Source organism: Xanthomarina arctica (genome assembly GCF_014638915.1).
GTDB classification, from domain to species: Bacteria; Bacteroidota; Bacteroidia; order Flavobacteriales; family Flavobacteriaceae; genus Xanthomarina; species Xanthomarina arctica.
Map to the genome: position 1 here is coordinate 749,727 of NZ_BMFQ01000001.1, position 57,671 is coordinate 807,397.

The following is a 57,671-nucleotide window of genomic DNA, read 5'->3' on the forward strand; positions in this document are numbered from 1 at the left end:
AACTTAAAAATTGAAACTATAAAACCGAACCGATTAAAAATTAAAGTTGATTTTGACTCTGACATCCTAAGCGATAACGAACCTTTAGAAGGAACTTTGGATGTAAAATGGCTTCATGGCGCACCAGGGAAAAATTTAAAAGCGGAAATTAAAGCAAAAATAAGTAGCTCAAATACGGGATTTAAAAACTATAAAAATTATGTGTTTTCAGACCCTACTCGCGAGTTTAATACCGAAGAAATAACTGTTTTTGAAGGTTCTGTTAACTCCGAAGGAATAGGGACTATTAATGACAAATTGGAAATTGGTAAAAATGCCCCAGGAATGTTAAATGTCCAGTTTTTAGTTCGTGCTTTTGAAAATGGCGGCGACTTTTCCATGGATGCTTTTACTAAACCATATGCGCCTTACCAATCGTTTGTTGGTTTGCGTGCACCAGAAGGAAATGCTTATGGCTCCTTTTTTACAGATGAAAATCAAACCTTCGATGTGGTTGTGGTCGATAAAGATGGTAGCCCAATCCAGCGCAATAATCTGGAAGTGAAAATTTATAAAATTGAATGGCGTTGGTGGTGGAATTCTTCATATGATAATTTATCAAGTTATGTTTCTAGTAATTATCACAGACCCTACTTTGATACGAAAGTGAATACCAATGCACAAGGGAAAGGAAGTTTCAATTTAAAGATTCCAGACGATGAACGTGGGCGTTATTTAATTCGTGTGTTCGATCCAGAAAGTGGTCACGCCACAGGACAAACAGCTTATTTTTATAAAAACTGGTGGGAAAAAGCGCCTTCAAGTGATAAGGAAGCGGCAAAAATGTTGGTTTTCTCTGCAGACAAAGAAACTTATAATGTAGGCGAAACAGCAACAATTACCTTTAATTCAGGCAGTGAAGGACGCGCGTTGGTAAGTGTTGAAAATGGAACAGAAGTCTTAGAAACTAAATGGGTGAAAACCCAACAGGGCGAAACTCTTGTTAATATTCCAATAACGCCAGAAATGGCTCCAAATGTATTTATTAATATTTCACTTTTGCAACCTCATGCCATTACTGCAAACGATTTACCGATTCGTCTTTTTGGAGTTATTCCCATTATGGTCGAAGATCCAAAGACCATCCTTGAGCCACAACTAAATATGCCTGATGTTTTGCGTCCAAAACAGGAATTTCAGATTACGGTTTCAGAAAAAAATAAAAAAGCGATGACGTATACCATTGCTATGGTGGAAGAAGGGTTGCTAGATTTAACCCGTTTTAAAACGCCAAATGCTTGGGATGAATTCTATGCACGTGAAGCTTTAGGTGTAAAAACTTGGGATGTTTTTGATGATGTTATTGGGGCTTATTCAGGTAGCATCGATCAAGTTTTTGCCATTGGGGGTGATGGTAGTGCTGAGGCTGGAAAAAATAAAAAAGCCAACCGCTTTAAACCTGTTGTTACTTATTTAGGCCCTTTCGAAATGAAAGCTGGCGAAACCCAAACACATACCTTAAAATTACCAAATTATATTGGTGCTGTTCGTACCATGGTGGTTGCTGGAAATGCCAAAAATGAAGCTTATGGCAGTGTCGATAAATCGGTTGAGGTAAAACAACCTTTAATGGTTTTAGCATCACTTCCACGAAAATTAAGTCCAGGTGAAAAAGTAACCTTACCAGTAACTGTTTTTGCTATGGAAGACAAAGTGAAAAATGTTGAAATCAGTTTAAAATTAAGTAACGGAATTTCAGTAGTTGGAGAGAAAACAAAAACCTTAAGTTTTCCGAAGCCAGACGAAAAAATGAGTTATTTTGAACTGGATGTTAGTCAAGCAAAAGGTTTTAATACCATTGAAGTAATTGCCAGTGGAAATGGTGAAAAATCGACTTATAAAGTGGAGATTGATGTGGTGAATCCTAATCCGATTTCATCAAAATCAATGGATAAAACGGTTGAATCAAATGGGCAACAAGCTCTCGCTTTTTCAACCTTTGGAGAAGTAGGAACAAATTCGGCAACTGTGGAATTTTCAACCTTACCTCCAATGGATTTTACACGTCGTTTGCAATTCTTAATCCAATATCCTCATGGCTGTTTGGAACAAACTACTTCTGGGGTGTTTCCTCAGTTATATTTAAATGATATTTTCGATTTAACCGTTGATAAAAAACAAGATATTCAAAAAAATATTGAAAGTGGAATCAAACGTTTGGCTCAATTTCAAATGCCAAATGGAGGCATGAGCTATTGGATGGGTGAAAATTCGGCAAACGATTGGTCAACAAGTTACGCAGGACATTTTATGTTGGAAGCTGAAAAGAAAGGGTATGTATTACCTCTAACTTTTAAAAGTAATTGGTTAGCCTACCAAAAACAATCATCCCTTAATTGGCGTCCAAGTTACCAAACGTATAATTCAGATTTAGCTCAGGCATATAGACTTTACACTTTGGCTTTGGCTGGAAGTCCTGATTTAGCGTCTATGAACCGTTTGCGTGAATTCAGTGAGATTTCAAATGAAGCTAAATGGCGTTTGGCGGCAGCTTATGCTTTAGCTGGACAAAGTGAGGCTAGTGTGGCTATATCGAAAACGGCAGATATTAATTTCCAATCTCCAGAATATAACTATTATACTTATGGTTCTGTAGATAGAAATCGTGCCATGGCATTAGAAACAATGGTGCTTACTAAAAATCCACAGCAACGCGAAGTGGCAGAATACCTGGCAAAAGACTTATCAAGTAATCGTTGGATGAGTACTCAAACTACGGCTTATTCATTATTAGCTATGGCAAAAATGGTGGAAGTTAATGGCGGAAAAGATTTAAATTTAGAATACACCATTAATGGGAAATCGGAAAGCATCAGTTCTAAAAAAGCCATTGCACAACGAAATTTACCAATAAAAGAAGGGAGCAACCAACTAACCATTAATAATAAAAATGCAAATTTAGTTTATGTTCGAGTGCTTAATTCAGGAAAATTACCAGTAGGGCAAGAACTCGTAGAACAACGTGGTTTAAGTGTTTCTGTGGTTTACAAAGATTTGAATGGCAACAATATTAGCATTACAAATTTGAAACAAGGGCAAGATTTTGTAGCAACTATAAGCGTTAGTAATCTTAAAAATGAAGCTATAAATGATGTGGCATTAACGCAGTTATTCCCTTCAGGTTGGGAGATTGTCAACACGCGTTTCACAGATTTTGGAGACATAACAACTAGTCAAACACGTTACACAGATATTCGCGATAATGAGGTAAATTACTATTTCGATTTACCTAAAAAAGGAACACAAGGAAGCAAAACATTTAATATCATGCTCAACGCATCCTTTTTAGGAACCTATTATTTGCCAGGCATTCAAGCAGAAGCCATGTATGATAATGATTATCTAGTACGAAGTAAAGGGAAATGGATTACTATTGAGAAATAACCCAATTCCTCCGAAGGCAGGAAATATTATGAAAGCAAAAAGCATATTAAATCAAACTAGACATAGAACTTTTGAAGTTCCTTCTCGTTCTTGGAAATTTTATCAAGAATGGAATGAAGCTATTTTTTTGCATTGGGAAGTTGAGGCGGAAGACATATGGCCTTTACTTCCAAATGGTATCCAATTAGATACTATCGATGGGAAAACTTGGATTAGTTTGGTGGCTTTTAATATGAATCATATTGGTATGAAAAGATTACCAAAACTACCGCACATTTCAGATTTTCATGAGATAAATATTAGGGTTTATACCATTTTTAATGAGAAACCAAGTGTTTACTTTTTAAGTATGGAAGGCAGTAAACGTTCGTCATGCAAAGTGCTTAAAACCTTGTCAAAATTTCCATATCAATATTCTAAAATGAAACGAACAGAGTATAGTTATGAATCGAAAAGCAAAAGAAATTTGGATTCATTTTATATAGAATATAGAGTAGGAAATAAACCGGTTATTAAAGATGATACTGATATTTGGCTGACCGAACGTTACGCTGTTTCTCAAGACTATAAAGCAAACATCATAGAATACGATGTTCACCATGTAGAATGGCCAATGCAATCTATAACTCTTAAAAAACTGGAGTTGGATTATCCTAAATTCAATCATTTAATAAACAATAAGCCTGATAAAATTCACTATTCTAAAGGGGTTCAAGTTTTAACTTGGGATAAAAAGAAGCATAAACAATGAATAATATTTTCAAACCCTATTATGCTGTAATTTTTACTTCAACTCAAACTGAACATATTGAAGGTTATAGTGAAATGGCAATTAAAATGGAAGCATTGGCTAAACGGCAACCAGGATTTATTGGATTAGAATCTGCTCGAGAGAGTTTAGGAATAACCGTTAGTTATTGGGATAGTCTGGAAGTTATTAAAAATTGGAAACAAGAAAGTGAGCATTTTTTTGCCCAACAAAAAGGTCGCGAGAATTGGTACAGTTGGTATCATGTTCGAATTTGTAAAGTGGAACGTGAATACCAATTCCTGCGAAAGTAGCTAATCTTATTAAATAAAAAGATTCCTGCCTACGAAGGAATTTGACATGAAAAAAATCACGACCTACATAAAAAACCATAAAATCAAATCGGCAATAGTGCTCCTTTTGCTTATTGTTTATTATTTCTGTTTACCAAAACAGCTATTTACGGATCCTACAGCAACAGTTATAACTAGTAAAAACAACCGACTTTTAGGGGCACAGATAGCAACGGATGGCCAATGGCGATTTCCTCAAAATGATACCGTTCCCGAAAAATTTAAAACCTGCATCATTCAGTTTGAAGATGCGTATTTTTATAAACATCCAGGGTTTAATCCAGTTTCTATTTTTAAAGCCTTTACCGAGAACTTAAAATCTGATGGAATTAAACGTGGTGGGAGCACACTCACCCAACAAGTCATTCGTTTATCACGGAAAGGTCAAAATAGAACTTATTTTGAAAAAGTTATTGAAATTATTTTAGCCACACGTTTAGAGTTTCGGGAGAGTAAAGATCAAATTCTAGCTTATTACAGCAGTCATGCGCCTTTTGGTGGTAATGTTGTTGGGCTAGACGCCGCTTCTTGGCGGTATTTTAATCGAGATGCAACCCAATTATCATGGGCAGAAAGTGCTACGTTAGCAGTACTGCCGAATGCTCCCAGCCTAATTTATCCTGGTAAAAATCAAGAGCAGTTGCTTAAAAAACGCAATCGCCTACTTCAAAAATTATTAGATAAGGAAATTATAGATTCGTTAACTTTTCAACTTTCTGTTGCTGAAAGTTTACCTCTAAAACCTTACGGTTTACCACAGGTAGCTCCACATTTACTACAAAAAGTCGCCCAGACGCATTTAGGAAAACGGGTTCTAACAACGGTCGATTATAATTTACAAGAACGTGCCAATCAAATTATAAAAACACATTATAACCAGTTAAAGCAAAACGATATTCATAATGCGGCAGTGTTAATTCTGGACGTAAATACACGTGAAGTTTTGGCTTATATCGGTAATACACCAACCGATAAATTTCATCAAAAAGACGTCGATATTATTGATAAACCTAGAAGCACAGGAAGCATTTTAAAGCCGTTTTTGTATGCCGCAATGTTGGATGCAGGAGATATGCTACCCAATACGTTGGTAGCCGATGTTCCAACACAATTTGGAAGCTACAATCCTGAAAATTATAATAAAAGCTATGATGGTGCAGTTCCTGCTAGTCAGGCTTTATCTCGATCCTTAAATGTTCCATCGGTTAGAATGCTTCAGGAGTTTGGTTTGGATAGGTTTTATCAGTATTTAAAAAAATTAAAACTAAAAGATATCTCACAAAATGCCAATTATTATGGCTTATCACTTATTTTGGGTGGTGCCGAAAGTAATTTATGGGATTTATGTAAAAGCTATGCATCGTTTTCTTCCACCTTAAATCATTTTTCTGAAACGTCTAGCGAATATTTCAGCAAAGAATATTGCGAACCTATTTTTATCAATTCGGAATCTATCGACTTCGGAAAAAAAACACCTGGTAAAACATTATATGATGCCGCTTCCATATACTTAACCTACGAGAGTTTAAAGGAAGTCAACCGTCCAGAAGGTGATGAAAACTGGGAATTTTACGATGGTTCAAAACAAATAGCATGGAAAACAGGCACTAGTTTTGGGTTTCGTGATGCTTGGGCTATTGGAACCACCAAAGATTATGTAGTTGGGGTTTGGGTAGGAAATGCCGATGGGGAAGGTAGACCTGGATTGGTTGGCGTTCAAACAGCGGCTCCTATTTTATTTGATGTATTTGATTTGTTACCCAATAGCGATTGGTTTTCGAAACCCTTTGATGAAATGCAAGAAATAAGTATTTGCAAATTAAGTGGGCATCGAGCATCACCAAATTGCGACGTGGTTGAGCAAAAATTTGTTCAGATCTCGGGATTAAAAACGAAACCTTGTCCGTATCATGTGTTGGTGCATTTGGATGCTACAGAACAATATCAGGTAAATTCTTCCTGTGAAACTATAGCTAATATATCGAATAAATCCTGGTTTGTATTACCTCCATTAATGGCTTTTTATTACAAAACCAAAAATCCGTTTTATAAACCTTTACCTCCATTTAGAGCAGATTGTTTGAGCGATGAGCTTATTTCTATGCAATTTATTTATCCAAATGATAACAATACCGTTTTTTTACCTAAAGATTTTGATGGTAAAACCAGTGAATTAATTCTAAAAATTGCCCATTCCAAACCAGATACAACTGTTTTTTGGTATTTAGATGACACTTTTTTAGGAAGTACTAAAGACATTCATGAATTTGCCGTTTTACCCAAATATGGTAGCCACGTAATCACTGTTGTAGATACCTATGGGAATGAAGTAAAACGCCACATTGAAATTTCAAATTAAAATCTGTAACAAATTTTTGTCTTCTTAACCTAAAGATTATCTTTAACGTTATTATATTATGGATAACATTCTCCTACTTTTTCTTTGTTTAATTCTCGGGTTTCTTTTTAAAAAAAGCAAAACATTCCCAAAAGATACGGCGTTAGTTCTTAATAAATTTGTCATTTATATTTCCCTGCCGGCAATGGCATTATATTATTTGCCAAAGGTCGAGCTTTCTGAAAAATTACTATTTCCTATCGGTGTGGCTTGGATTGGGTTTTTACTATCCTTTATTGTTTTTTCATCTTTAGGAAAATGGCTTGGTTGGTCTAAAAGTTTAATTGGTTGTACTATTTTAATGGGTGGCTTAGGAAACACATCCTTTGTTGGAATTCCTGTTATAGAAGCCTTATATGATAAGGAAGGTTTAGAAACCTTGGTTTTAGTAGATTTACCAGGTACTTTTATCGCGCTTTCAACTGTTGGGATTTTAGTGGCAGCAACTTATTCTAGAGGAGAAGCAAATTTTAATCAAATAGGAAAACGAATTCTTGGATTCCCTCCCTTTTTAGCCTTTTGTGTTGGTTTTATGTGCATCCTTTTTAAAATTGAAATGCCTGAAACACTAGATGGTGTTTTTGAAAATTTAGCAGCTACAGTTACACCGCTAGCCCTTGTTTCGGTTGGCTTTCAATTAAGTATTGAAAAAAGAAGTAAACATTGGGGCTTTGTGGTTCTTGTTTTAACCCAACAACTTATTATTTGGCCCTTAGTAATCTTACTATTTTATAAAACAGTTTTAGGACAATCTGGTACAGCCATTGATGTCTGTGTGATGGAGGCTGGTATGGCACCTATGATTACAGCAGCTATAGTTTGTAATGCTTACGGGCTAAAACCTAAATTAAGCAATATGATAGTAAGTATTGGAATACCACTTTCGTTTGTTACTCTGGCGTTTTGGTATTGGATTTTAACCTTGGTTTAATTACCTTAAAGAACCACCTTTTTTAGTCCACCACGGGTGTATTTCTATAACCAGTCTACCAGCTTGAACCATAGGGTCTAAATTAGCTAAACTATCTGCCATTTTAAGAGTCGGCACGGTATAAACTGCAACCCCACGAATAGAACCATCGTCTCCAAAAGGCCCAATTAAATCGGCATAACCTTCTTCGTGCATCCGGCCCAAATGTGCTAAATGTGCTTCTTGAAGCAAAGCCGCTTCTTCTTCGTTTTGAGTACGAATAGGACCGCTTTTAAGAAATGCCATAAAATATTGTTGCATTAGTATGGTGTCCTGGGTTTTGGCATCTACATAATCGAAGGTTTGAAAACCTTTTGCTGTTAATTCTTCTTTTAGTTCCTTAATTGTTTTTTCTGAAGGTTCTATTTCAATTTGGACCTCTTCAATATTAAGTTCCTCAATGATGCTGTCTGTATCTTTTTCGAAACTTTCAGTTGGTGATTCCTTAATATCTTGTTTACAAGCTGTAAAGGCCATGAAACAAAAAAGAATGCCTATAAAATTTTTCATGTTACCAAGTTTTATATGGATGATTGCTTAATTGCGAGTTGTAATATTTAATATTTCCTGTCACTTCCTCACCCAACCAAGTAGGTTTAGAAAATAGTTCTGTTGGATGGTTTAATTCAATTTCGGCAACAACTAAACCTTCATTATCACCATAAAATTCGTCAACTTCAAAGGTGTGATTTCCAGATTTGATTAAATATCTTGTTTTTTCAATCATGCCCTTTTCACATAATTTCAAAAGTGCTTCAGTATCTGTTTTGCTAATTTCTTTTTCCCATTCAAATCTGGATAAACCTGCATCATCCGACAATCCTTTTACAGTTAAAAAGCCAAGACTATCAGTTAATCTAATACGAACGGTTCTCTCTTTATTCGAATTTAAAAAGCCTTGAATTATTTTTATTTGCTTAAATGCTTCATCCTTAAAAGCATGACTTTTGACTAAAAACTTACGTTCTATTTCAATCATAATTATTTCCCACGAAAGTGGATGTCAATTTATTTATTAGTTGCTAATATTTTAATTTCATCTGAAAGAATTCTTCCAGAAGGATGAAAACTATTAGCTAAAATAACCATGCACTTTGCAATGGTAATAGGATGAATAGATTTATACTTTGACAGTGAACCAATCATAAGTGGATTAATAAGTTTCATAAACACGTTTGCAACAGATTCACCAAGCCTTTTTTCATTTCTGTCTCCACTAATTAATGAGGGTTGCAACAAATAGGTATTTGGAATTTTTTCCAATAATACAGCCTCTTCCATTCTGCCTTTGGTACGGTTGTAAAATACCTTACTTTGTTTGTCTGCGCCTAAGGCAGAAATAACCACCAACGTATTTATGTTGTTTTGCCTACATAGTTGGGCTGCCGCAACAGGAATTCCATAATCTATTTGTAGGTATTTTTCTTCGTCAGGTGTTTTAGCCTTTGTGGTTCCAATACAGCAGAAAACCTCATCTCCAATAAATAGATTTTTATATGAAGATAAATCCATTAAATCAACTAGGTGTTCCTCAATTTTATCATGTTTTATGTTGCATGACGACCTTGAAAATAGAATTATTTTGCTATACCTAGTATCTAAAACTAGTTGTTCTAACACTAAACCCCCAGTTAAACCTGTTGCTCCTAAAATGATTGCTGTTTTCCCCATTTCGACCTATAATTTTGATAAAGATATTATAAATTTACATGATGCTAGACAATTTACCAATTCGAAAAATTATTCATGTAGATATGGACGCTTTTTACGCGTCTGTTGAACAAATGGATAATCCAGAACTAATAGGTAAACCCATTGCAGTTGGAGGGGAAGGAGCGCGTGGAGTGGTTGCGGCTGCTAGTTATGAAGCTAGAAAATTTGGTGTTAGAAGTGCTATTAGTGGCGCGCAAGCCAGACGAAATTGTCCAGAACTTATTTTTGTAAAACCTCGGTTTGATAGATATCAGGAGATTTCAAAACAAGTAAAAAAGATATTTTACGACTATACAGATTTAGTAGAACCATTGTCTCTTGATGAAGCGTATTTGGATGTTACCGAAAATAAAAAAGGAAATCCAAGTGCGAGTTTGTTGGCCAAAGAAATTAGAGAACGTATTTTTAAGGAAGTTGGGTTGACAGCTTCTGCGGGAATTTCTATTAATAAGTTTGTGGCTAAAGTAGCTAGTGATTACAACAAACCTAATGGACAAAAAACAGTTAATCCTGAGGAAGTTGTTGGATTTTTAGAAGCTTTGGATATTAGAAAATTTTATGGCGTTGGAAAAGTAACTGCTGATAAAATGTACCAATTAGGTATTTTTACTGGAAAAGATTTAAAATCTAAAACCTTAGAATATTTAGATTCTAATTTTGGAAAGTCTGGGCGTTTCTATTATTACATTGTTAGAGGCATTCATAATTCAGAAGTGAAACCACACAGAACTAGAAAATCTTTAGCTGCCGAACGAACTTTTCATGAAAATTTATCGAGTGAAATATTTATGCTTGAAAAATTAGATCATATTGCTCAAGAAGTTGAAAAACGTTTAGCTAAAAGTAAGGTTTCAGGTAAAACAGTGACCTTAAAAATTAAGTATAGTGATTTTAGCTTACAAACTAGAAGTAAAACTTTACCTTATTATATAGGTGATAAAGATCTGATTTTGGAAGTCGCTAAAGATTTGTTATATCAGGAGAAATTGAGTAATTCCGTGAGATTGCTTGGTATTTCGATGTCTAATTTAAATAATGAATCTAAAATCAAAAAACCAAGCAAACCCGAAACTAAAACGGTTACTGTACAGTTGCAGTTTGAGTTTTAAAAATTACAACTTGAAATTTCCGTTACTCTCAAAGTGTTTACCATCCCTTTTGCCTGTATTGGCATAGCAGCCAAACTAATTAACATGTCTCCGGTTTCTAGATAACCTTTCTGACAAGCTATTTTATTTACATCTTCAATGGTTTCGTCTGTACTAACAAACTTATCGTAAAAGAATGCTTTAACTCCCCAAAGTAAATTAAGCTGTGTTAAAATACGTTTGTTTGAAGTAAACACTAAAATGTGAGCACTTGGTCTCCACGCAGAAATTTGAAAAGCCGTATAACCACTATTTGTTAAAGTAGAAATAGCTTTTGCATCAATTTCGTTTGCCATATTAGCGGCGTGATAACAAATAGATTTTGTAATGTATCTTTTAGTACGAATATGTGGTGGTATTTGTGGTACCTTAATTAATGACGAATCTTCAACACTTTTAATAATATTCGACATTTGTCTTATAACTTGTACAGGATAACTACCAACTGAGGTTTCACCAGAAAGCATCACGGCATCTGCGCCATCCATAACGGAGTTGGCAACATCATTAACTTCTGCTCGAGTTGGGGTTAAGCTGGAAATCATGGTTTCCATCATTTGAGTGGCTATAATTACTGGAATTCTAGCTTGTTTGGCTCTTAAAACAAGTTTCTTTTGAATTAAAGGAACTTCTTCGGCTGGAATTTCAACACCTAAATCACCACGAGCTACCATTAAACCATCGCAATGAGCTACAATGGAATCTATATTTTCAACAGCTTCTGGTTTTTCAATTTTAGCTATAATTGGAATTTTATGATCGCTATGTTTACTTATTAAATCGGACAAAAGCATTAAATCTTCAGCATGTCTAACAAAAGAAAGCGCAAACCAATCTACCTTTTGTTCTATTGCAAAAATGGCATCTTCTATATCTTTTTCTGTAAGTGCAGGTTGTGAAATATTCGTATTTGGTAAATTGACTCCTTTTTTAGAGCGCAAAGGACCACCTTGAATGACACGAGCTACAACTTCACTTTTTTTATCTGAAGACACAACTTCAAAGATTAATTTCCCATCATCCAATAGAATTCTTTCACCTGGCTTTGCATCTTGTGGGAATCTGTCGTAAGTCATGTAAACACGTTCTTTTGTGCCTTCAAAACGTTCTCCAGTTGCAAAAACAATTTCATCTCCTTCATTGACAAAAACTTCGCCTTTCATGGTCCCAACACGTAATTTTGGGCCTTGTAAATCGGCAAGAATCGCTGCATTGTATTCAAATTCTTCGTTTAATTCACGTATCATTATGATACGTTCTTTTACGTCGTCATAATTAGCATGAGAAAAGTTTATTCTAAACACGTCAACACCTTCATCTAACATGCCTTTTAAAACTTCTTTAGTGCTAGTTGCTGGGCCTAAAGTGGCTACAATTTTGGTTTTTTTTCTTTTTAACATTAATTGAATATTAGATTATTTTTTGATTTAAGTTGCTCGACTTCAATTTGATAAGCCGTAATTACAGAAGCAATTTGTTGAATCTTGTTTATTATATTTTGAGTTTCACTTGTGCTAAAATCTTCGTCGTTAATTTTTAACAGAAAATTTATTTTTTTTAGTTCTGGAAGTAAATAATAGGTTTCTATTATTTTACCAGTGTTTGAAAACAAGCTATTATCAAGTGTGGTATTTGTAGTTTCAACCTTACATGTGTTAGATGTCAAATTCCAAGTAATAAGTTGTTTGCTGTCTTCCCATTCGTAAATGGAATAGTTAGCATTGTTGCTAAAATCTAAATCTGGTGTTTTTCGTTTTAGATTGATATTTAATTTCGAATTCAATAAATAAGCAAGTCTATAATCTTCTATAGATGTATGAATTCCAATGAGAGTAAAATCTGCATCATCAAAAAAATCTTCTAAGCTAAGTTTTTTTATTGCCATAAAATCTATTGATATGTAAAGATAAGATTTATCCCAAACAATAAAGTGACGTTTTGTTTAAACTTAACATTAAAAAAATATTAATATAAACGAAATTAAGAGACTTTTGATATTTGTTTTTGGAACACAAAATAAGCACGTTTAGAAGCTTTTTCTTCTGCTTTCTTTTTGGAAGTAGCTCTAGCTTTAGAAACGACTTTGCTGTCTATAGAAAGTTTAACCGAAAAATGCCTTACATCGTCGTTACCAGTGTCTTCATAAACATTGTAATCGAATGTTTTCTTTTCTTTTTGACACCATTCAATAAGTAGACTTTTATAGCTTATAACTTTTCCTTCAAGAGTTTCAATATCTACATAAGGTATAATAACTGTCTTGTAGATAAATTTTTCGCAATACTTATAACTTCTGTCAAGAAATATAGCTCCTACTAAGGCTTCAAACAAATTTCCGTGAATATTATCTCCAAATTGTCCTTTTGGAATTTTGCTTTCAACGAGGCTTATTAAATTTAATTCTTTTCCAAGTTCATTTAAATGCTCACGACTTACAATTTTGGAACGCATTTTTGTTAAATAGCCTTCATCACCACTTGGAACTTCCAGATATAAATGAGATGCAATAACAGCTCCCAACATAGCATCTCCTAAAAACTCTAAACGTTCATAGTTGATGGTATGACCTTCATTATCTTTAATATTCATAGAACGATGTGTAAATGCCGTTTTATAAATTTTTAAAGATTTAGGTTTGAAACCAAGAATTTTGTGAATAAACACAAAAAAATTCCCGTCATTTTTAGAACGGGAATTTAATATGTTTCGAATGTTTTTCATTCGTTAATTTAATCTATTTTTTTGAATAATACACAAGCATTGTGTCCTCCAAAACCAAAGGTATTACTCATAGCTACTTTAACGTCGCGTTTTTGTGCTTTGTTTAAAGTTAAATTTAGTTCAGGATCAATATTCTCGTCAACAAATTCGTGATTTATTGTTGGAGGAACAATACCATGTTCCATAGCTAAAATGGCAGCAATTGATTCAATAGCTCCAGCAGCTCCTAACAAATGTCCAGTCATGGATTTTGTTGAGTTGATATTAATATTTTTTGCGTGGGTACCAAATACTTCCGATATGGCTTTTAACTCTGCAACATCTCCTAGAGGTGTTGAAGTACCATGCGTATTGATATGATCAACCTCTTCAGGTTTTACACCAGCATTTTCTAAACAATTTCTCATTACAGCAATAACACCTATTCCTTCTGGATGCGGCGCTGTCATATGATAAGCATCAGATGACATACCTCCTCCAAGGACTTCGGCATAAATTTTTGCTCCTCTTGCTTTAGCATACTCATATTCTTCAAGAATAATGGCTCCAGCACCTTCGCCTAAGACAAAACCATCTCTGGTTGCGTCAAAAGGTCTTGAGGCTGTTTTAGGGCTTTCATTTCTTGTTGATAAAGCATGCATGGCATTAAATCCACCCATTCCGGCAATAGTCACAGCTGCTTCACTTCCACCAGTTACAATCACGTCACAATACCCTAAACGTATATAGTTTAGAGCATCGATCATGGCATTTGCTGATGAAGCACACGCAGATACAGTTGTATAGTTAGGTCCCATAAATCCATGTTTAATGGAAATGTTTCCTGGCGCTATATCTGCAATCATTTTAGGGATAAAGAATGGATTAAATCTTGGTGTTCCGTCTCCAGCGGCAAAGTTTAAAACTTCATCCTGAAACGTTTCCAATCCACCAATTCCTGCACCCCAAATAACACCGACTCTTAATTTATTGATAGTATCTAAATCTAATTTAGAGTCTGCAATGGCTTCATCTGAAGCCACCATAGCATACTGCGTAAATCGATCCATTTTACGTGCTTCCTTTCTATCAAGATAATCGGTTGCATTAAAGTTTTTTAATTCACAAGCGAATTTGGTCTTGAACTTTTCAGTATCAAAATAAGTAATAGGTGCGGCACCACTTTTGCCACTTATTAGCGCTTCCCAGAATTCATCTTTGGTATTGCCAATAGGCGTAAGTGCTCCTAAACCAGTAACTACAACTCGCTTTAATTCCATAAGTTTTTGTGAATTATTTTGCTGCTTCTATATAAGAGATAGCTTGACCAACTGTTGCGATATTTTCAGCTTGATCGTCTGGAATTTGGATATCAAATTCTTTTTCGAATTCCATGATTAATTCTACAGTGTCTAATGAATCTGCTCCTAAATCGTTTGTGAAGCTAGCTTCAGTTACAACTTCGTTTTCATCAACACCTAATTTGTCTACGATAATCGCTTTTACTCTTGATGCAATGTCTGACATAATCTTTTAATTTTAAGTTTTAATTAGTTGGCAAAAATAAAAAACTTTATTTTTAAAACACACCTTTACTTTAAAAATGTGTGTGTAATTTAGTAAATAAGCTTGAAGTATTTTAATTTTACCTGCTAATTGTTAATATTTAATCTTTTTTTATTAAAATAACCGAGCTATATAATTTGTAAATAAAACAAGTATCGTAAATATTTAGCAAACATTCCCTTAAATTTGTACTCTATTTTTCACCGATCTACAAGATAACCATTGTAGATTAATTAATGCAACAAGATGAAACGTATTGTAATTTTTGCTTCTGGAAGTGGATCGAATGCTGAAAACCTAATCTCTTATTTTAAAGACAGCCAAATAGCGACTGTTATTCAGGTGTTAACCAACAATCCCCATGCCAAAGTATTAGATAGAGCAAAAAAGCTAGAAGTGAGCGCTTTGTCTTTTAATAGAATCGCATTCTCTAAGTCGAATGATGTGTTACACATTTTAAAAGCTTCCAATCCAGATTTAATTGTATTAGCTGGATTTTTATGGAAGTTTCCTGATTTTATTTTAAACGAATTTCCAAATAAGGTTATAAATATCCATCCAGCCTTATTACCCAAATATGGAGGTAAAGGAATGTATGGGCAATTTGTTCATGAGGCTATAGTGGCTAATAAAGAAGTAGAAACTGGTATAACCATTCATTCTGTGAATGAACATTATGATGAAGGTGCTATTATTTTTCAGGCTACATGTGAAGTTTTGCCAACTGACTCAGTAGAAGATGTTGCTTCAAAAATCCATGAATTAGAAATGAAACATTTTCCAGAAGTGGTGGAAGGCTTATTAAATTCCAAGAACTAAATTCCAATTTCCAGAAAAATCATCTTAAACCCGTTAAGCAGTGTCTAAAAAGAAAAAGAAATATTATACAGTTTGGAAAGGAAAACGCACTGGGATTTTTGAAACTTGGAACGATTGTAAAGCGCAAATTAAAGATTATGAAGGTGCTCAATACAAGTCTTTTGAAACTTTTGATGCCGCAAAGAAAGCACTTAATGGAAGCTACTTTGATTTTATTGGTAAAAACAATAAATTTTCTTCTAGTCTTTCTTCTGATCAATTAAAAAAAATAGGTCAACCAAATTACCATTCTATCTCTGTTGACGCAGCTTCTTCTGGAAATCCAGGAATCATGGAATATAGAGGTGTTGATACGAAATCGAAAAAGCAACTCTTTATACAAGGGCCATTTGAACAAGGCACAAATAATATAGGAGAGTTCTTAGCACTTGTTCATGGCTTAGCATTTTTAAAACAAAATAATAGCGATCGTCTTCTTTATACAGATTCAAGAACCGCGATGAGTTGGATTAAAAAGAAGACCTGCAATACCAAATTGAAGCGAAACGATAAAAATAAAGCATTATTTGAATTAGTTGAAAGAGCTGTAAACTGGCTTAAAACCAATACTTATAGTACAATTATTGTGAAATGGGAAACCAAAGCTTGGGGAGAAATTCCTGCGGATTTTGGCAGAAAATAATTTAATTGTTTTTAACAGAGCTTTTTAAGTTTTTAGGATTTCTATAGTTATTCCAAAAATATTCAATCTCGATAGTATTGTTATTTAGTAATCTGTAAAACATACTCGTGTGTTTTGTAATAATAGCTTCACGACTTTCTTTGTCGAAAATCGAAACTTTAAAAAGTTTTGGATTGACTTCAATTTTAAGAATGATATTCTCTACCAATTCAATAAAATTTTCAGCTTCTTTTACTGTCCAAACTTTTAAAAGATAATCAATGGTAGTATTAAAGGAATCTTCAGCTTGCTTTGTCCACACTGTTTGCATTCATCCTTTTTTTAGTTGCGTTAATAACATCTTTACTTGACTTAACCAATCCGTCCTCACTTTGAATACGGCTTAAAAGCAATGCTTTACGGACATTTAAAGCTTTTGGTTCTTCTAATATGTTATTTGCTTCTTCACGCAACACAAACTCCATATAATTTTTTAGATTTCTGCCTTGATTTTTTGCTTTTTCTTCAAGTATGGCAAGCGTTTCTTCATCTAAAGAAACTTCCTTTCTTTTTTTTTTCGATTTCATATTTGTAAGATTTATGATAAATATACGTATAATTTACGGAGTTACGATTCAGAGCCTTCAAAATTGATTTTTTATCGTGATAATTCAGCAATTACAACCATTTTAACTAGAAGAACGAAATCAAAGTATGACTAAAAATTCTAGATAGTCTGGCAGAAAATGATTTTTTATTTCAAAAAAACATACGCGTATTAGTAGCTAAATACCTTATATTTGCATCAAATTTTCAAACCTCATTATGAGCAAATTAGTAATAGTTGGAACTGTAGCTTTCGATGCTATAGAAACCCCTTTTGGTAAAACAGATAAAATTCTTGGTGGAGCAGCAACCTATATTGGCTTGGCAGCATCTCAATTTAACATAGATTCAGCAGTTGTTTCTATTGTTGGAGGCGATTTTCCTCAAAAATATTTAGACCTGTTAGCAGATAGAAACATAGATATTTCTGGTGTAGAAATTGTAAAAGAAGGAAAAACGTTTTTTTGGAGCGGAAAATATCATAACGATATGAATTCTCGTGACACTTTAGCTACAGAACTTAATGTACTTGCAGATTTTAATCCTGTAGTACCAGCAACATATAGAGATTCTGAAATTGTAATGTTAGGAAATTTACATCCTATCGTCCAATTAAGTGTTTTAGAACAAATGGAGAGTAAACCAAAATTAGTTATTTTGGATACCATGAATTTCTGGATGGATTGTGCTTTACCCGAATTGTTGAACGTTATCAAGAAAGTAGATGTAATTACTATCAATGACGAAGAAGCTAGACAATTAACTGGTGAGTATTCCTTAGTAGTTGCTGCTCGCAAAATTCATGAAATGGGACCTAAATATGTCGTAATTAAAAAAGGAGAACATGGTGCCTTATTGTTTCATAAAGACAATGTGTTTTATGCACCCGCTTTACCCCTTGAAGAGGTTTTTGATCCAACAGGTGCTGGAGATACCTTTGCAGGAGGATTTGCAGGATATTTAGCACAAACTAAAGATATCTCTTTTGAGAATATGAAGAATGCAGTTATTTATGGATCCACGTTAGCATCGTTTTGTGTAGAGAAATTTGGTACGGAACGCATGACAGATTTGAAAAATAAAGAAGTGCATCATCGCTTACAAGAATTTAAAAGCTTAACCCAATTCGATATTGAATTAACATAAAAAAAACGCGCTCGTAATTGAGCGCGTTTTTTAATTATAAACACTTACAACACAACTAACAATGAGTGACGCCTTAAAACACGAATGTGGTATTGCACACATTAGGCTCTTAAAACCTTTAGAATATTACCATAAAAAATACGGAACTGCTTTTTATGGTGTAAATAAAATGTATCTCATGATGGAGAAACAGCACAATCGTGGTCAAGATGGTGCAGGGTTTGCAAGCATTAAGTTAGATACCAAGCCTGGAGAACGATATATAAGTCGTGTTCGTTCTATAGCACAACAGCCTATACAAGATATTTTTGCTCAAATTAACGACAGAATCAATAAGGAGATGTCAGATCATCCTGAATATAAGGATGATGTTGCGATGCAAAAAAAGGAGTTACCTTATATAGGCGAAGTACTTCTTGGGCATGTGAGATACGGGACTTTTGGAAAAAATAGTGTTGAAAATGTACATCCGTTTTTAAGACAGAATAATTGGATGCACAGAAACCTAATTGTTGCTGGTAATTTCAATATGACTAACGTGAATGAATTATTTGACGGTTTAGTTAGAATTGGTCAGCATCCTAAAGAAATGGCAGATACTGTTACCATCATGGAAAAGATTGGTCACTTTTTAGATGATGCGGTTGCCAAAAAATACAAACAATTAAAAAAGGAAGGTTATAGTAAAAACGAATGCAGTCCTTTAATTGCCGAACGACTTAATGTTGCTAAAATATTAAGAAAAGCAGCTAAAAATTGGGATGGTGGTTATGCTATGGCGGGACTTTTAGGACATGGAGATTCTTTTGTATTAAGAGATCCAGCAGGAATAAGACCTACCTATTATTATCAAGATGACGAAGTTGTTGTTGTAGCCTCTGAGCGCCCAGTAATACAAACGGTGTTCAACGTAGCTTTCGAAGATGTTAAAGAATTAGAACCTGGACACGCTATTATTACTAAAAAATCTGGCGAAGTTTCAATTACCAAAATTCTAGAACCTTTAGAAAGAAAAGCATGTTCTTTTGAACGTATTTACTTTTCTAGAGGAAGTGACGCTGAAATTTATCAAGAGCGTAAAACATTAGGAAAACTTTTAATGCCTAAAGTTTTGGAAGCAATCGATAATGATACCAAAAACACCGTGTTTTCTTTTATTCCAAATACAGCAGAAACATCCTTCTTTGGGATGATTGAATCGGTTGAAGATCATCTTAACAAGAAAAAAACTCAAGCCATTTTAAATGGTAATGGAAAACTTTCAGCAGAAAGAGTTACTGAAATTTTATCTGAACGCCCTAGAATTGAGAAAATAGCTATTAAAGATGTTAAATTAAGAACCTTTATTACGGAAGATAGTAGTCGTGACGATTTAGTAGCTCACGTTTATGATGTTACTTATGGCGTAATCAAGCCAACAGATAATTTGGTAATTATAGATGATAGTATTGTAAGAGGAACAACTCTCAAGAAAAGTATTATTAAAATGATGGATCGTTTGAATCCTAAAAAGATTGTAGTTGTTTCCTCTGCGCCACAAATACGTTATCCAGATTGTTATGGGATTGATATGGCTAGATTAGAAGACTTAATTGCTTTTAGAGCGATGTTAGAGTTGTTACAGGAAAATAACAAATACCATTTAATAAAAGAAGTTTACGAAAAATGTATCGCTCAAGTAGAATTGGAAGATAAAGATATTAGAAATTTTGTAAAAGAGCTCTATTCTCAATTTTCTGCTGAAGCCATCTCTAATAAAATTGCCGAATTAATTTGTGAAGACACAGTAAAATCTGAGGTTGTAGCTATTTTCCAACCAGTAGAGAATTTGCATAAAGCGTGTCCTAAAAATTTAGGTGACTGGTATTTTACTGGAAATTATCCAACTCCAGGGGGAAATCGCGTAGTAAACAGAGCATTTATTAATTTTTATGAGGGTAATAAAGAACGAGCATATTAATTTTTTAGATCTTAAAACATTAATTTTAAGTGGTTTGTAAGCTAAAAAGCGACTTTTATCTGAAATACATGCATTTCATCTAAAATATTAAAACCATTAAATAAAATAAAACTACATTAGACGTACCATAACATAAGTAGGTTAAGTTCATGGTAGATTTGGGGCAAAAAAAGGTGAACTAACGTTCGCCTTTTTTTATTTTTACTCTTTTATAATTCTCTCAAATTCAGTATTAAAAAACATTTAAAACATGATATAATAGCTTAAAAGATGAATTAATCATCGTTTACCTAATTTATATGTAGTTTATCTATTTATTTTTTTTTAGAGTACTAACCATTATATATTTGACCTTACCATAACATAAGTAGGTTAAGTTTATGGTAGATTTGGGGCAAAAAAGGTGAACTCTCGTTCGCCTTTTTTCATTTTTAATCCCCAAAGAAGTTTCAATCTGTTCTAAAGATTACAATAATTTCTTAACTCCAATTTCACAACATAAAAAAAAGCAAACCAATTAAGATTTGCTTTCATATAAATATAAAGAAGTTAAAAACTATTTAGCTTCAGCATAACGTCTTTCAACTTCATTCCAGTTAATCACATTAAAAAATGCATTAATGTAATCTGGTCTTCTATTTTGATAGTTTAAATAGTAAGCATGTTCCCAAACATCTAATCCTAAAATTGGAGTTCCACCACATGTCGTTTCCGGCATTAATGGATTATCTTGATTTGGTGTAGAACAAACTTCAACTTTTCCACCTTTATGAACACATAACCAAGCCCAACCTGAACCAAATTGTGTTGCAGCAGCTTTGCTAAATGCATCTTTAAAAGCATCTACAGTTCCATAAGCTTCAAGTATAGCGTCTTTTAAATCTCCAGACAAATAACCTTTTCCTTCAGGATTCATAATCTCCCAGAATAATGAGTGGTTGTAAAATCCACCTCCATTATTTCTAACAGCCTTATTGTCCATATCTAAATTTATAAGGATATTTTCAATATTTTTTCCTTCTAAATCCGTGCCTTCAATGGTGTTATTTAAGTTATTTGTATAGCCTTGATGGTGTTTTGTATAATGAATCTCCATTGTTCTTGCGTCTATATGAGGCTCTAAAGCATCATAAGCATATTTTAATTTCGGTAATTCGAAAGCCATAATATTATGTTTTAATGTGTTAATAATTAATTCTATCAAATTTACGGATAAATAGCATGAATTAAAAATAATATATATCTATCATCTCATCGATAGTTTTTATCTTGTGTAAAAATTTGCGGTTTATGGATAAACAGAGTCCTTTTTTGGTTTACAATGCTTCTGCAGGAAGTGGAAAAACGTTTACGCTTGTAAAAGAGTACTTAAAAATTATTTTAAAATCTCCTTTTAACGATACGTTTAAAAATATTCTTGCCATTACGTTTACCAATAAAGCGGCAAGCGAAATGAAAGAGCGCATTATAGAAACCTTAACTGCTTTTTCTTCGGAAGATATCTTGGAGCATCCAAACGATATGTTTCAAATGATATGCAAGGAACTGCAAAAAGACTCTGAAACGATTCATAACAAATCAAAACAACTTTTAAAGACCATTATTTATAATTATGCGGCTTTTGATATTTCAACCATAGATGGATTTACGCATCGAATTATTAGGACTTTTGCTTACGATTTAAAATTGCCTCTAAACTTTGAAGTAGAATTAGACCAAGAAGCCCTATTAAATGAAGCTGTAGATAGGTTAATTGCTAAAGCCGGAACCGAAAAAGAATTAACAAAAGTATTGGTGGATTTTGCTATTGAAAAAGCCGACGATGATAAAAGCTGGGACGTGTCTTTCGATTTTAATAAAATATCGAAACTATTAGTTAGTGAAGACGATAGACCTTTTATTAACAGCTTAAAAGATAAAACTCTTGACGATTTTAAAGTGCTTAAAAAGCAATTAAGAAATGACGTAAAAAACACTGTAGAATTGATTGTAACCCAAGCGCAAGGAATCTTAACTCTTATTGAAGAAAGTAGCTTGCAGTTCGATGATTTCTCGGGTAGTTATTTACCAAAACATTTTCAAAAATTAGCGGATAAAAATTTTACCGTTGCTTTTGAGGCCAAATGGCAAGACGATTTGGAAAGTAAAACGTTATATCCTAAACGTGTTTCGGCAGATGTTGCTTCAACCATAGAAGCCATACAGCCTCAAATAGCTTCAGCTTTTAACGAGACGAAAAAAGCATTTTTTCATTATAAGTTTTTAAAGGCTTTTTATAAAAACATCACGCCATTATCTGTTTTAAATGTTATAAACAAAGAATTAATTAGGTTAAAAGAAGAGCAAAACAAAGTGCTTATTTCAGAATTTAATTCCTTAATAAGTAATGAGATAAAAAACCAACCAACACCTTTTATTTATGAGCGTTTGGGTGAAAAATTCAAACATTATTTTATAGACGAGTTTCAAGATACCTCTGTTTTGCAATGGGGAAATTTGAAACCTTTAATGGATAATAGCCTGTCTCAAGAAATTCCAAATAGCGAAATAGGTTCTGTCATGCTGGTTGGAGATGCCAAACAGGCTATTTATAGATGGCGAGGAGGAAAAGCAGAACAGTTTATAGACTTGTTTAATGCCTCTGAAAATCCATTTCAAATACCTCAGGAAGTAGTTAATTTGCCACAAAACTTTAGGAGTTTTCAAGAAATCTTAAAGTTTAACAATGGCTTTTTTGAGTATTTATCCAACACCATGTTTGTAAATGATGATTACAAACAACTGTACCAGAATTCAAAACAAGAAATAACAAAAAAACAGGAAGGGTATGTTAGTTTGGAGTTTTTGGACATTAGCAAAGAAGATGACAGCTATCAATTATACACTGAAAAAACGCTTGAACACATTCAAAATTCTATAGAAAACGGATTTACTTATAGCGATATCTGTATTCTTGTAAGAAAGAAAAAAGAAGGTGTAGCCATTGCCGATTTTTTGAACGAAAATCACATCCCTCTTATTTCGTCGGAAACCTTGTTATTGAAAAACTCCCCGGAAGTCGCTTTTGCGGTTAATTTTTTAAAAATATTACAACAGCCTAAAAACAACGAAATTAAAATTCAGGTTTTAAATTACTTAGCTACTGTCTTTAATATTGAAGAAAAGCATACCTTTTTTGAGAAATTGATACACCTGGATTTACCAGATTTATTAAAAGAATTAGGGGTTTATAATATTGAATTAAATCACAATTATTTATTGCAGTTGTCCTTGTTTGAATTAGCTGAAACTGTAGTGAGATCTTTTAGTTTGGTAAAAAAATCGAATGCTTATGTGCAATATTTCTTAGATTTTGTATTCGAATATTCCCAGAAAAAACTCTCAGATTTATCAGGTTTTATTGAGTATTTCGAGAAGAAGGAAGATAATTTAAGTATTGTATCTCCTTCTGGACAAGAAGCAGTTCAAATAATGACTATTCATAAATCCAAAGGTCTTGAATTTCCAGTGGTAATTTTTCCATTTGCAGATTTGGATATTTATAAAGAAATAGAAGCTAAAGAATGGTTTCCTATAGATAAAGATACTTTTAATGGTTTCTCGTATACTTTATTGAATTTTAATAAGGACTTCGAGAATTATGGAGACATCGGTAATCAGATTTATAACAACCATCGTTCAGAATTAGAATTGGATAATATCAATTTAATATATGTCGCATTAACCCGAGCAGTGGAGCAACTTCATATTATTTCAAAAAAGGATATCAATGCTAAAGGAGGCGTAAAAGAGTCAACATATTCAGGATTTTTAATAAACTATTTAAGTCATTTAAAACTTTGGAACGACAATCAGTTGATTTATACTTTTGGGAATCCTAATAAAACTTCAGAAAAAAAGAAAATTTCTAAGGATACGATAGCGCAAACGGAATTTATTTCAACACCAAAATACGAGCATAATATTAAAATTGTTACCAATTCTGGTTATTTATGGGATACGTTTCGGGAGGAAGCTATAGAAAAGGGGAATTTGATTCATAACATTATGTCTAAAATTAAAACTTTAGAAGATATTGATATGGTCATGGACGATTTTATAAATACCAACACCATAACGGTAGATCAGGCAAAAGTTTTAAAAACAGTGGTTTTAAATATTGTGTCTCATAAAAATTTAAAATCCTATTATAATACCAAAGAGCTTATTTTAAATGAACGTGATATTCTGTCAAAATCAGGTGTCATGTGTCGACCAGACAGATTGGTGTTTAATAATAAAAATGAAGTGACTCTTATAGATTATAAGACAGGAGTAGAAGACAAGAAACATTTATTACAACTTCTAGAATACGAAAACATACTATTGGAGATGGATTTAACAGTCTCAAAAAAAATAGTTGTTTATATTAATGACGGGATAGAAGTAAAAGAATTTTAAATTTGCAAAAAACAACTTAGACATGTACGGAAAAATTAAAGAGCATTTAGAAGCTGAAATTCAAGACATCAAAGACAACGGTTTATATAAAACCGAAAGGATAATAACGTCGGCACAAGGAGCTGAAATAACATTAGATACTGGAGAAAAAGTTTTAAACTTTTGTGCCAACAATTATTTGGGGTTATCCTCTCATCCAGATGTCATTCAGGCCGCTAAAGATACTATGGATACGCATGGTTTTGGTATGTCGTCTGTTCGTTTTATTTGTGGAACTCAGGATATTCATAAAGAATTAGAGAAAAAAATAGCATCATTTTATAATACAGAAGATACCATCTTATATGCGGCAGCTTTTGATGCGAATGGTGGTGTTTTCGAACCTTTATTAGGTGCCGAAGATGCTATTATCTCAGATTCATTGAACCATGCTTCAATAATAGATGGTGTTAGATTGTGTAAAGCAGCAAGATATCGTTATAAAAATAGTGATATGGCAGATCTAGAAGCCCAATTAATTGACGCCAATAAAAATGGTGCTAGATTTAAAATTATAGTTACAGATGGTGTTTTTTCCATGGATGGTTTGGTTGCACCCCTAGACAAAATATGTGATCTAGCAGATAAATATGATGCTATGGTTATGATTGATGAATGTCATGCCACTGGATTTATTGGAAAAACTGGAATAGGAACCCTGGAAGAGAAAAATGTTTTAGGAAGAATAGATATTATTACAGGAACGCTTGGTAAAGCTATGGGTGGAGCCATGGGCGGGTATACAACAGGTAAAAAAGAAATTATTGAATTGTTACGCCAACGCTCAAGACCATACTTGTTCTCCAATTCTTTAGCACCAGCTATTGTAGGGGCTTCAATAAAGGTATTTGATATGTTGAAAAACGATACCTCCTTAAGAGATAAATTAGAATGGAACACAAATTACTTTAAAAAAGGAATGAAAGAAGCTGGCTTGGATATCATCGATGGAGATTCGGCTATTGTTCCAGTTATGCTATACGATGCGAAATTGGCGCAAACCATGGCAAATTTACTACTAAAGGAAGGTATTTATGTTATAGGATTCTTTTTTCCAGTAGTACCTAAAGAAAAAGCTAGAATTAGGGTTCAGTTATCGGCAGCTCATGAAAAAGAACACCTTGATAAAGCTATCATTGCCTTTAAAAAAGTTGGTAAACTTTTAGAAATAATTTAAATAATTTATACAAACCCGCAAATTTTAGGTAAAATATTCAATATTTTTCTATATTTGTCTTTGTTAATAATATTTAACAACTTACTTTTGCTTACAATTAACACTTAAAAATTAAACTTTTGAATATGAAAAATCTTAGCAGATTATTGTTCGCAATGTTGCTTATGTTAAGTTTTAGCAACATTAATGCACAAGATGAAAACAATCCGTGGGCTATTAGTCTAGGAGTAAACGCAGTTGATTTCTACCCAACAGGAGAACCTGCTCCACTTGGAGAATTCTTTGATGAGTATTTTAATGCTCGTGATCACTGGAACATTTTGCCTTCTTTATCTAGTGTATCCGCTTCAAGGTATTTTAGTAATGGTTTCTCATTTGGAGTAACTGGATCTATCAACAAAATTTCACAATTCGGTGACGAAGAAGTGAATGACTTATCTTATTATGGATTAGATGGTACTGTAAAATACAGTTTCCAAGAATTAATCAACTCTAAAGTAATTGAGCCTTACCTAGGAGTAGGTGGTGGTTACACTTGGGTAGATAAAATAGGAGCTGGTACTTTAAACGGTGCTTTAGGTTTCAATTTTTGGATGAGTGAAAACATTGCAATTACAATCCAAAGTACTTACAAACATTCGTTTGAAGATTACTTATCATCACACTTCCAACATTTTGCTGGTTTAACATTTAAATTTGGTGGAAAAGATACAGATGGTGATGGAATATACGATGCAAATGATGCATGTCCAGAAGTTCCTGGTTTAGCTGAATTTAACGGTTGTCCTGACACTGATGGAGATGGTATCGAAGATAGTTTAGATGCTTGTCCTCTTGAAGCTGGTCCAGCTGAGTTTGATGGCTGTCCTGATACTGACGGAGATGGTATTCCTGATAATTTAGATGCTTGTCCTACTGTTGCTGGTTTACCTCAATTTGATGGTTGTCCTGATACTGATGGTGATGGAATTCCTAATCCAGACGATAAATGTCCTGATGTAGCTGGTCCAGTTGCAAACGGTGGATGTCCTTGGCCAGATAAAGATGGCGATGGTGTTCCAGACAAAGATGATTTATGTCCTGATGTTTACGGAACTGTTGCAAACCAAGGTTGTCCTGAATTAACTGAAGAAGTTAAGAAAGCATTAAATGCTTACGCTAAAACTATCTTATTTGATACAGGTAAAGCTTCTATCAAATCTGAATCTGCTGAGGTGTTACAAAACATCATTGGAATCGTAAATGAATATCCAAATGCTAAATTCAACATACAAGGTTATACTGATAGTGTTGGTAGCGATGCTTTAAACTTGAAATTATCTAAAGAAAGAGCTAGTTCAGTTATGAATTACTTAATCACTAACGGAGTTGCATCTAGCAGACTTAAATCTGAAGGTTTTGGAGAAGCTAACCCAATAGATACTAACAAAACTAGAGCTGGTAGAGCTAACAATAGAAGAGTTGAAATTAACTTACAAAAATAAGTTAACTAAATCTTAAAATATTTTTTAAAAACGCTCCGAAATTCGGAGCGTTTTTTATTTTTATAGGATGAGAACATTTATCCATGAAGTATTAAATTCCTTACATTCGAAAAACGAAAATATTTCGAAGCTTACCTTTGTTCTTCCTAGTAAAAGAGCCGGTGTTTTTCTAAAGAATGAAATCCCAAATGTTATTAAGGAAACCATCTTTTCTCCCGAAATAATAAGTATTGAAGAATTTACAAGCGATCTTTCCCAATTAAAACCAATCTCCAATACCGAATTACTTTTTGAGTTTTACTCAGTTTATATAAAATTAACTCCAGTAGCTGATCAAGATAATTTTGAATCATTTTCAAAATGGGCACAACTTATTGTTCAGGATTTTAATGAAATTGATCGTTATCTTATTCCCCAAAAAGAGATTTTCAATTATTTGAGTGCCATTCAAGATATAAATCACTGGTCTCTTCAAAAAGAGAAAACCGAATTTGTAAAAAAATATTTAGCTTTTTGGAATAAACTTCTTGAGTATTATACTCATTTCACAGATCGTCTAATAGAAAACAATATAGGATACCAAGGTTTAATTTATAGAGAAGCTGTAAATAATGTTGAAACCTATATCCAATCTAATCCGGATAAAAAACTAATCTTTTTAGGCTTCAATGCGCTAAATACTGCCGAAGAAACAATTATTCAAGAATTACTTCAAAAGGGTCTTGCCCAAATATATTGGGATATTGAAAAAACCTTTTTCGAAAATACTATACATGATGCTGGCTTATTCACTAGAAACTATAAAGAGAATTGGACCTATTTTAAAAAAAATTCTTTCAATTGGATTTCTAATAACTATCCAGAAGAAAAGAATATTTCGGTTTATGGTGTGCCAAAAAATATAGGGCAAGCAAAGCATATAGGTTCTATTTTAAATACTATAACAAGCACGAGCAATAATTTAAGTAAAACAGCCATCGTTCTAGGCGACGAAAATTTATTACTACCAATACTCAATTCATTACCTCCAGCAATCGATGCCCTAAATATAACCATGGGATTACCACTTAATTCGGTTCCAATGGCATCCTTATTCGAAAAATTATTTTATTTACATAAGGACGGCAATAAAACATATTATTACAAGGATGTGATAGGAATACTTACACATCAAAATATTAGTCCATTATTTGAGATTAATAATAGATCGCAAATAACAGAGATTGTTGAAACCATTCAGAAAAACAATTTGGTTTATTTAACTCTCGACCAATTAAAAGAGCTTTCTAAGCCTTTTGGAAATATTATAGATATTCTATTTCGTAGTTGGGAGAACAGCGCAGAAACGGCATTAAAACAGGTGCAAGTTTTAATTCTTAAAATAAAGGATTATTTAGACATCGAGAAAACGCAACATTTATTAAGTTTAGAATACTTGTATAAATTTAATGAACTTTTTAATGAGCTAACCAGGTTACATTCCAAATACCCATATTTGAAAAGCACGAATACCTTATTTGAAGTTTATAAAAACTTATTAAGTACAGAAACTTTAGATTTTAAAGGGGAACCTTTAAAAGGTTTACAGGTTATGGGAATGCTTGAGTCTCGTGTGTTAGATTTTGATACGGTTATTATCTCTTCTGTTAATGAAGGCATATTGCCTTCAGGAAAAAGTAATAATTCTTTTATTCCTTTTGATGTGAAGTTGCAATACCATTTGCCAACTTATAAAGAAAAGGATGCTGTATATTCTTATCATTTTTACAGGTTAATACAACGCGCTAAAAATATTCACATACTCTACAATACAGAGGCAGATATCTTAAATGGTGGCGAGAAAAGTAGATTTATTACGCAATTGGAACTGGAAGGAATTCATAAGATTTCACATAAAATGGTTTTACCAAACATCAGTTTGTCAAATACTGAATTGAATCAGATAAAGAAAAATGATAAGATCTTAAATCGTATTAAAGAAATTGCAGATAAAGGATTTTCACCTTCATCTTTGATAAATTATATAAGAAATCCTATAGATTTTTACAATCAGAAAATATTGAAAATTGGGGAATTTGATGAGGTTGAGGAAACTGTAGCGGCTAATACCTTAGGAAATGTTATTCATAATACTTTAGACGATTTATATACGCCATATATAGGTGAGTTTATTACATCTGAAATTGTTAGTGACATGAAAACCTTAATTGATTCTCGTGTTAGCCATCATTTTAAAGAGTTTTTCAAAGAGGGCGATATAACCAAAGGTAAAAACCTGATTGTTTTTGAAATAGCGAAACGGTATTTAAATAATTTCCTAGAGATGGAAATTGCAGATTTAAAACAGGGTAATGAGATAAAAATTTTGGGAATTGAAAGTGAAAATAGAGTGTCTATAAAAGTTGAAGGATTGGATTTCCCCATATATCTTACAGGTAAAGTAGATCGTGTGGACCAATATAATGGCCTTACCCGCATTATAGATTATAAAACAGGTAAAGTTGAACAAAATCAAGTGGAAGTCATCGATTGGGAAGACTTGACAACCGACTACAAGAAATACGGTAAATCCTTTCAGGTATTATGTTATGCCTATACTATGTTTCAGGATGAAAAAGTGAGTTTACCTTTGGAAGCAGGTGTTATTTCATTTAAAAATTTGAGTTCAGGGTTTTTAAAATTTGCTAAAAAAGAAAGTGCTTACGATAGAAATAAAATCACCTTAATTTCTGAAGATATCTTAGAGTCTTTCGAAATAGAACTAAAAAAACTCATTGTTGAAATCTGTAATCCCAATGTGAATTTTATTGAAAAAGAAATAGAATGATAACTAAAAACCTTGTTTTATATAGAAACAACCAGAAACCAATAGTGTGGGATGCTTTTTTTAATCCTACAAAAAATCCAAAACCTTTGGTTGTTTTTTGTCATGGTTATAAAGGGTTTAAAGATTGGGGAAGTTGGAATTTAGTAGCTGAAGCTTTTAAATCTGAAGATTTATTTTTTGTAAAATTCAACTTTTCACATAACGGAGGAACGGTTAAAAACCCAATTGATTTTCCAGATTTAAATGCTTTTTCTGAAAACAATTACAGTAAAGAACTACAAGATTTGAACGATATTTTGGATTACTTACTGTCTAAAGATAATCCTAATGCTAGCGAGATTGACAAAAATAATATCACCTTAATCGGTCATTCGCGAGGCGGAGGTATAGTTACCATTTTTGCTTCAGAAGATTCAAGGATTACTAAGTTAATAACTTGGGCCGGCGTTTGCGATTTTAGCGAAAGAACTGCTACAATAGGCGATTTAGAACAATGGAAAGAAGATGGTGTAAAATATGTTTTAAACGGAAGGACCAAACAAAAAATGCCTCATAAATACCAGTTTTATGAAGATTTCAAAAACAATGAAACCCGTTTAAATATTGAACTAGCAACAAAAGGACTAAAAATTCCCCATATCATTATTCATGGAGACTTAGACCCTTCAGTTTCCTTTGAAGAAGCCAAAGCATTACATAATTGGAACCCAAATAGTAAGTTGATTACCATTGAAAATACCAATCATGTTTTTGGGTCTAAGCATCCTTGGGAAGAAGAAGAACTTCCAAATAAATTAAAAGAAGTGGTGGATAAAAGTCTGATGTATATAAAAAGAAAAGAGTCTCTATAAGGTATAGAAACTCTTTTTTAATTTGTGGAGAATATCGGATTCGAACCGATGACCTCTACGCTGCCAGCGTAGCGCTCTAGCCAACTGAGCTAATCCCCCAAATTATTTTTTCGCCAGATCCTTCCAGCGGAAGTTTTTAAATATACTTCTCTTTTTCTAGCTAATATGCTTCAACCTCTACTTCCATTTGGAAGCTTCAAAGATAATTTTTTTTAACTAATTAAGTTACTTTATTTCAATCCACTTAATACTAATACCGGTAAAGTGGTGCTTTGAAAATCTTTCTTCAAAATCGTATTTTTTTCCCACAGTTTGTTGAAAAAACCACGTTTACGTCTAACAACACATAATAAATCTGGATTGATGTCTTTATAATGTTCTAAAACTGCTTGAAATGTAGTCGCATTTTCAGAAAAAGTTGTGTTGGTAATTATAGCAGACAGTTGGTCGTCAATCTCAAAATCGCCTTCATTATGATATGGTGTTTTTACCAATAATAAATTCACAACAGATTTAAAATGGGTTTTAATATCCAATAACGGATCTAAACTATTTCCTTTTTTTATAATAGCAGATTTTATAGCCAATAAAATATTACTCATAGGCTTGTATTTAAATCCTTCTGGTACAATTAAAGCAGGAATATTGGTTTGCTTAATAATTTTTCCAGAGGTTTTACCTAAATACACCTCTTCTCTAATAGAATTAGTTCGAGGCTCTATCATAATTAAATCGATGTCTAGAGATTTGCATACCAATTCTATAGTATCGATTAATTTTCCTTTAAAAGTTTTAATTCGAACATCAACCCCTTTAGTATCTATTTTGGCAACGTGAGATTTTAAAAACTCTAAACTTTCTCGTTCCAAAATATGATCTATTTTAATCATGGTACCAGCTTTGGTGTACACATTATAAATCTGTACAACATATATTTTTGCACCAAAAGACTTGGCGAAATCTACAGCATACTGTAAATGACTTACCGCATTTTTAGATGAACCAACAGGAACTAATATATTTTTCATAATTAAAAAACTAAATTTACAAGATATTTGATGCAAAAGTAAACATTAAAAATGATTCGGAAAGCTACTAATAAAGATATTGATACCATTTTAGAAATTACCCAGGCGTGTGGGTTATTTTTGACGGATATGGGTGTTTTTCAATGGAATGAGTCCTACCCTAATAAAAATATATTTGAAAAGGATGTGCTTAGAAATGAATTGTATGTCTTGGAGTATCAGTCAAACATTATAGGTTGTATGGTGCTTTCAACTTTAATGGATGAAGAATATCTACCTGTTAAATGGTTAACTAAAAATAAGAACAACCTGTATATTCACAGATTGGCTATCCATCCAAATCAACAACGCAAAGGTTTTGCTAAAAAGCTCATGGATTTTGCCGAAGCTTTTGCAATGAAAAACAGCTTTAAATCTGTCCGGTTGGATACGTTTTCTGAAAATATAAATAACCAAAAATTTTACGAACTTCGCCGTTATAAACGCTTAGGTGAAATTTATTTCCCAAACCAAAGTAAATCTTCTTTTTACTGTTATGAACTAGTCTTGTGAGTACAAACATTAGCTTTAAACATATTAATAAATTGGCAATTCCAGCTTTAATTGCTGGAGTGTCTGAGCCTATTTTATCATTAACCGACACGGCCATTGTTGGAAATATAGATATAAATGCAACAGAGTCTTTAGCGGCTGTTGGTATTGTAGGAGCTTTTATTTCCATGTTAATTTGGGTTTTAGGACAAACAAGAAGTGCTATTTCTTCTATAGTTTCACAATATGTTGGAGCTAATAATTTGGATAAAGTAAAAAACCTACCAGCTCAAGCTATTTTTATAATTACGTCTTTAAGCGTTTTAATTATTCTAGTAACTTATCCTTTTGCTGAACAGATTTTTAAACTTTATAATGCCTCAAATCTTATATTAGATTATAGTGTTTCCTATTATGAAATTAGAGTGTTTGGTTTTCCCTTCACCTTATTTACCATAGCTGTATTTGGTGCCTTTAGAGGTTTGCAAAACACCTACTATCCAATGATTATTGCTATAATTGGAGCCACTTCAAACATTGTTCTCGATATTATTTTGGTTTATGGAATTCAGGGACATATTCCTGCATTACATATTCAGGGAGCTGCTTATGCGAGTGTGATTGCACAATTTATTATGGCAATTTTATCCGCCTATTTTTTAATTAAAAAGACACCCATTTCTTTGAAATTACAACTTCCTTTTAATAAAGAAATGAAACGATTTGTATACATGATTCTTAACTTATTTGTTAGAACATTAGCTTTAAATGTCACGCTTTATTTTGCTAGTGCCTTTTCAACCAGTTATGGAAAACAGTACATTGCGGCTTATACCATAGCCATTAATTTGTGGTTTCTTGGTGCTTTTATAATTGATGGATATGCTAGTGCTGGAAATATTTTATCTGGAAAGCTCTTAGGAGGAAAAGAATACCATAAGCTCATTAAGTTAAGTAACAAGCTTATTAGATATGGTATTTCTTTAGGATTGATTATGGCCATAATTGGTAGTATGTTTTATTATTCCTTGGGAACTCTTTTCACTAAAGAACCGGAGGTTTTAGAAGCGTTTTATAACATATTTTGGATGGTTTTAGCCATGCAACCTTTATGTGCCATTGCTTTTATTTTTGATGGTATGTTTAAAGGCCTTGGCAAAATGAAGGATTTAAGAAATCTCTTATTGCTTTCAACATTTTTGGTTTTTGTTCCAGTATTGTTTTGGTTAGATTCTTTAGACTTAAAACTCTATGCCATTTTTATTGCATTTACTTGCTGGATTATAGCCAGAGGTTTCCCTTTAATCATAATATTTAGGAAAGAATTTTTACCACTTTCGAAAAAGAATTAACTTTGAAAAAAAATAAATGATGTTTTCAATAATTAGCTTATTTCAAGAGGTCGATATAAACGAAAAAATTAAGAGTGCTCCAGACGATTCGTATGAAATTGGCGTGTTTATTGGAAGTTTATTGCCTTTCGTTACCCTTGTAATTATTGCGTATGCCATTTATAGATATAATAAGAACAAATCAAATAACGAATAATATGGATTTTTTAAATTTTTTAGGAGGTAATGGATTATTTCTAGTGCTAGCCGTAGTTTTAGTCATTATTTACGTGTATAACCGTAGAAAAAATAGATAGATTATCGCGTTTTTAACCAACCTGTAATACTCAATCTTTCTGTGTTTACAGGTTTTACTTCATGTTCTAAGACTTGGCTCTCAAAAATAACAACACGTCCAGGAAACGGATAAATTACTTTTTCTGTTTCTTGGCCATTTTCATCTAAGTACAAAACCAATTCGCCACCATTTTCAGGCAACCAGCCATCTTCATTTAAATAACAAACAAAAGATAATTTTCGTCTGTCATCATTTTGAAACGTATCCAAGTGCCTTTTATAAAAAGTGTCTGTAGGATATAAAGCATAATGGAATTCTTTATGTAAAATACCCAAGAAGCAGGTTTTATTTAAATAATTGACCAAACTATTTATTTTATTGAAGAACAACATTTCTGCCTCATTGGCTTTTAGTTCATCGATCCATAAAATAACATCGCCTCGAATGGATTTAATAATAGTTTCGTTAACACGATTACCAATTGCGGCTTTTTTAAATCTGTCTTCTTCGTGCTTATTAATTAAGGATTGTCTTAGTTCTAAAACGTCATCGGCAGTAAAAAAATCTTCAACAATACAATATTGCTTTGCTAAAATGTCTTCAATGATACGCTCATATTGAGGATTTTCTACAAAAGGGATTTCTTCAAAAAGTAAGTTCATTGGTTACAAGAAAACAGGTATATAAACAAAAATTATTGCCAATTATTGGCCAAATGTAGTCTAAATTCATATTCCTTTTACAAAACGATTATCTTTGCACTCATAATAAAGTTTACAATGAGTAAAATTAGAATAACAAAGTTATTTTCTTTCGAAACAGGTCACGCACTTTATGGCTATGATGGGAAGTGTAAAAATGTTCATGGACATAGTTATAAACTATCTGTTACAGTAATAGGAACTCCCATTTCGGACACGGATAACGTGAAATTTGGAATGGTTATAGATTTTGGAGATCTTAAGAAAATAGTTAAAAACGAAATTGTTGATGTTTTTGATCATGCAACCGTTTTTAATAAAAACACGCCACATGTCGAATTGGCTAAAGAGCTTTCAGATAGAGGCCATAGCGTACTTTTGGTAGATTACCAACCTACCAGTGAAATGATGGTAATTGATTTTGCAGATAAAATTAAAAAATATTTACCAAGTCATATTTCTTTGTTTTCATTAAAACTTCAAGAAACAGATTCTAGTTTTGCCGAATGGTATGCCTCTGATAATTAGTTTACAATCTCGGTTTTTGGTTTAAAAACCTAAACTATCACAATAAGATTCCACCTTCATAGGAATTAATTATATTTACTTCATGAATATTCCCAAAGGAAAAAAAATTTATTTTGCTTCAGATAATCATCTAGGAGCACCAACGCCAGAAGAATCTCGGCCTCGTGAAAAGAAATTTGTAGCTTGGTTAGATGAAGTCAAGCAAGATGCTGCCGTTATTTTTTTAATGGGAGATTTATTCGATTTTTGGTTTGAATATAAAACCGTAGTACCTAAAGGGTTTACTAGAACCCTTGGAAAGCTTGCAGAAATCAGCGATTCTGGAATTCCTATTTACTATTTTGTTGGAAATCATGATCTTTGGATGAATGGTTATTTTGAAGAAGAATTAAATATTCCTGTATATCATGAGCCCCAAGAATTCACCTTTAATAATCAAACTTTTTTAATAGGTCATGGAGATGGTTTAGGACCTGGCGACATGGGTTACAAGCGCATGAAAAAAGTATTTACTAATCCGTTTAGTAAATGGCTTTTCCGTTGGTTGCATCCAGATTTAGGAGTGAAATTGGCGCAATATCTTTCTGTAAAAAATAAATTGATTTCAGGAGACGATGATGCTAAGTTTTTAGGAGAAGAAAATGAATGGCTTGTACAATATTGTAAGAGAAAACAGGAAGAAAAACATAGAGATTATTATGTGTTTGGACATAGACATCTACCATTAACTATTGACATTAGTGAGAAGTCAAAATACATCAATCTAGGCGATTGGATTGGTTATTATACCTATGGCGTTTTTGATGGGGAATCCATGGAGTTGAAAGAGTATTAATCCTTCTCATGTTCTTCAATATCTTTTCTCAAGTCTAACTTTCTAAACGAAGGAGATACAATCCCTGTAGTTAAAACCGTAATTAATGTCATTGTTCCTCCAAAAACCACTGCAGTTACAGTTCCAAAAAGCTTAGCAGTAACACCACTTTCAAAGGCGCCAAGCTCGTTAGAAGACCCAACAAACATAGAGTTTACTGAAGATACGCGCCCTCGCATATGATCTGGTGTTTTTATCTGTAAAATGGTTTGTCTAATAACCATGGACACACCGTCTGTAACACCGCTAAAGAAAAGTGCCACTACCGAAATCCAGAATATAGACGACAGACCAAAGACAATAATACTGACTCCAAATCCAAAAATAGCCACTAGTAATTTCATTCCGGCATTTTTACTAATAGGAAGGTAAGCGGTTGCCAACATGGTTAAAAATGCTCCTACAGCAGGAGCGGCACGCAACACACCAAAACCTTCACTACCTACTTTTAAAATATCTTGGGCAAATATGGGAAGTAAAGCAACAGCACCTCCAAAAAGTACCGCTACCATATCTAAAGTTAAGGCTCCTAAAACGGCTTTGGTTTTAAAAACAAATTGGAGGCCTTCTTTTAAACTCTGCATCACAGGTTCTCCAATTTTAGGATTCAAAATAGGTTTCTTTTTTATTCTAAATAAAACGATAAACGAAAACATTACCAAGCCAAACACAAAGCATAAAGACCAATGAACTCCAATAGCACTAATTAAAAAACCAGCAGTTGCAGGTCCCAAAACAGACGCCATTTGCCAAGTGGAACTACTCCAAGTAGCCGCATTTGGATAAATTTTCTTTGGAACAATTAATGCGATTAAAGAGAAAATGGTTGGTCCGAAAAAGGAGCGTATAAAACCCCCAAAAAACACCAAAGCATAAATGCAATATAGAATCGTATTTGTTGACCAATCTGCAACAATTCTGGGCCATGTTAATAGGAAAAGCCCTAAACTTATAAGTGAGAAAAAGGCAATACATTTAGCTAGTAAATTTCTTTTTTCATTTTGATCCACAATGTGTCCTGCAAACAAGGCCATGGACAGAGCTGGAATAATTTCCATTAGGCCTATAATACCCAAAGATAAAGGATCTTTGGTAATACTATATACTTGCCATTCTATAATAATAAATTGCATAGACCAACCAAAAACCAAAGCAAAGCGTAATAGGAGAAATATATTAAATTCTTTTATCCGCAAAGCGGCGTAAGGATCTTTTTTTGCCATATGATCTTCCTGTGAAAGTAGGAACCTTTTAATTATTTAAAGTCCTAAAAGGTTACAAAAACCTGAAAGGACTATTTTAGAATCTTTTACAAATGTAAAATAACCTGATGCATATTTTTAATTTTTCACGAGTTTAAACTCAACTCTTCTATTTAAAGCACGACCTTCATCTGTATTATTGGATGACATTGGAAACCTATCACCAAAACCTTGAGCAATAATTCTAGTGGGATTTAAACCTTTTGAAATTAAGTATAAGGCAACATTTTTGGCTCGAAGAAGAGATAATTCCTCATTTCTTTTTTCACTTCCAACGTGATCGGTATGACCATAAATTTCAATGGACAAGGTTTTATGTTTTTCTAAATAATTATATAATTGATCGAGTTCTTTAATAGAGGCATCTAATAAATTTGATTTATTGAAATCGAATTGCACATTTTGAAGCGTGTAAACCGTATTTTCTTCTAGAACCTGATAATTTTCTATATTATTAATTGAAATCTCCTTTGTTTTTCCAACTTCAAAAGGAATGACACTTATGTCGTCCAAGTAATAATAAGATGCATCTGGATGTTTAGATTCTTGAATTTTAATGGTTGCCAATTTTTTGTTCGGATCAAAATTTCCAATAATAAAAAATTGCTCAAATCCTTTAGATACAAAGTCGAAAGTTACTAGTTCCCATTGTTCTTTTTCGGTGTAAAACTGAAGGCTGTATATTATGGTGAAATGGCTTTTTTCAATGTTATTTAGAATGGAGTTTACATTAATTACTTTATCTGATGAAGATTTTAAAGGCTTATTTAAAAATAGTACACCAAGATCTTTAATAGCATGGCTAGAATTTGCTGCTAGATTGATATAAAACGATAAAGTGTATTTTTCTCCTTTTGTCAAAACGTTTAAAAATTCTCCTTGGATGTATTCTCGATAATCTTCGGGAGCCATCACATACATTCCGGCATAAGCCTTCCCTGTTTTAGGATTTTGATTTCCAAAGAAATTTGTAAAACCGATAGCTTTACTACAAGAATTAAAATAATCTGTAGACCCTAAATTAGGTATGGACCATTGTGATACGTTTTTATTGAAATTACCAAGGTGTTCTGGGCAGTATTTAAATTCTTCAAAACTTGGATTAAGAACAAGGTTTTGAGCCTGACAAAACAGAACAAGAACATTGAAAAATAAAATGTAAATTGTTTTTACCATGTCTTAAAATGCTAAAAATATTATTCCCTAAGATCTCTCAATTTCAATTGTAGCGAGGTATTGCCTTGCCAATGATTTTCGTCTATAGTATAAACGGCTTTAAATAATTGGTTGTCCTTAATTAAATGAAGCTTGTCTCCTAAGTTAAAACCAATGCACACTAATTTGTCACTTCCTGGTTGTTTTACTGTAATGCGCAAATGCTTATCCTCTTCCCCAACACATTTTCCGTAACCTGTATCCTTAAGGTCTTCAGACATAAAAACAGGAGTCATATTTCCTGGTCCGTAAGGTGCAAATTGACACAATATGCGCCATAATTTGCCATCTATTTGGGCTAGATTAATATTGAAGTCTATTTTAATTTCTGGAACGAGTAAATTTTTATCAATGGTTCGAGAGACTTCATCTTCAAAAGCTTGTTTAAAGGCTTCGTAGTTTTCTACTTTTAAAGTAAGGCCGGCGGCGTATTTATGACCTCCAAATTGTTCGATATGTTCAGCACAAGCTTCCAATGCATTATAGACATCAAATCCGGAAACCGAACGTGCCGAAGCTGCGAGACTATCGCCACTTTTTGTAAACACTAAAGTTGGTCTGTAATAGGTTTCTATAAGTCGTGAAGCCACAATTCCAATAACGCCTTTATGCCAAGTTTCATGATATACAACCGTTGTAAAACCCTCTTGTTCGTTGTTGTTTTCTATTTGTAAAAGAGCTTCTTCCGTAATGCGTTTATCTGCTTCTCTTCGGTCTGTATTAAAAGCTTCAATTTCTTCAGCATAAGTTTCTGCTAAATTATAATCGGTTTCACTTAGTAAAGTCACAGCATAATTACCATGTTTCATGCGTCCTGCAGCATTGATTCTAGGAGCTACAATAAAAACAACATCTGTAATGGTTAAAATATCTTTTTTAACTTGATTGATTATGGCTTTAATTCCAGGGCGTGGATTGGTATTTATTACTTGCAATCCCAAATAAGCTAAGACTCTATTTTCGCCAACAATTGGAACAATATCAGCGCCAATGGCGGTGGCCACCAAATCTAAATAGTCGGTTAATTCTTCAACCGATTTACCTTCTTTTGAAGCCAATGCCTGAATAAGTTTAAAGCCAACACCACAACCACAAAGTTCTTTAAACGGGTAATTACAATCGTCTCGTTTTGGGTCTAAAACAGCAACTGCATTTGGAAGGTCTTTTCCAGGTCTGTGGTGATCGCAGATGATGAAATCGAGGCCTTTTTCTTTAGCATAAGCAACCTTGTCAATGGCTTTAACGCCACAATCTAAAGCGATAATTAAGGAGAAATCGTTATCGTGTGCGAAGTCGATACCTTTTATTGAGACACCATAACCTTCGTCGTATCTATCAGGAATATAGGTAGCAACTTGATCTGTTCTTGTTTTTAAATAGGTTGACATTAATGCGACTGAAGATGTGCCATCTACATCATAATCTCCAAAAACTAGAATATTTTCATTATTAGCCAAAGCAAGTTCAATGCGTGCAACAGCTCGATCCATATCTTTCATTAAAAACGGATCGTGTAAATGTTCTAGACTAGGTCTAAAAAATGTTTTTGCATCTTCATACGTTTCGATACCACGTTGCAACAACAACGTAGCCACGACCTCATCTATTTGAAGAGACTTTTGTAAGAAAGCCAATTTACTAGCCTCAGGTTTTGGTTTTAGAGTCCAACGCATTTTGAAAGTTATAAGTTTTAAGTGCCTAAAACACCTAAAGTTGTTAAAAATGAACTCTAAGTACTTATAACTTTAGAGTACTTTAGGCACTTTAAGTTTTATTTATTATGATAATGAATCGAGGTCTTTACGGTTGCAAACTTGCGAAACATTTCCATGACTCCACAATATTTATCAACGGATAAATCGACTGCTTTTTTAATTTTATTTTCGTCTAAATGGTCGCCATAAAAATGATATTCTACTGAAACTGTATGGTAATATTTTGGATGCTCTTCAGTTAATTCGCCAAATGTATCCATTCTAAAATCGGAGATATTCACTTTCATTTTATCTAAAACAGAAACGACATCCAAACCTGAGCAACCAGCAAGTGCTGAAAGCATCATGGCTTTCGGACTTAAGCCAGAACTATGTCCGCCATTTTCTGGACTTGTGTCCATTAAAACCGTTTTTCCGTTTGGATTATCCGATTCAAATTGCATGTTACCTTTCCAGTGAGTTGTTACTTTATTTGTCATTTTTAAAAGTTTTAAGTTAAAAGTACTTGAAGTGCACTAAAGTTAAGATTTATGAAGTTGTTATTATGAGAAAATAAAATTCACTTCAAGTATTTTAGGCACTTAGAACTTTAGGCATTATATTTAATCAAAAATACCAATAAAATTTAGACTATGCCATTAGTAACACCATTATCAGCAGAACACGATTTAGAAACTAGAGAATTAGCAGAATTCTTTAATGAAACGCTTGGGTTTTGCCCAAATTCGGTATTAACCATGCAACGCAGGCCAGCCATTTCTAAAGCTTTTATTAATTTAAATAAGGCTGTTATGGCAAATGAGGGTCGAGTGACTTCCGCTTTAAAACGAATGATTGCTTGGGTTTCAAGTAATGCAACAGGTTGTAGGTATTGCCAAGCACATGCCATTCGGGCCGCAGAACGTTATGGCGCAGAACAAGAACAACTAGATAATATTTGGGAATATAGAACGCATCCTGCTTTTAATGACGCTGAACGTGCGGCTTTAGACTTTAGCTTGGCGGCAAGTCAAGTGCCTAATGCGGTTGATGAAACAATAAAATCACGTCTTTACGAACATTGGAATGAAGGTGAAATTGTAGAGATGCTTGGAGTTATTTCACTTTTTGGATATTTGAATAGATGGAATGATTCTATGGGAACTTCTATTGAAGAAGGCGCTGTAGAAAGTGGTAATCAATATTTAGGTAAGAACGGATGGGAGAAAGGGAAGCATCTTTAATTCCTGCGGAGGCAGGAATCTCTATTATTAGAACGCTTCATTTTTTGATACATTAGATTAAAACCTGCTCAAAAATTGAGTGGTTTTTTTCTGTCCTATTTTAAAACCATCCTAGTATTTAGATTTGTTATCATAATATAAAAAAGTAAAGGTGAAATTTCATGTCTTAACAAATTTCTTTAAGACAATTTATCTTGGCTTTTAAATATTGGAAAGAATGGAGACTTATTTAATAATTGGAGCAGTATCAAGTTTTATCATTGGAATTTGTCAAGTGTTAAAGTTAGGATTGTTAATTAGATTACGGCAACATAAAAAACTTCATCCTGAAGCTACTATAAAAGAAATTGAAAGTTTTGAAAAAAATACTAAATCAATTAATTATTTTTTGATTGGCAAAATAAATAATTCTGAAAAAAGTTCAGAATTGCAATGATTATTTACCCTTTAAGGGCTTCCCTCCAACCACAATCACAATTTCCCCTTTTGGAGGTTTGTTCGTATAATGTTCAAGAACCTCTTTGGCAGATCCTCTAATGGTTTCTTCGTAGAGTTTAGTAAGTTCACGGGATACGGAAATTGGTCGGTCTTTACCAAAATATTCACAAAAATGTGTAAGTGTTTTAATGAGTTTATGTGGGCTTTCGTAAAAAATAATAGTTCTAGTTTCCTCAGCTAAAAGTAACAATCTAGTTTGTCGTCCTTTTTTAACCGGCAAAAAGCCTTCGAAAACAAATTTGTCGTTAGGCAATCCGCTATTTACCAGAGCTGGAACAAAAGCTGTCGCTCCTGGTAGGCAATCTACTTCAATGTTATTTTCAACACATGCACGAGCAAGTAAAAACCCTGGATCTGAAATAGCTGGGGTTCCTGCATCACTTATTAAAGCTATTGTAACGCCACTTTTTATTTTGTTTATTAAACCTTCAACCGTTTTATGCTCGTTATGCATATGATGAGATTGTGAAGGTGTAGAAACCTCAAAATGTTTTAATAATTTACCTGAAGTTCGGGTGTCTTCAGCTAAAATTAAATCGACTTCTTTTAAAACCTCAACAGCTCTAAAAGTCATGTCCTTTAAATTACCAATAGGAGTAGGTACAATATAGAGTTTACTCATTAATTAAATTTACTTTCAATAATTTCCATGAATCGGGTTTCGTATACTTCTTTTTCTTTCCAGTTTTTGTAATCTGGTTTGACAACATTTTGGATAAGATTTTCAGCTTCTGCAAAAGAACTAGATGTGTTTATTTGAGAAATAACTCTATCATAATCTGAGACTTCCCCATTAAACAGGTGTTTAATAAAAGCCAGTTTGTCGTTTAAATCAATATTTAAACCTCTACTTTTTAGTTTATCGTTTAAAGATTTTTTAACATCATCTTTAACCTTAGTTTTATCCACTGGGTCAAATTCTGGCATGTTATTAAATCCAGCCGTTATTTCTTCAAAATCGTTTTTATGATGTTTTATTTTTGGAAAGGCTTTTTCAAAAAGAGCATCCATTTGTTGCGCTTCTTCAGGCATTTGTGCCACCATATCTTTTATTTTTTCAATTGCAGGCTCCATAATATCATCCTGGTCTCTATCGTCTAAGTTTACATAGGTTCTGTCTTCAAATTCTATGTTATCGCTTACTTTGTTGTTAAATGCTACATCTAGCATTCCAAAGAAAGAGGAATCGCTACCAATAGTTGGTAGATCGTTATTGAAATTCTCTTTAGCGAATTTTAAAACGGTCAATTTTTCATAAAGCGCAGCCACTTCTTTGTGCATTTTGTCTATATTATCCTGACCTTTTAACTTCAAAATTCTATGGGCAATGCTCATTAATTCGGCTTCAAGTTTCTTCTTCATAACTTTTAAGATTTAATCTATTTTATGCGTTTGATTTTTAATAAATTTACGCCACCTTTATACAAAACGAAATAAGACTTTGTTTTAGTGTTAAAATTACAAAATGTTTCTCGAAAATACAGTAAATCATAAAGAACAATTTGGTTGGATTGAAGTAATCTGTGGTTCCATGTTCTCAGGAAAGACGGAAGAATTGATTCGTAGACTAAAGCGTGCGCAATTTGCAAAGCAAAAAGTGGAAATTTTTAAACCTACTATAGACGTGCGTTACGCCGAAAATATGGTGGTGTCTCATGATGCAAACGAAATTAGATCAACTCCTGTTCCTGCGGCTGCCAATATACCAATTCTAGCCGATGGTTGCGACGTGGTTGGAATTGATGAAGCCCAGTTTTTCGATGACGAGATTGTTCGTGTTTGCAACGATTTAGCTAATAAAGGCGTTCGTGTTATTGTTGCTGGATTGGATATGGATTTTAAAGGAAATCCATTTGGACCTATGCCAAACCTTATGGCAACTGCAGAATATGTTACCAAAGTTCATGCTATTTGTACTAGAACAGGAAATTTAGCGCAATATAGTTATAGGTTATCTAAAAATGACAATCTGGTTTTATTAGGGGAAGTAGATGAATACGAACCTTTAAGTCGTGGGGCTTATTATAAAGCCATGACAAGAGATAAAGTTAGAAGTATGAAGGTGAATGATGCCGAAGAAATCTCTACAAAATCTAATAAATAGTATGCCTAAAACGCAAGAAACCGTTCTTGAGGTAGATTTAAATGCGTTACAGCATAATTATGATTATCTCAAATCTAGAATTACAAAGGGTGCCAAATTATTAGTGGTTGTAAAAGCCTATGCTTATGGGAGTGATGCTCAGGAAATTGCTGGATATTTGCAAAACCTGGACGTAGCATACTTTGCTGTTGCTTACACAAATGAAGGTGTGGCGTTAAGAGATGCTGGAATTACCAAACCTATTTTGGTTTTGCATCCGCAACCTTTTAATTACAAAACAATAATGGCCCGTTGTCTAGAGCCTAGTTTATACAATTTTAATAGTTTCAATCAGTTTATTGAAGCGGCTGCCCTAGAAAATCAACAAGATTATCCCATTCATATAAAATTTAATACAGGCTTAAATAGATTGGGTTTTAATGAAGATGATATTAAGGCTGTGGTCGATAAATTAAAAGCGACTTCCTCTGTAAAGGTGAAATCGATATTTTCCCATTTAGCAGCCAGTGAAGATTTAAATGAAAAGGATTTCACATTAGATCAAATACATTTGTTTCAATCCATTTCGGAGTCCTTCATAAAAATTATTGGATACAAACCCATGTTGCATTTATGCAATACGTCTGGGATTTTGAATTATCCAGAAGCACATTTGGACATGGTAAGAAGTGGGATTGGAATTTATGGCTTTGGAAATTCAGAATTAGAAAACAAACATTTTACACCTATTGCCACATTAAAGTCTGTTATTTCGCAAATTCATAGCATAGAAAAAGGCGAAACGGTTGGCTATAATAGAGCTTATAAAAGTGATTCGTTTATAAAAACAGCAACCATTCCTATTGGTCATGCAGATGGTATAGGTAGACAGTATGGTAATGGAAAAGGCTATGTAACCATTCATGGAAAACCAGCTTATATTGTTGGAAATGTCTGTATGGATATGATTATGGTGAATGTTACAGATATAGATTGTAAAGAAGGCGATACCGTTATTATTTTTGGGCAACATCCTAATGCCACGCAGTTTGCTGAAAGAGTAAATTCTATTTCTTATGAAATAATTACAGCCATTTCACAGCGTGTTAAACGATTGATTATTAAATAATTTCCATTTCAGTTTTTTTTATTTAAATTCGTAGTTACTAACTATTTAAAAACACTTATTATGTTAAAAGAATTCAAGGAATTTGCCATGAAGGGCAATCTGGTTGATATTGCTGTTGCCTTTGTAATGGGTGCCGCTTTCAATAAAGTAGTAGCTTCCTTTACAGGAGGGATTGTTTCTCCATTGATAGGGTTAATATTCAATGCAGATTTTAAAGATTTAAAATATGTTATTACTGAAGGCGTTGTAAATGATGCTGGCGAAGTGGCTGGCGAAGTGGCCATTTTATATGGTGATTTCTTAACCAATGTAATCGATTTTGTAATCGTTGCTTTTGTAATGTTTATGGTTATAAAAGGGATTACTAGAATGAAGAAAAAAGAAGAACCAGCTCCTACTCCAGCTGCTGGACCAACGGATAACGATTTGTTATTGCAAATTAGAGATTTATTAAAAAAACAATAAATACTGTTCTTTATAGATTTTACAAAAACAGCTTCAAAGTGAAGCTGTTTTTTTTTATGCTTTTTTTTAAACGTCAACATGAATTAATGTATAAATTTGTAATATAAATTTACAATTTTATGAAAGTAGCAGTAGTAGGAGTAACGGGAATGGTTGGAGAAGTTATGTTAGAAGTTTTGAAGGAAAGACGATTTCCTATAACTGAATTAATTCCAGTGGCTTCTGAAAAATCTGTTGGAAAAATAATTTCATTTAAAAATAAAGATTTCCAAGTAGTCTCATTGGATACAGCTATTTCAATGAAACCAGATATCGCCTTATTTTCAGCAGGAGGAGAAACTTCTTTAGAATGGGCTCCAAAATTTGCTGCAATAGGTACCACTGTAATAGATAACTCTTCGGCATGGAGAATGGATTTAAACACGAAGTTGGTTGTTCCAGAAATTAATGCGAATACCTTAACAAAATCAGATAAAATTATTGCCAATCCAAACTGCTCTACCATTCAAATGGTAATGGCATTGGCTCCTTTGCATAAAAAATATAAAATTAAACGCATTGTAGTTTCTACCTATCAATCCATTTCTGGCACAGGTGTAAAGGCTATCAAACAATTAGAAAACGAGCTAGCTGGAGTTAAAGGTGAAATGGCTTACCCTTATCCAATTCACAAAAACGCCTTACCACATTGCGATGTTTTTGAGGAGAATGGTTATACAAAGGAAGAGATGAAATTGGTGAGAGAAACCCAAAAAATTCTGGACGATAAAACCATTTCTGTTACAGCTACTGCTGTGCGTATTCCTACGTCTGGTGGACATAGTGAAGCTGTAAATGTGGAGTTTGAAAACGATTTTGTTGTCACTGAAGTTCGTCAATTATTAAGTAATACGGAAGGCATTGTAGTGCAAGATAATACAGATGTAAACTTGTATCCAATGCCTATTTATGCACAGGGAAAAGACGATGTCTTTGTTGGAAGAATAAGAAGGGATGAATCACAACCCAACACTTTAAATTTATGGATTGTAAGTGATAATTTAAGAAAAGGTGCCGCTACAAATACCGTTCAGATAGCCGAATACTTAGTGAAAAACAAGCTGGTTTAAATTCGTTGTGCCTCTATATTTTTTAATTTTTTTCAGTTTTTTCACAGTTTTTGTACACTTATAGTATATTTATTGCTAAATAGTTGTAATTAGTGTAAATTGCATACTATTTTGTTATGAATGGATAAAAATTACATTACCCTATTTACTATTTTAATAATTTGCCTTGGATTTTTTTCTTGCGCATCAGACGATGACTATGTGCCAAATCCAATAGCCACTCCTGAGTCTGGACAAACGTCTCCTGTTCATTTTAACATAGACGAAGTGCCTTATCAAACACTTTCCGAATACAATTTTTTTGATGGGGAACTTAAAAACTTAGAACCTGTTTATGGGGTATTACCTTTTGAGCTTTCTTCGCCACTTTTTTCCGATTACGCGCTCAAAAAACGATTTATCTGGATGCCAAATAATGTGAGTGCAAATTATATTACCGAGGGTTCTATTCTAGAATTTCCGATAGGCACCATTCTTATTAAGAATTTTTATTACGAAAATGTAATACCAGATTATAGCTCTAAAATAATTGAAACCCGTTTAATGATTAAAAAATCTGAAGGCTGGGTTTTTGCTGAATATGTTTGGAATGAAAACCAAAACGATGCGACATTCGATTTAAATGGAAGTGATGTTTTTGTGCAATGGAATGAAAACAATCAAACCAAGAGCGTTAATTATAGAGTGCCATCTGGCCCCGAATGCCATACCTGCCACAAAACTGGTGATGTGTCTATTCCAATTGGGCCTAAACCTAGAAATTTAAATAAGCTTTTTAATTATGGAGATGAGACTAAAAATCAATTAGAAAAATGGGTTGAGATGGGATATTTAGAACCTTCTTATCCAGACAATATAACCGTCTTACCTAGTTGGGAAGATACGTCTCAATCTTTGGAATTAAGAGCTAGATCGTATTTAGACATTAATTGTGCCCATTGCCATTCGGAAGAGGCTCATTGCGCCTACAGACCAGTTAGATTTGATTTTGAATCTACTGGAATTCCTATCAATTTAGGAATTTGTGTCACACCCGATGAACAAATACCTGATTCAGGATTAACCCATATTGTTAATCCGGGTTCTTTTGATAGATCAGTTTTATATTATAGAATGAATTCGGTTATAGAATCTGAAAGAATGCCACTTATGGGTAGAACACTAAAACATGAAGAAGGTGTTCAATTAATAAAAGAATGGATCAATTCCCTAACAATACAATGCAATTAAATATTAAAATCATGAAAAAAACTATCTTACTATTTACTTTATTGCTATGTGGCTTTAGCACCATAGCTCAAGTATTAAATCAAAATGCAAATTGGCCTAATTCTAATTGGTCCTTAGCAGGCACTTATGATACTGATCCGTTAATATTTACAGGAAACCCTACTACAAATTCATCGAATTTTTCGTTCGATGACGATCAAGGTGGTAGTGGATCCTTAAACAATGTTGCCGCACAATCTCCTATTGTAAACTTAACAAACGCGTATAATGCTGGCGAAACTGTATTAACAGTTAGCTCAAACTATGTTTTAAATGTGTATCAGACTGAAACCATAACGGTGCAGTATTGGGATGCGGATTCAAGTACATGGACTAACTGGGGGACACCTTATGGAACTACAACGCCTAATGCTCCAAATGTTAATTTTTGCTCCGGTACATTTGCAGTTTTTGAAAGTGTAGAATTAAATATCTCTAATTTTTCAAGTACCCAATTATCTGGTTTTAGATATAGAATTCATTATAGTGATAATGGGTCTTTTGGTTGGGGAATGTGTTTTGGATCGCCTAATATCTCCTCTTCAACACCGCCTGCCTGTATGGTTGTTACTAACTTAAGTGTTTCAGGTATTACGCACAATGCCGCAAATATAAGTTGGGAAGTAGGAAGTGATGAAACAGCTTGGGAAATAGGGGTGCAATTGGCCTCATCCGGAGCTCCAAACTCTGGAACACCAACAAATTTAAATAATCCGTATCCAGTTTCAGGTTTGGCTGCTAACTCAGATTATAGAGCTTATGTAAGAGCAAATTGCTTAACAGATGGTTATAGCGAATGGGTATCAATAGATTTTACAACAAACGATTCACCACCAATGCCGGGAGATTTTGTTTTTATTAGAGATAATAGTATTTCCATGAGTGGGACTAGTTATGCCGTTGTTGATATGAATAATGATGGGATGGACGATTTAATTGCAGCAACCTCAGCAAGCATTAATATTAATCATCAAACATCAGGAGGTTTTGCTTTCACAAATTTTCCAGCTCCAGCTAATTATGGTCCAGGTTGGAGTATTGCAGCAGGAGATTTAGATGGAAATGGTTATAACGATTTATTATATGCTGCTGGAAATGGCGTTTCTTTTGTAACTGCTAATAGCGATGGAACGGCTTACTCACAATTTTTTAATACTACAGCCTATGTTTTCTCTCAGCGCTCAAATTTTGTAGATATTAATAACGATGGGGATTTAGATGCCTTTGTTTGTCATGATGTGCAACCAAATGTTTATTTTATTAATAATGGAAGTGGTGGTTTAACGTATTACCAAGGACCTTCTACTCCAGTTCCTAATGGAATTGGAACACATCCAAACGGAGGGAATTATGGAACTGTTTGGGTTGATTATGATAATGATAGAGATATAGATTTGTTTATTGCCAAATGTCGAGGTGGAAATGTTACACATAAAATTAATGAATTATGGAGAAACGATGGCAATGGGGTTTATGTGAATGTAGCGGAAAATGCTAATATGGCCGATCCTATTCAAACTTGGTCTTCGGCCTGGGCAGATTTTGATAATGATGGAGATATGGATGCTTATGTTGGAGCTAGTTCTTCGTCTGATGGATCTCATAAATATATGATTAATAATGGCGATGGTACTTTTACAGATGCTACAGCGGCGGCAAATATTTCTGGGGCACCTTTTGGTATAGAAAATGCACCTGGAGATTTTAATAACGATGGTTATGTCGATATTTTATCTAATGGAAGAATATTGCTTAACAATGGAGATAATTCATTTTCAATTATTTCAACAGATATGCCACCTAGTGGTGCCATTGGGGATGTTGATGGAGACGGGTTTTTAGATGTTTTTAGCGGTAGTCTTTATAAGAATAATGGCGGAAATGGTAATAATTATGTTATGATTCGCACACAAGGGGTTCAAAGTAACTATAATGGTATTGGAGCAAGAATAGAAATCCATACAGATTCTGGAACACAAATTAGAGATGTAAGAAGTGGGGAAGGTTTTCAATATATGAGTTCTCTAAATGTTCATTTTGGACTTGGAACAGATACGGCTATTAACAACTTGGTTATTTATTGGCCTTCTGGAGTTGTAGATAATATTCAGAATCCAGACATAAACATCTTGCATACTATAGTTGAAGGGCAATCTTTAAGTGTGCAAGACGAAACACTTTCAGACTTAGTGATGTATCCGAACCCAACCGAAAATGTGCTTAATTTTTCATCTTCAGCAGATATAGCTAATAAAGTTGCCACTGTTTTTGATGTGAATGGAAAGAAAATATTCAGTTCAAAATTAAGTAATAAGTCGTTAGATGTGTCTAAACTTCAAGCTGGTTTTTATATTATTAGATTGGAAGAAAAAGGAAAAATAATTAATAGAAAATTCATTAAAAAATAAGAGATTTTTACGAATCAAAAAGTCACTCCTTGGAGTGACTTTTTTTTTGTTTATAAAATAATATTTAGGAGTATCATTAATTTAACCAGTTTGAATTGAAATAAAAAACCTTGTCGAAAAACAGGTGAAACTGCTTAAAAACAAGGTTGTAAAAATAATTGATTAATAGCTCTGTAAAGATAATACAAAAGCTAGTTTAAAAATGGATTATATTATGGTTGGTAAAAATTACTGTAGGGTTGGTAGAAATTTGGAGTAAATATGTATTAACTATACTTCACTTTTCTTAAAATCCGAACAGCTTCTTTATAAAGTATATAGGCTTCTTTATTATGAATTTTTAAAAAAGGTTTGGCTTCATGCAACTTATCGATGGCTTCATGAAACAGATTTAAATAGCAAATAAGATAAGCTGCAGGAAGGTTTTTTAAATCGGTTTCTTCATTTTTATTTAAAGCGATCCCTTTTTTTAATTTTTCCAAAATAGCATTATTGGCATTGTAAATATGATGAAGTACTTTTTTATCGTATTGAGGTGCTTCAAAAATTAATGTAGTGTCAATATTGTAACTTGCGTTATCAGAAAACTGAATAACCGTTTCTTCTAATGGATAATATTTATAGGAATTTTGAAGTCCTAAATTTACGTATTCAATAATTTTAAAGGAATCCTCATCATAAGAAATGGATACCTCATCTAATGCTGAATAAAACAAGCGTACTTGCTCATTAATAAATTTTATATCCACACGAGAGTAAAATATCTCGTCTTTAATCTGTTTTTTTTGTCCAGCCCAGCACAATACAAAATATTCTTTAAACACTTTATATTGAGGATTGAAATCTTGGCGCGTTTTTAAAAAATCGAAAACACCATCTAACGTATGTTCAATGTTATTTTGGGAATTGTTTTCAATAGCAGTTACAATTTTAGAATTAACATCCTTTATTTCAACATCATATACTTTAGGCATGCTCATGCTACCATCTCTAAAAAACATAGAGCCTCCATAATATTTCCAGATATTTTTACGAAGCGATGTAATTTTATCTATGGATCTAATGGTTACAAGTCCTACAACTTTATCGTCTGGTAAATGTGGAAATGGAATGTTTTCGTACTGAACAATAGGCGGATTTGTGAGATAAGCATTGATGAGGTTTTGTATTTTACTATCGTCGAAAAAATCGACACCAATTATTTGGTTATCGGCATCTTCAACTCCAATCACGATGTAAGAGTTATTTTTTGGATTAGAGTTTGAAAGGGCACAAACATGTTTTAAAAATTTTGCCTTTCCTTCCTTTTGACCAATATCAATCTGACGCTTTTTATCATAAAAGCTATTCTCATCATTATGAGCGAGTAGGTTTTTTATAAGGAGGCGTTTATTAATCATGGCTATTTCCTGCGAAGGCAGGAATGTTTTTTTTAATTAAAAACTCTTTTTAACAATGGTTGAAGAAGCTTGGGCTGTTGGAAATACTAACAAATCGGCTATGTTTACATGTGGAGGTCTGGTAACAGCAAAATAAATAATTTCGGCAATATCCTCTGGTTGCAAAGCTTTGTATCCTTTATAAACGTTATCCGCAACAGCATCCCCTTTATAGCGTACTTGTGAAAATTCAGTCTCTACCAAACCAGGATTAATGGCGCCAACTTTTATTCCAAACTCGTTTAAGTCTATGCGCATGCCTTCGGTTATGGCAAGAACGGCATGTTTACTAGCACAATACACATTGCCTTTAGGGTAAACTTCTTTTCCAGCCGACGAGCCGATATTTATAATTTGCCCTGTTTTGCGTTCCGTCATTTGTGGAATAACAGCTTTACTTACATACAGTAAGCCTTTAACGTTTATATCTATCATGGCATCCCAATCATCTATATTCCCAGTTTGAATAGGATCTAAACCATGTGCATTTCCTGCATTATTGATTAAAATATCGATGTTCTTAAATGCAGGAGGTAAAGATGCAATCGCTTTCAGTGTCTCTTTTTTATCACTCACATCAAAATTTAAAATATGTACTTCTGTTTGTTCTTGTAATGCTTTTTGTATGATTTCTAATCGTTCTTGTCTTCGGCCACATAAAATTAAGTGAATACCGTGTTTGGCAAATTCTTGAGCAGTTGCTCTCCCAATACCACTTGTGGCACCTGTAATTAAAGCTATTTTTTTCATATTAATAATTTACTATTTTGAGAATTTAATTGGTTGATATTCTTTATCGTAATTCCTCTATAAAAATACTTATTAGTAGATGAATATGATATGCTTATGATTAAATATTTAAGTTAGATTGAATAATGACATTGTTTTTACATGTTAACTCCTAGAAAACAACTGAGTTTCAAATACCCCTACAAAAAGTTTTTGAAGTATATTTAGCAGCTGAAAAAGAACGGTTTTAAAATTATGGACAATTTAGTTACTTATGCATTATCAGTATTTATGGGATTTTTTGCTATTATGAACCCAATAGCAAATACCCCAATTTTCTTGGGCCTTGTTGAAGGCATGGGAAATGAACAAAAAAAACAGATTGCTAAAACTGCTACGCTTACAGCATTTGCAATAGTTGTGGTTTTTGTTATGGCTGGAAAATATATCTTTGAACTATTTGGAATTACCATTCCTGCATTTAAAATAACAGGAGGGATTTTAATTTTCTTTGTTGGATTTGAAATGCTAATGTCTAAGAAGTCTAAAATACAAAGTAATGATGATCCAGATGATAAAAGTAGTTTGGCAATTTCTCCTTTAGCCATCCCAATCCTTGCAGGACCAGGAACTATTGTAACTGCAATGAACTTTGTTACTCATGCCACCTACACTCATATTGGTATTGTTATCGCCATTTTTGGTTTTATGATTTATCTAACCTATTTAGCTTTTTCTTTAAGTGATTTGATTGTAAAAAAATTAGGCGAGAATTTAATTTCTGTTATTGGAAAATTAATGGGATTAATTCTAGCTATCATTGGTACAGGAATGGTTACACAAGGAATTAAGTTAACATTCTTTTCGTAAGTAAAGCAGGTTATTAGATCATTCCTATTAAAAGAATGGGTTAAGCTATTGGTTTAACATTACAAATGCGTCATAAGTTGAAGTGCGAACCTTCGCTATTAATCTTCACTTCCATTTAAAATAATGACAATCAATATCAATTGTTTTAAGTTATTTTGTGGCTTTAAGAGATTATACCTTGTGACTAATTTTTATAAAAATCAGTTTATAAAAGATATTTAGCTTCGGCTTTGATTGATGTTAAAGCATATTTCGATTGTTCATATTTGGAATCATGTCTCAAAAACCTTCATTTAGTTGAAATTTATATTTAAATATTTGTTAAAGCGTAGCATAATTGGTGCTTCTCTTTTATTTTTAACCAATTATTAACAGCATTCAAGCAAAAATTTTAACAATTTGCACCCTCAAATAATGAAACCATATTTGAGCCTTTAAAAAAATAAATATAATGGAAGATACAGGTACAATAGATATTAAGTCAATTAATGAAAAGATAGAAAGAGAGAGTGCTTTTGTAGATTTACTTACTTTAGAAATGAATAAAGTTATTGTAGGTCAAAAACACATGATTGAAAGATTGCTTATAGGTTTGCTTGGTCAAGGACATATTTTATTAGAAGGTGTTCCTGGTTTAGCAAAAACACTTGCTATTAATACACTTGCACAAGCTGTTGATGGAAGTTTTAGTAGAATTCAGTTTACTCCAGATTTATTGCCAGCTGATGTTGTTGGAACCTTAATCTACAACATGAAGCAAAATGATTTCACCATTAAAAAAGGACCGATTTTCGCGAATTTTGTTTTAGCGGATGAGATTAACAGAGCTCCAGCAAAAGTACAGTCTGCTTTATTGGAAGCCATGCAAGAGAAACAAGTAACTATTGGAGACGAAACCTATATACTGGATAAACCATTTTTAGTAATGGCAACTATGAATCCGGTTGAACAAGAAGGAACGTACCCGTTACCAGAAGCACAAGTGGATCGATTCATGTTGAAAACAGTTATCGATTACCCAAAAATGGAGGACGAACAATTAATTGTTAGAGCCAATTTAAGAGGTTTTTTCGAAAAAGTAAATGCTGTTGTTTCCGTTCAACAAATATTAAGTGCTCAAAAAGCTGTTCGTGAAGTTTACATGGACGAAAAAATTGAAAAATACATACTAGATATTGTGTTTGCTACACGTTATCCAGAAAGATATAAACTTGCCGATTTAAAACCATTAATTTCTTTTGGAGCCTCGCCTCGTGGAAGTATTAACCTTGCAACAGCTGCTAAATGTTATGCATTTATTAAACGTCGTGGGTATGTAATTCCTGAAGATGTAAGAGCCGTAGTTTACGATGTGTTACGTCATAGAATAGGTATCACTTATGAAGCTGAAGCAGAAAACATCACTTCAGTAGACATCATCAATAAAATTATTAATGAAATTGAAGTACCATAGGATTTAAGATTTAAGAAATACGAATCGCGATTTCAGAAATCGTAAATCAAAAATCTACAATCGAAAATTCAAAGATGGATACTAAAGAATTACTAAAAAAAGTACGAAAAATTGAGATTAAGACACGTCGTTTGTCTGATCATATTTTTGGAGGTGAATATCATTCAACCTTCAAAGGTCGTGGTATGACTTTTTCTGAAGTTCGCCAGTATCAATATGGAGACGATATTAGAAATATCGATTGGAATGTAACGGCACGATATAACGATCCACATATAAAAGTATTTGAAGAAGAACGCGAGCTAACCATGATGCTCATGGTAGATGTTTCTGGTTCAGAATTGTTTGGAACTGACGAGCAGTTTAAAAACGAAATTGTTATGGAAATCGCGGCGACCTTAGCTTTTTCTGCAACCCAAAATAATGATAAGATTGGGTTGATTTTGTTTTCAGATGCTATCGAATTATATATTCCACCCAAAAAAGGTCGTTCGCATGTGTTGCGTATTATTCGTGAGTTGATAGAGTTTAAGCCAAAAAGTACACAAACAAATATTACAGAAGCTTTAAAATTTTTATCGAATGTGATGAAGAAAAAAGCCATTGTATTTCTTTTAAGCGATTTTATTGCAGACGATTATAAGCAAACGCTAAAAATAACCTCTGGAAGACATGATCTTACAGGAATAAGAGTCTATGATAAAAGCGAAGAATCCATCCCAAATTTAGGAATGGTTCAAATGCAAGATGCTGAATCTGGCGAATCTATGTTGGTCAATACGGCTTCAAAAACCGTAAGACAAGATTATAGTAATTTCTATAATGATAAAGTGGCATATTTTAAAGACAGTTTCGCGAAATCTGGAGCAGGGTCTTTAGATTGTCGTGTGGACGAAAGTTATGTTAAAAAATTATTAGGATATTTTAAAAGAAGAAGCTAAAAGATTTACGATTTATGAATAACGATTTTAGATTTATGAAATGTATCAATTCAAGCTTCAACACGAAAGCATTGAGTCTATTCTCTATTTTCTGTTTTCTGTTTTCTTCAGTTTCTTTTTCACAAGAATTGTCAACAACTATAGATTCTACATCTATTAAAATTGGAGAGCAGATTACATATAAAATTCAAGTGGAGACAGATTCTACAGATTTAGTAGTTTTTCCAGAAGGTCAGACTTTTATGCCTCTTGAAATGATAGAATCTTATAAAGTAGATACTACTAAAAAAGATGCTAGATTTCTACTTGTAAAAAAATACGGGTTAACGCAATTCGATTCAGGGAAATACACCATTCCAAGACAAAAAATCTTAATTGGCGATAAAACATTTTTTACAGATTCCTTAAAAGTACTTGTAAATACCATTCAAGTAGATTCAACAAAACAGGGTTTATACGATATCAAACCTATTATTGAAGTTGAAAAAAGTATTAGTGATTGGTGGAAAACGCTACTTATTATCATTGCATTTATAGCACTAGTTGGAGGCCTACTATATTGGTTTTTATGGCGTAAAAAACCCTTAACAGAAGAGGAAGAAATTGCCTTGCTTCCACCTTACGAACGTGCCAAATTGGCTTTAAGAAAGCTAGATGAAAGTCATTATTTAGAGAATTCAGAAATCAAGGAATATTACTCTGAATTGACTTTAGCCATTAGAAGATATTTAGACGAAAAAGTTTACGATCACGCATTAGAAAGCACCACAGACGAACTTATTACTAGGTTGAATTTGTTAAAAGAAGGCAATCAAATAGATTTAAGTAAAGAAACACTTAAAAATTTAGAAAGCATTTTTAAAAGAGCCGATTTAGTAAAATTCGCAAAATCTGCTCCGGATATTGAATTAGCTAAGTTTGATAGAAACACCATCGATTTAGAAATAGATCATGTTAAGGAAGTGCTTCCAGAACCTACCGAAGAAGAAAAACTTCTAAATCAACAATATAAAGATGCGCAAGCACGTAAAAAGAAACGTAGAAAAATAATACTTACAAGTGTCGCTGCGGTTTTAGTATTGATTGCTGTATTTATAGGTTTTGGTGTGAAGTATGGTTTTGGGTATGTAACAGATACCTTGCTTGGGGACGATAACAAGGAACTTCTGGAAGGCAATTGGGTAAGAAGTGAATATGGAGTGCCACCAATTGATATTTCTACACCTATGGTGTTAAAAAGAGACAATCCGCCAGTTCCAGAAGATGTAAAAGCTAAAATTGAGAAATTAAGCTTTTTCTATGGAACAATTGAAGGAGACTTATATATAAACGTAAGTACCACCACCTTTGAAAATCAAGGTGAAGAAACTGAAAAGAAAGAAATTGATTTAGTCAAAGTAGCAGCAGAAAGTATATCCAACTTAGAGAAAAAAGGAGTTAAAGATATTTTTGTGAAACAAGAAAAGTTTACAACACCTAATGGAGCCGAAGGTTTAAAAACATTTGGAACATTAAAGATTCCATTGATGAGTCCTGGAGATTA

At 33.2% G+C, this 57,671-nt stretch carries 53 protein-coding genes and 1 tRNA gene (2 of these 54 cut by a window edge); 32 read left to right on the top strand and 22 right to left on the bottom strand.

The genetic code is table 11. From position 1 onward, the window contains the following. The 5 genes in view from IEV77_RS03280 to IEV77_RS03300 are tightly spaced (at most 58 nt apart) and all read left to right on the top strand, a layout consistent with a single transcriptional unit that may run on beyond the window. Window positions 1–3,423 carry the 3' portion of an alpha-2-macroglobulin family protein gene (locus tag IEV77_RS03280; protein ID WP_188461803.1) on the top strand. The gene continues 2,151 nt to the left of window position 1, outside the view, so only the last 3,423 of its 5,574 coding nucleotides appear in the window; the start codon falls outside the window, past its left edge; it ends in the stop codon at window positions 3,421–3,423. A gap of 28 nt (window positions 3,424–3,451) precedes the next feature. Beyond that, window positions 3,452–4,174, top strand: coding sequence for a YqjF family protein (locus tag IEV77_RS03285; RefSeq protein ID WP_188461805.1), 723 nt, complete (start codon window positions 3,452–3,454; stop codon window positions 4,172–4,174). After that, window positions 4,171–4,485: an antibiotic biosynthesis monooxygenase family protein gene (locus IEV77_RS03290; RefSeq protein WP_188461806.1), complete on the top strand. Its 315-nt coding sequence runs from the start codon at window positions 4,171–4,173 to the stop codon at window positions 4,483–4,485. The genes IEV77_RS03285 and IEV77_RS03290 overlap by 4 nt, the downstream gene beginning before the upstream one ends. A 46-nt stretch (window positions 4,486–4,531) precedes the next feature. Continuing rightward, window positions 4,532–6,883, top strand: coding sequence for a penicillin-binding protein 1C (gene pbpC, locus IEV77_RS03295; protein ID WP_188461808.1), 2,352 nt, complete (start codon window positions 4,532–4,534; stop codon window positions 6,881–6,883). A gap of 58 nt (window positions 6,884–6,941) precedes the next feature. Then, window positions 6,942–7,853: an AEC family transporter gene (locus tag IEV77_RS03300; RefSeq protein ID WP_188461809.1), complete on the top strand. Its 912-nt coding sequence runs from the start codon at window positions 6,942–6,944 to the stop codon at window positions 7,851–7,853. Here IEV77_RS03300 and IEV77_RS03305 read toward each other — a convergent pair whose 3' ends face one another. Genes IEV77_RS03305 through IEV77_RS03315 form a run of 3 tightly spaced genes read right to left on the bottom strand, consistent with a single transcriptional unit; the run spans window position 7,854 to window position 9,563 of the window. Continuing rightward, the gene (locus tag IEV77_RS03305) at window positions 7,854–8,402 is read right to left on the bottom strand and encodes a YciI family protein (RefSeq protein ID WP_188461811.1); all 549 of its coding nucleotides are present in this window, start codon (window positions 8,400–8,402) and stop codon (window positions 7,854–7,856) included. Window position 8,403: 1 nt separating this feature from the next. Then, entirely contained in the window at window positions 8,404–8,871 is a 468-nt protein-coding gene (locus IEV77_RS03310) for a CYTH domain-containing protein (protein ID WP_188461812.1), read from the bottom strand. A gap of 29 nt (window positions 8,872–8,900) precedes the next feature. Then, on the bottom strand, window positions 8,901–9,563 hold the full coding sequence (locus IEV77_RS03315; protein ID WP_188461813.1) for an NAD(P)H-binding protein: 663 nt from the start codon (window positions 9,561–9,563) through the stop codon (window positions 8,901–8,903). Between the two features lie 41 nt (window positions 9,564–9,604). Here IEV77_RS03315 and dinB point away from each other — a divergent pair, with 41 nt between their 5' ends. Further along, entirely contained in the window at window positions 9,605–10,714 is a 1,110-nt protein-coding gene (gene dinB / locus IEV77_RS03320) for a DNA polymerase IV (protein WP_188462958.1), read from the top strand. Here the strand turns inward: dinB and pyk are convergent. The 5 genes from pyk to IEV77_RS03345 all read right to left on the bottom strand — a co-directional run bounded on the left by pyk (window position 10,711) and on the right by IEV77_RS03345 (window position 14,980). Continuing rightward, window positions 10,711–12,153, bottom strand: coding sequence for a pyruvate kinase (pyk, locus tag IEV77_RS03325; protein WP_188461814.1), 1,443 nt, complete (start codon window positions 12,151–12,153; stop codon window positions 10,711–10,713). The genes dinB and pyk overlap by 4 nt on opposite strands. Continuing rightward, on the bottom strand, window positions 12,153–12,638 hold the full coding sequence (locus tag IEV77_RS03330) for an IPExxxVDY family protein (protein WP_188461816.1): 486 nt from the start codon (window positions 12,636–12,638) through the stop codon (window positions 12,153–12,155). The genes pyk and IEV77_RS03330 overlap by 1 nt, the downstream gene beginning before the upstream one ends. Before the next feature lie 95 nt (window positions 12,639–12,733). Further along, window positions 12,734–13,474, bottom strand: a complete 741-nt coding sequence (gene rnc, locus IEV77_RS03335; protein WP_188461818.1) for a ribonuclease III — start codon at window positions 13,472–13,474, stop codon at window positions 12,734–12,736. A gap of 8 nt (window positions 13,475–13,482) precedes the next feature. Then, a complete protein-coding gene (gene fabF / locus IEV77_RS03340; protein ID WP_188461820.1) occupies window positions 13,483–14,733 on the bottom strand; it encodes a beta-ketoacyl-ACP synthase II in 1,251 nt (416 codons plus the stop codon). Window positions 14,734–14,746: 13 nt separating this feature from the next. Beyond that, a complete protein-coding gene (locus tag IEV77_RS03345) occupies window positions 14,747–14,980 on the bottom strand; it encodes an acyl carrier protein (protein WP_007647141.1) in 234 nt (77 codons plus the stop codon). A gap of 285 nt (window positions 14,981–15,265) precedes the next feature. On the opposite strand from IEV77_RS03345, the gene purN reads away from it, so the two are divergent. Continuing rightward, a complete protein-coding gene (gene purN / locus IEV77_RS03350) occupies window positions 15,266–15,838 on the top strand; it encodes a phosphoribosylglycinamide formyltransferase (protein ID WP_188461822.1) in 573 nt (190 codons plus the stop codon). A gap of 40 nt (window positions 15,839–15,878) precedes the next feature. Further along, complete coding sequence (locus tag IEV77_RS03355; RefSeq protein WP_188461824.1) at window positions 15,879–16,520, top strand: ribonuclease H1 domain-containing protein; 642 nt, start codon at window positions 15,879–15,881, stop codon at window positions 16,518–16,520. A gap of 1 nt (window position 16,521) precedes the next feature. On the opposite strand, the gene IEV77_RS03360 is transcribed toward IEV77_RS03355, so the two are convergent. Together IEV77_RS03360 and IEV77_RS03365 are read right to left on the bottom strand one after the other, a co-directional pair. Further along, window positions 16,522–16,830 carry a type II toxin-antitoxin system RelE/ParE family toxin gene (locus IEV77_RS03360; protein WP_188461827.1) on the bottom strand — a complete coding sequence of 103 codons (309 nt, stop codon included), beginning with the start codon at window positions 16,828–16,830 and terminating at the stop codon, window positions 16,522–16,524. After that, a complete protein-coding gene (locus IEV77_RS03365) occupies window positions 16,802–17,086 on the bottom strand; it encodes a hypothetical protein (protein WP_188461829.1) in 285 nt (94 codons plus the stop codon). The genes IEV77_RS03360 and IEV77_RS03365 overlap by 29 nt, the downstream gene beginning before the upstream one ends. Window positions 17,087–17,324: 238 nt before the next feature. On the opposite strand from IEV77_RS03365, the gene IEV77_RS03370 reads away from it, so the two are divergent. Next, window positions 17,325–18,251, top strand: coding sequence for a PfkB family carbohydrate kinase (locus tag IEV77_RS03370; RefSeq protein ID WP_188461831.1), 927 nt, complete (start codon window positions 17,325–17,327; stop codon window positions 18,249–18,251). A 61-nt stretch (window positions 18,252–18,312) separates the two neighbouring features. Beyond that, the gene (locus IEV77_RS03375) at window positions 18,313–20,211 is read left to right on the top strand and encodes an amidophosphoribosyltransferase (protein WP_188461833.1); all 1,899 of its coding nucleotides are present in this window, start codon (window positions 18,313–18,315) and stop codon (window positions 20,209–20,211) included. Window positions 20,212–20,767: 556 nt separating this feature from the next. Here IEV77_RS03375 and IEV77_RS03380 read toward each other — a convergent pair. Then, entirely contained in the window at window positions 20,768–21,376 is a 609-nt protein-coding gene (locus IEV77_RS03380; protein ID WP_188461835.1) for a superoxide dismutase, read from the bottom strand. A gap of 125 nt (window positions 21,377–21,501) precedes the next feature. Between IEV77_RS03380 and IEV77_RS03385 the strand changes: the two genes are divergently transcribed. The 5 genes from IEV77_RS03385 to IEV77_RS03405 all read left to right on the top strand — a co-directional run bounded on the left by IEV77_RS03385 (window position 21,502) and on the right by IEV77_RS03405 (window position 31,029). After that, window positions 21,502–24,651, top strand: a complete 3,150-nt coding sequence (locus IEV77_RS03385; protein ID WP_188461837.1) for a UvrD-helicase domain-containing protein — start codon at window positions 21,502–21,504, stop codon at window positions 24,649–24,651. A 22-nt stretch (window positions 24,652–24,673) separates the two neighbouring features. Further along, window positions 24,674–25,867 carry a glycine C-acetyltransferase gene (gene kbl / locus IEV77_RS03390; RefSeq protein WP_188461839.1) on the top strand — a complete coding sequence of 398 codons (1,194 nt, stop codon included), beginning with the start codon at window positions 24,674–24,676 and terminating at the stop codon, window positions 25,865–25,867. Window positions 25,868–25,992: 125 nt separating this feature from the next. Then, a complete protein-coding gene (locus IEV77_RS03395) occupies window positions 25,993–27,351 on the top strand; it encodes an OmpA family protein (protein ID WP_188461840.1) in 1,359 nt (452 codons plus the stop codon). A gap of 67 nt (window positions 27,352–27,418) precedes the next feature. Further along, entirely contained in the window at window positions 27,419–30,178 is a 2,760-nt protein-coding gene (locus IEV77_RS03400; protein ID WP_188461842.1) for a PD-(D/E)XK nuclease family protein, read from the top strand. Beyond that, on the top strand, window positions 30,175–31,029 hold the full coding sequence (locus tag IEV77_RS03405; protein WP_188461844.1) for an alpha/beta hydrolase family protein: 855 nt from the start codon (window positions 30,175–30,177) through the stop codon (window positions 31,027–31,029). The genes IEV77_RS03400 and IEV77_RS03405 overlap by 4 nt, the downstream gene beginning before the upstream one ends. A gap of 25 nt (window positions 31,030–31,054) precedes the next feature. Here the strand turns inward: IEV77_RS03405 and IEV77_RS03410 are convergent. Together IEV77_RS03410 and IEV77_RS03415 are read right to left on the bottom strand one after the other, a co-directional pair. Then, window positions 31,055–31,128: transfer RNA gene (locus IEV77_RS03410), tRNA-Ala, on the bottom strand. A 131-nt stretch (window positions 31,129–31,259) separates the two neighbouring features. Then, window positions 31,260–32,057 carry a universal stress protein gene (locus IEV77_RS03415; protein ID WP_188461846.1) on the bottom strand — a complete coding sequence of 266 codons (798 nt, stop codon included), beginning with the start codon at window positions 32,055–32,057 and terminating at the stop codon, window positions 31,260–31,262. Window positions 32,058–32,108: 51 nt separating this feature from the next. Between IEV77_RS03415 and IEV77_RS03420 the strand changes: the two genes are divergently transcribed. The 3 genes from IEV77_RS03420 to IEV77_RS03430 are packed head-to-tail and all read left to right on the top strand — an operon-like array spanning window position 32,109 to window position 34,136. Continuing rightward, window positions 32,109–32,609, top strand: coding sequence for a GNAT family N-acetyltransferase (locus IEV77_RS03420; RefSeq protein ID WP_188461848.1), 501 nt, complete (start codon window positions 32,109–32,111; stop codon window positions 32,607–32,609). Beyond that, window positions 32,606–33,940 (top strand): MATE family efflux transporter, encoded by a 1,335-nt coding sequence (locus tag IEV77_RS03425; RefSeq protein WP_188461850.1) that lies wholly within the window; start codon window positions 32,606–32,608, stop codon window positions 33,938–33,940. The genes IEV77_RS03420 and IEV77_RS03425 overlap by 4 nt, the downstream gene beginning before the upstream one ends. A gap of 16 nt (window positions 33,941–33,956) precedes the next feature. Beyond that, a complete protein-coding gene (locus IEV77_RS03430; RefSeq protein WP_188463012.1) occupies window positions 33,957–34,136 on the top strand; it encodes a hypothetical protein in 180 nt (59 codons plus the stop codon). Window positions 34,137–34,237: 101 nt separating this feature from the next. On the opposite strand, the gene IEV77_RS03435 is transcribed toward IEV77_RS03430, so the two are convergent. Further along, window positions 34,238–34,879 (bottom strand): 2OG-Fe(II) oxygenase, encoded by a 642-nt coding sequence (locus IEV77_RS03435; protein WP_188461852.1) that lies wholly within the window; start codon window positions 34,877–34,879, stop codon window positions 34,238–34,240. 117 nt (window positions 34,880–34,996) lie between these two features. On the opposite strand from IEV77_RS03435, the gene IEV77_RS03440 reads away from it, so the two are divergent. Continuing rightward, the gene (locus tag IEV77_RS03440; RefSeq protein WP_188461854.1) at window positions 34,997–35,446 is read left to right on the top strand and encodes a 6-pyruvoyl trahydropterin synthase family protein; all 450 of its coding nucleotides are present in this window, start codon (window positions 34,997–34,999) and stop codon (window positions 35,444–35,446) included. Window positions 35,447–35,528: 82 nt separating this feature from the next. Further along, on the top strand, window positions 35,529–36,281 hold the full coding sequence (locus IEV77_RS03445) for a UDP-2,3-diacylglucosamine diphosphatase (RefSeq protein ID WP_188461855.1): 753 nt from the start codon (window positions 35,529–35,531) through the stop codon (window positions 36,279–36,281). On the opposite strand, the gene IEV77_RS03450 is transcribed toward IEV77_RS03445, so the two are convergent. The 4 genes from IEV77_RS03450 to IEV77_RS03465 form a co-directional block, all read right to left on the bottom strand. Then, a complete protein-coding gene (locus tag IEV77_RS03450; protein WP_188461857.1) occupies window positions 36,278–37,543 on the bottom strand; it encodes an MFS transporter in 1,266 nt (421 codons plus the stop codon). The two genes, IEV77_RS03445 and IEV77_RS03450, sit on opposite strands and share 4 nt — an antisense overlap. A 117-nt stretch (window positions 37,544–37,660) precedes the next feature. After that, entirely contained in the window at window positions 37,661–38,758 is a 1,098-nt protein-coding gene (locus IEV77_RS03455; RefSeq protein ID WP_188461859.1) for an OmpA family protein, read from the bottom strand. A 20-nt stretch (window positions 38,759–38,778) separates the two neighbouring features. Next, the gene (recJ, locus tag IEV77_RS03460; RefSeq protein WP_188461861.1) at window positions 38,779–40,470 is read right to left on the bottom strand and encodes a single-stranded-DNA-specific exonuclease RecJ; all 1,692 of its coding nucleotides are present in this window, start codon (window positions 40,468–40,470) and stop codon (window positions 38,779–38,781) included. Between the two features lie 98 nt (window positions 40,471–40,568). Then, window positions 40,569–40,991 carry an OsmC family protein gene (locus IEV77_RS03465; protein WP_188461863.1) on the bottom strand — a complete coding sequence of 141 codons (423 nt, stop codon included), beginning with the start codon at window positions 40,989–40,991 and terminating at the stop codon, window positions 40,569–40,571. A gap of 153 nt (window positions 40,992–41,144) precedes the next feature. Here IEV77_RS03465 and IEV77_RS03470 point away from each other — a divergent pair, with 153 nt between their 5' ends. Then, window positions 41,145–41,735, top strand: coding sequence for a carboxymuconolactone decarboxylase family protein (locus IEV77_RS03470; protein WP_188461865.1), 591 nt, complete (start codon window positions 41,145–41,147; stop codon window positions 41,733–41,735). A 217-nt stretch (window positions 41,736–41,952) separates the two neighbouring features. After that, window positions 41,953–42,171, top strand: coding sequence for a hypothetical protein (locus IEV77_RS03475; protein WP_188461867.1), 219 nt, complete (start codon window positions 41,953–41,955; stop codon window positions 42,169–42,171). Here IEV77_RS03475 and rsmI read toward each other — a convergent pair whose 3' ends face one another. Further along, entirely contained in the window at window positions 42,172–42,855 is a 684-nt protein-coding gene (gene rsmI, locus IEV77_RS03480) for a 16S rRNA (cytidine(1402)-2'-O)-methyltransferase (protein ID WP_188461869.1), read from the bottom strand. Further along, window positions 42,855–43,595, bottom strand: a complete 741-nt coding sequence (locus tag IEV77_RS03485) for a DUF8457 domain-containing protein (protein WP_188461871.1) — start codon at window positions 43,593–43,595, stop codon at window positions 42,855–42,857. Before IEV77_RS03485 ends, rsmI begins: the two co-directional genes overlap by 1 nt. Window positions 43,596–43,698: 103 nt before the next feature. On the opposite strand from IEV77_RS03485, the gene IEV77_RS03490 reads away from it, so the two are divergent. From IEV77_RS03490 to IEV77_RS03515, 6 genes are all read left to right on the top strand, one after another. Further along, the gene (locus tag IEV77_RS03490) at window positions 43,699–44,337 is read left to right on the top strand and encodes a thymidine kinase (RefSeq protein ID WP_188461873.1); all 639 of its coding nucleotides are present in this window, start codon (window positions 43,699–43,701) and stop codon (window positions 44,335–44,337) included. Between the two features lies 1 nt (window position 44,338). Then, complete coding sequence (gene alr, locus IEV77_RS03495; RefSeq protein ID WP_188461875.1) at window positions 44,339–45,445, top strand: alanine racemase; 1,107 nt, start codon at window positions 44,339–44,341, stop codon at window positions 45,443–45,445. Between the two features lie 60 nt (window positions 45,446–45,505). Continuing rightward, window positions 45,506–45,910: a large conductance mechanosensitive channel protein MscL gene (gene mscL / locus IEV77_RS03500; protein ID WP_188461877.1), complete on the top strand. Its 405-nt coding sequence runs from the start codon at window positions 45,506–45,508 to the stop codon at window positions 45,908–45,910. Between the two features lie 119 nt (window positions 45,911–46,029). Beyond that, complete coding sequence (locus IEV77_RS03505; RefSeq protein WP_188461879.1) at window positions 46,030–47,019, top strand: aspartate-semialdehyde dehydrogenase; 990 nt, start codon at window positions 46,030–46,032, stop codon at window positions 47,017–47,019. Between the two features lie 120 nt (window positions 47,020–47,139). Next, on the top strand, window positions 47,140–48,249 hold the full coding sequence (locus IEV77_RS03510; protein ID WP_188461881.1) for a hypothetical protein: 1,110 nt from the start codon (window positions 47,140–47,142) through the stop codon (window positions 48,247–48,249). 11 nt (window positions 48,250–48,260) lie between these two features. Continuing rightward, a complete protein-coding gene (locus tag IEV77_RS03515) occupies window positions 48,261–50,696 on the top strand; it encodes an FG-GAP-like repeat-containing protein (RefSeq protein WP_188461883.1) in 2,436 nt (811 codons plus the stop codon). A gap of 266 nt (window positions 50,697–50,962) precedes the next feature. Here IEV77_RS03515 and IEV77_RS03520 read toward each other — a convergent pair whose 3' ends face one another. Together IEV77_RS03520 and IEV77_RS03525 are read right to left on the bottom strand one after the other, a co-directional pair. After that, a complete protein-coding gene (locus tag IEV77_RS03520) occupies window positions 50,963–52,096 on the bottom strand; it encodes an ATP-binding protein (protein WP_188461885.1) in 1,134 nt (377 codons plus the stop codon). 36 nt (window positions 52,097–52,132) lie between these two features. After that, a complete protein-coding gene (locus IEV77_RS03525) occupies window positions 52,133–52,885 on the bottom strand; it encodes an SDR family NAD(P)-dependent oxidoreductase (protein WP_188461886.1) in 753 nt (250 codons plus the stop codon). A gap of 234 nt (window positions 52,886–53,119) precedes the next feature. Here IEV77_RS03525 and IEV77_RS03530 point away from each other — a divergent pair, with 234 nt between their 5' ends. The 4 genes from IEV77_RS03530 to IEV77_RS03545 form a co-directional block, all read left to right on the top strand. Then, window positions 53,120–53,734 carry a MarC family protein gene (locus tag IEV77_RS03530; protein ID WP_188461888.1) on the top strand — a complete coding sequence of 205 codons (615 nt, stop codon included), beginning with the start codon at window positions 53,120–53,122 and terminating at the stop codon, window positions 53,732–53,734. A gap of 451 nt (window positions 53,735–54,185) precedes the next feature. Next, window positions 54,186–55,187 carry an AAA family ATPase gene (locus IEV77_RS03535; protein WP_188461890.1) on the top strand — a complete coding sequence of 334 codons (1,002 nt, stop codon included), beginning with the start codon at window positions 54,186–54,188 and terminating at the stop codon, window positions 55,185–55,187. A gap of 74 nt (window positions 55,188–55,261) precedes the next feature. Then, window positions 55,262–56,128 (top strand): DUF58 domain-containing protein, encoded by an 867-nt coding sequence (locus tag IEV77_RS03540; RefSeq protein ID WP_188461893.1) that lies wholly within the window; start codon window positions 55,262–55,264, stop codon window positions 56,126–56,128. 14 nt (window positions 56,129–56,142) lie between these two features. Then, on the top strand, window positions 56,143–57,671 hold the 5' portion of the coding sequence (locus IEV77_RS03545; protein ID WP_229736565.1) for a hypothetical protein. 154 nt of this gene lie beyond the right edge of the window; the window shows 1,529 of its 1,683 coding nt (coding positions 1–1,529); its start codon is at window positions 56,143–56,145; the stop codon falls past the right edge of the window.

What these genes read in the sequence shown, in the direction of transcription:
- IEV77_RS03285 (WP_188461805.1), top strand. Translation starts at nt 3,452, where the DNA reads ATGAAAGCAAAAAGCATATTAAATCAAACTAGACATAGAACTTTTGAA.
- IEV77_RS03290 (WP_188461806.1), top strand. Translation starts at nt 4,171, where the DNA reads ATGAATAATATTTTCAAACCCTATTATGCTGTAATTTTTACTTCAACT.
- pbpC (WP_188461808.1), top strand. Translation starts at nt 4,532, where the DNA reads ATGAAAAAAATCACGACCTACATAAAAAACCATAAAATCAAATCGGCA.
- IEV77_RS03300 (WP_188461809.1), top strand. Translation starts at nt 6,942, where the DNA reads ATGGATAACATTCTCCTACTTTTTCTTTGTTTAATTCTCGGGTTTCTT.
- IEV77_RS03305 (WP_188461811.1), bottom strand. Translation starts at nt 8,402, where the DNA reads ATGAAAAATTTTATAGGCATTCTTTTTTGTTTCATGGCCTTTACAGCT.
- IEV77_RS03310 (WP_188461812.1), bottom strand. Translation starts at nt 8,871, where the DNA reads ATGATTGAAATAGAACGTAAGTTTTTAGTCAAAAGTCATGCTTTTAAG.
- IEV77_RS03315 (WP_188461813.1), bottom strand. Translation starts at nt 9,563, where the DNA reads ATGGGGAAAACAGCAATCATTTTAGGAGCAACAGGTTTAACTGGGGGT.
- dinB (WP_188462958.1), top strand. Translation starts at nt 9,605, where the DNA reads ATGCTAGACAATTTACCAATTCGAAAAATTATTCATGTAGATATGGAC.
- pyk (WP_188461814.1), bottom strand. Translation starts at nt 12,153, where the DNA reads ATGTTAAAAAGAAAAAAAACCAAAATTGTAGCCACTTTAGGCCCAGCA.
- IEV77_RS03330 (WP_188461816.1), bottom strand. Translation starts at nt 12,638, where the DNA reads ATGGCAATAAAAAAACTTAGCTTAGAAGATTTTTTTGATGATGCAGAT.
- rnc (WP_188461818.1), bottom strand. Translation starts at nt 13,474, where the DNA reads ATGAAAAACATTCGAAACATATTAAATTCCCGTTCTAAAAATGACGGG.
- fabF (WP_188461820.1), bottom strand. Translation starts at nt 14,733, where the DNA reads ATGGAATTAAAGCGAGTTGTAGTTACTGGTTTAGGAGCACTTACGCCT.
- IEV77_RS03345 (WP_007647141.1), bottom strand. Translation starts at nt 14,980, where the DNA reads ATGTCAGACATTGCATCAAGAGTAAAAGCGATTATCGTAGACAAATTA.
- purN (WP_188461822.1), top strand. Translation starts at nt 15,266, where the DNA reads ATGAAACGTATTGTAATTTTTGCTTCTGGAAGTGGATCGAATGCTGAA.
- IEV77_RS03360 (WP_188461827.1), bottom strand. Translation starts at nt 16,830, where the DNA reads ATGCAAACAGTGTGGACAAAGCAAGCTGAAGATTCCTTTAATACTACC.
- IEV77_RS03365 (WP_188461829.1), bottom strand. Translation starts at nt 17,086, where the DNA reads ATGAAATCGAAAAAAAAAAGAAAGGAAGTTTCTTTAGATGAAGAAACG.
- IEV77_RS03370 (WP_188461831.1), top strand. Translation starts at nt 17,325, where the DNA reads ATGAGCAAATTAGTAATAGTTGGAACTGTAGCTTTCGATGCTATAGAA.
- IEV77_RS03375 (WP_188461833.1), top strand. Translation starts at nt 18,313, where the DNA reads ATGAGTGACGCCTTAAAACACGAATGTGGTATTGCACACATTAGGCTC.
- IEV77_RS03380 (WP_188461835.1), bottom strand. Translation starts at nt 21,376, where the DNA reads ATGGCTTTCGAATTACCGAAATTAAAATATGCTTATGATGCTTTAGAG.
- IEV77_RS03385 (WP_188461837.1), top strand. Translation starts at nt 21,502, where the DNA reads ATGGATAAACAGAGTCCTTTTTTGGTTTACAATGCTTCTGCAGGAAGT.
- kbl (WP_188461839.1), top strand. Translation starts at nt 24,674, where the DNA reads ATGTACGGAAAAATTAAAGAGCATTTAGAAGCTGAAATTCAAGACATC.
- IEV77_RS03395 (WP_188461840.1), top strand. Translation starts at nt 25,993, where the DNA reads ATGAAAAATCTTAGCAGATTATTGTTCGCAATGTTGCTTATGTTAAGT.
- IEV77_RS03400 (WP_188461842.1), top strand. Translation starts at nt 27,419, where the DNA reads ATGAGAACATTTATCCATGAAGTATTAAATTCCTTACATTCGAAAAAC.
- IEV77_RS03405 (WP_188461844.1), top strand. Translation starts at nt 30,175, where the DNA reads ATGATAACTAAAAACCTTGTTTTATATAGAAACAACCAGAAACCAATA.
- IEV77_RS03415 (WP_188461846.1), bottom strand. Translation starts at nt 32,057, where the DNA reads ATGAAAAATATATTAGTTCCTGTTGGTTCATCTAAAAATGCGGTAAGT.
- IEV77_RS03420 (WP_188461848.1), top strand. Translation starts at nt 32,109, where the DNA reads ATGATTCGGAAAGCTACTAATAAAGATATTGATACCATTTTAGAAATT.
- IEV77_RS03430 (WP_188463012.1), top strand. Translation starts at nt 33,957, where the DNA reads ATGATGTTTTCAATAATTAGCTTATTTCAAGAGGTCGATATAAACGAA.
- IEV77_RS03435 (WP_188461852.1), bottom strand. Translation starts at nt 34,879, where the DNA reads ATGAACTTACTTTTTGAAGAAATCCCTTTTGTAGAAAATCCTCAATAT.
- IEV77_RS03440 (WP_188461854.1), top strand. Translation starts at nt 34,997, where the DNA reads ATGAGTAAAATTAGAATAACAAAGTTATTTTCTTTCGAAACAGGTCAC.
- IEV77_RS03445 (WP_188461855.1), top strand. Translation starts at nt 35,529, where the DNA reads ATGAATATTCCCAAAGGAAAAAAAATTTATTTTGCTTCAGATAATCAT.
- IEV77_RS03450 (WP_188461857.1), bottom strand. Translation starts at nt 37,543, where the DNA reads ATGGCAAAAAAAGATCCTTACGCCGCTTTGCGGATAAAAGAATTTAAT.
- IEV77_RS03455 (WP_188461859.1), bottom strand. Translation starts at nt 38,758, where the DNA reads ATGGTAAAAACAATTTACATTTTATTTTTCAATGTTCTTGTTCTGTTT.
- recJ (WP_188461861.1), bottom strand. Translation starts at nt 40,470, where the DNA reads ATGCGTTGGACTCTAAAACCAAAACCTGAGGCTAGTAAATTGGCTTTC.
- IEV77_RS03465 (WP_188461863.1), bottom strand. Translation starts at nt 40,991, where the DNA reads ATGACAAATAAAGTAACAACTCACTGGAAAGGTAACATGCAATTTGAA.
- IEV77_RS03470 (WP_188461865.1), top strand. Translation starts at nt 41,145, where the DNA reads ATGCCATTAGTAACACCATTATCAGCAGAACACGATTTAGAAACTAGA.
- IEV77_RS03475 (WP_188461867.1), top strand. Translation starts at nt 41,953, where the DNA reads ATGGAGACTTATTTAATAATTGGAGCAGTATCAAGTTTTATCATTGGA.
- rsmI (WP_188461869.1), bottom strand. Translation starts at nt 42,855, where the DNA reads ATGAGTAAACTCTATATTGTACCTACTCCTATTGGTAATTTAAAGGAC.
- IEV77_RS03485 (WP_188461871.1), bottom strand. Translation starts at nt 43,595, where the DNA reads ATGAAGAAGAAACTTGAAGCCGAATTAATGAGCATTGCCCATAGAATT.
- IEV77_RS03490 (WP_188461873.1), top strand. Translation starts at nt 43,699, where the DNA reads ATGTTTCTCGAAAATACAGTAAATCATAAAGAACAATTTGGTTGGATT.
- alr (WP_188461875.1), top strand. Translation starts at nt 44,339, where the DNA reads ATGCCTAAAACGCAAGAAACCGTTCTTGAGGTAGATTTAAATGCGTTA.
- mscL (WP_188461877.1), top strand. Translation starts at nt 45,506, where the DNA reads ATGTTAAAAGAATTCAAGGAATTTGCCATGAAGGGCAATCTGGTTGAT.
- IEV77_RS03505 (WP_188461879.1), top strand. Translation starts at nt 46,030, where the DNA reads ATGAAAGTAGCAGTAGTAGGAGTAACGGGAATGGTTGGAGAAGTTATG.
- IEV77_RS03510 (WP_188461881.1), top strand. Translation starts at nt 47,140, where the DNA reads ATGGATAAAAATTACATTACCCTATTTACTATTTTAATAATTTGCCTT.
- IEV77_RS03515 (WP_188461883.1), top strand. Translation starts at nt 48,261, where the DNA reads ATGAAAAAAACTATCTTACTATTTACTTTATTGCTATGTGGCTTTAGC.
- IEV77_RS03520 (WP_188461885.1), bottom strand. Translation starts at nt 52,096, where the DNA reads ATGATTAATAAACGCCTCCTTATAAAAAACCTACTCGCTCATAATGAT.
- IEV77_RS03525 (WP_188461886.1), bottom strand. Translation starts at nt 52,885, where the DNA reads ATGAAAAAAATAGCTTTAATTACAGGTGCCACAAGTGGTATTGGGAGA.
- IEV77_RS03530 (WP_188461888.1), top strand. Translation starts at nt 53,120, where the DNA reads ATGGACAATTTAGTTACTTATGCATTATCAGTATTTATGGGATTTTTT.
- IEV77_RS03535 (WP_188461890.1), top strand. Translation starts at nt 54,186, where the DNA reads ATGGAAGATACAGGTACAATAGATATTAAGTCAATTAATGAAAAGATA.
- IEV77_RS03540 (WP_188461893.1), top strand. Translation starts at nt 55,262, where the DNA reads ATGGATACTAAAGAATTACTAAAAAAAGTACGAAAAATTGAGATTAAG.